Source organism: Bartonella sp. B30(2025) (assembly GCF_053793825.1).
The window spans coordinates 115,343-173,013 of sequence record NZ_CP200034.1 but is presented as its reverse complement, the minus strand read 5'-3'; the positions used below and the strand labels follow the sequence as shown (position 1 = coordinate 173,013).

At 35.0% G+C, this 57,671-nt stretch carries 46 protein-coding genes and 1 tRNA gene (2 of these 47 running past the window's edge); 24 read left to right on the top strand and 23 right to left on the bottom strand.

What is annotated here, in order from left to right; genetic code table 11:
* Positions 1 to 530, bottom strand: partial view of a RelA/SpoT family protein gene (locus V4P55_RS00730; protein WP_455474493.1) — the beginning only. It extends 1,699 nt beyond the left edge of the window; only the first 530 of its 2,229 coding nucleotides appear in the window; the start codon lies at positions 528 to 530; its stop codon lies off the left edge, out of view.
* Between the two features lie 120 nt (positions 531 to 650).
* Complete coding sequence (gene rpoZ, locus V4P55_RS00725; protein ID WP_455474492.1) at positions 651 to 1,046, bottom strand: DNA-directed RNA polymerase subunit omega; 396 nt, start codon at positions 1,044 to 1,046, stop codon at positions 651 to 653.
* A gap of 484 nt (positions 1,047 to 1,530) precedes the next feature.
* On the opposite strand from rpoZ, the gene V4P55_RS00720 reads away from it, so the two are divergent.
* Positions 1,531 to 2,199, top strand: coding sequence for a uracil-DNA glycosylase (locus tag V4P55_RS00720; protein WP_455474491.1), 669 nt, complete (start codon positions 1,531 to 1,533; stop codon positions 2,197 to 2,199).
* 46 nt (positions 2,200 to 2,245) lie between these two features.
* On the opposite strand, the gene smpB is transcribed toward V4P55_RS00720, so the two are convergent.
* Both smpB and dapA read right to left on the bottom strand, forming a co-directional pair.
* On the bottom strand, positions 2,246 to 2,722 hold the full coding sequence (gene smpB / locus V4P55_RS00715) for an SsrA-binding protein SmpB (protein ID WP_455474490.1): 477 nt from the start codon (positions 2,720 to 2,722) through the stop codon (positions 2,246 to 2,248).
* Positions 2,723 to 2,742: 20 nt separating this feature from the next.
* Positions 2,743 to 3,627, bottom strand: a complete 885-nt coding sequence (gene dapA, locus V4P55_RS00710) for a 4-hydroxy-tetrahydrodipicolinate synthase (RefSeq protein WP_455474489.1) — start codon at positions 3,625 to 3,627, stop codon at positions 2,743 to 2,745.
* Between the two features lie 274 nt (positions 3,628 to 3,901).
* Between dapA and V4P55_RS00705 the strand changes: the two genes are divergently transcribed.
* Positions 3,902 to 5,995, top strand: a complete 2,094-nt coding sequence (locus tag V4P55_RS00705; RefSeq protein WP_455474488.1) for a lytic transglycosylase domain-containing protein — start codon at positions 3,902 to 3,904, stop codon at positions 5,993 to 5,995.
* Positions 5,996 to 6,115: 120 nt separating this feature from the next.
* On the opposite strand, the gene V4P55_RS00700 is transcribed toward V4P55_RS00705, so the two are convergent.
* Positions 6,116 to 6,880: an energy transducer TonB family protein gene (locus V4P55_RS00700; RefSeq protein ID WP_455474487.1), complete on the bottom strand. Its 765-nt coding sequence runs from the start codon at positions 6,878 to 6,880 to the stop codon at positions 6,116 to 6,118.
* 243 nt (positions 6,881 to 7,123) lie between these two features.
* On the opposite strand from V4P55_RS00700, the gene V4P55_RS00695 reads away from it, so the two are divergent.
* The 5 genes from V4P55_RS00695 to V4P55_RS00675 all read left to right on the top strand — a co-directional run bounded on the left by V4P55_RS00695 (position 7,124) and on the right by V4P55_RS00675 (position 13,437).
* Positions 7,124 to 9,307 (top strand): TonB-dependent hemoglobin/transferrin/lactoferrin family receptor, encoded by a 2,184-nt coding sequence (locus V4P55_RS00695; protein WP_455474486.1) that lies wholly within the window; start codon positions 7,124 to 7,126, stop codon positions 9,305 to 9,307.
* Between the two features lie 273 nt (positions 9,308 to 9,580).
* On the top strand, positions 9,581 to 10,606 hold the full coding sequence (locus tag V4P55_RS00690) for a hemin-degrading factor (protein ID WP_455474485.1): 1,026 nt from the start codon (positions 9,581 to 9,583) through the stop codon (positions 10,604 to 10,606).
* Between the two features lie 34 nt (positions 10,607 to 10,640).
* The gene (locus V4P55_RS00685) at positions 10,641 to 11,543 is read left to right on the top strand and encodes a heme/hemin ABC transporter substrate-binding protein (RefSeq protein WP_455474484.1); all 903 of its coding nucleotides are present in this window, start codon (positions 10,641 to 10,643) and stop codon (positions 11,541 to 11,543) included.
* Between the two features lie 5 nt (positions 11,544 to 11,548).
* On the top strand, positions 11,549 to 12,646 hold the full coding sequence (locus tag V4P55_RS00680) for a FecCD family ABC transporter permease (protein WP_455474483.1): 1,098 nt from the start codon (positions 11,549 to 11,551) through the stop codon (positions 12,644 to 12,646).
* A complete protein-coding gene (locus V4P55_RS00675; protein WP_455474482.1) occupies positions 12,643 to 13,437 on the top strand; it encodes a heme ABC transporter ATP-binding protein in 795 nt (264 codons plus the stop codon). The genes V4P55_RS00680 and V4P55_RS00675 overlap by 4 nt, the downstream gene beginning before the upstream one ends.
* 365 nt (positions 13,438 to 13,802) lie before the next feature.
* Here V4P55_RS00675 and V4P55_RS00670 read toward each other — a convergent pair whose 3' ends face one another.
* Positions 13,803 to 14,783, bottom strand: coding sequence for a phage tail protein (locus V4P55_RS00670; protein ID WP_455474481.1), 981 nt, complete (start codon positions 14,781 to 14,783; stop codon positions 13,803 to 13,805).
* Between the two features lie 2,419 nt (positions 14,784 to 17,202).
* Between V4P55_RS00670 and thiC the strand changes: the two genes are divergently transcribed.
* The 9 genes from thiC to V4P55_RS00625 all read left to right on the top strand — a co-directional run bounded on the left by thiC (position 17,203) and on the right by V4P55_RS00625 (position 28,582).
* Positions 17,203 to 19,035, top strand: coding sequence for a phosphomethylpyrimidine synthase ThiC (thiC, locus tag V4P55_RS00665; protein ID WP_455474480.1), 1,833 nt, complete (start codon positions 17,203 to 17,205; stop codon positions 19,033 to 19,035).
* Positions 19,032 to 19,982 (top strand): FAD-dependent oxidoreductase, encoded by a 951-nt coding sequence (locus V4P55_RS00660; RefSeq protein WP_455474479.1) that lies wholly within the window; start codon positions 19,032 to 19,034, stop codon positions 19,980 to 19,982. Before thiC ends, V4P55_RS00660 begins: the two co-directional genes overlap by 4 nt.
* A gap of 3 nt (positions 19,983 to 19,985) precedes the next feature.
* A complete protein-coding gene (gene thiS, locus V4P55_RS00655; protein ID WP_455474478.1) occupies positions 19,986 to 20,183 on the top strand; it encodes a sulfur carrier protein ThiS in 198 nt (65 codons plus the stop codon).
* Between the two features lie 4 nt (positions 20,184 to 20,187).
* On the top strand, positions 20,188 to 20,961 hold the full coding sequence (locus V4P55_RS00650; RefSeq protein WP_455474477.1) for a thiazole synthase: 774 nt from the start codon (positions 20,188 to 20,190) through the stop codon (positions 20,959 to 20,961).
* Positions 20,958 to 21,563, top strand: coding sequence for a thiamine phosphate synthase (locus tag V4P55_RS00645; RefSeq protein WP_455474476.1), 606 nt, complete (start codon positions 20,958 to 20,960; stop codon positions 21,561 to 21,563). The genes V4P55_RS00650 and V4P55_RS00645 overlap by 4 nt, the downstream gene beginning before the upstream one ends.
* Positions 21,554 to 22,312 (top strand): hydroxymethylpyrimidine/phosphomethylpyrimidine kinase, encoded by a 759-nt coding sequence (locus V4P55_RS00640; RefSeq protein WP_455474475.1) that lies wholly within the window; start codon positions 21,554 to 21,556, stop codon positions 22,310 to 22,312. The genes V4P55_RS00645 and V4P55_RS00640 overlap by 10 nt, the downstream gene beginning before the upstream one ends.
* 142 nt (positions 22,313 to 22,454) lie before the next feature.
* Positions 22,455 to 23,282: a uracil-DNA glycosylase gene (locus V4P55_RS00635; RefSeq protein ID WP_455474474.1), complete on the top strand. Its 828-nt coding sequence runs from the start codon at positions 22,455 to 22,457 to the stop codon at positions 23,280 to 23,282.
* A 77-nt stretch (positions 23,283 to 23,359) separates the two neighbouring features.
* A complete protein-coding gene (pepN, locus tag V4P55_RS00630; protein WP_455474473.1) occupies positions 23,360 to 25,987 on the top strand; it encodes an aminopeptidase N in 2,628 nt (875 codons plus the stop codon).
* Positions 25,988 to 26,251: 264 nt separating this feature from the next.
* Positions 26,252 to 28,582 (top strand): ATP-binding protein, encoded by a 2,331-nt coding sequence (locus V4P55_RS00625; protein ID WP_455474472.1) that lies wholly within the window; start codon positions 26,252 to 26,254, stop codon positions 28,580 to 28,582.
* Positions 28,583 to 29,166: 584 nt separating this feature from the next.
* Here the strand turns inward: V4P55_RS00625 and V4P55_RS00620 are convergent.
* From V4P55_RS00620 to V4P55_RS00575, 10 genes are all read right to left on the bottom strand, one after another.
* Positions 29,167 to 30,552: a sensor histidine kinase gene (locus V4P55_RS00620; RefSeq protein ID WP_455474471.1), complete on the bottom strand. Its 1,386-nt coding sequence runs from the start codon at positions 30,550 to 30,552 to the stop codon at positions 29,167 to 29,169.
* Positions 30,549 to 31,235, bottom strand: coding sequence for a winged helix-turn-helix domain-containing protein (locus V4P55_RS00615; RefSeq protein WP_455474470.1), 687 nt, complete (start codon positions 31,233 to 31,235; stop codon positions 30,549 to 30,551). The genes V4P55_RS00620 and V4P55_RS00615 overlap by 4 nt, the downstream gene beginning before the upstream one ends.
* 79 nt (positions 31,236 to 31,314) lie before the next feature.
* Positions 31,315 to 32,829, bottom strand: coding sequence for a Do family serine endopeptidase (locus tag V4P55_RS00610; RefSeq protein ID WP_455474469.1), 1,515 nt, complete (start codon positions 32,827 to 32,829; stop codon positions 31,315 to 31,317).
* A 194-nt stretch (positions 32,830 to 33,023) separates the two neighbouring features.
* The gene (locus V4P55_RS00605) at positions 33,024 to 33,431 is read right to left on the bottom strand and encodes a cytochrome c-type biogenesis protein (protein WP_455474468.1); all 408 of its coding nucleotides are present in this window, start codon (positions 33,429 to 33,431) and stop codon (positions 33,024 to 33,026) included.
* Positions 33,428 to 35,410, bottom strand: a complete 1,983-nt coding sequence (locus V4P55_RS00600; protein WP_455474467.1) for a heme lyase CcmF/NrfE family subunit — start codon at positions 35,408 to 35,410, stop codon at positions 33,428 to 33,430. Before V4P55_RS00600 ends, V4P55_RS00605 begins: the two co-directional genes overlap by 4 nt.
* Positions 35,400 to 35,897, bottom strand: coding sequence for a cytochrome c maturation protein CcmE (gene ccmE / locus V4P55_RS00595; RefSeq protein ID WP_455474466.1), 498 nt, complete (start codon positions 35,895 to 35,897; stop codon positions 35,400 to 35,402). Before ccmE ends, V4P55_RS00600 begins: the two co-directional genes overlap by 11 nt.
* Positions 35,898 to 36,065: 168 nt before the next feature.
* Positions 36,066 to 36,830, bottom strand: a complete 765-nt coding sequence (locus tag V4P55_RS00590; protein ID WP_455474465.1) for a tetratricopeptide repeat protein — start codon at positions 36,828 to 36,830, stop codon at positions 36,066 to 36,068.
* Between the two features lie 308 nt (positions 36,831 to 37,138).
* A complete protein-coding gene (locus tag V4P55_RS00585) occupies positions 37,139 to 38,554 on the bottom strand; it encodes an ATP-binding protein (RefSeq protein WP_455474464.1) in 1,416 nt (471 codons plus the stop codon).
* The gene (locus V4P55_RS00580; RefSeq protein ID WP_455474463.1) at positions 38,554 to 39,219 is read right to left on the bottom strand and encodes a response regulator transcription factor; all 666 of its coding nucleotides are present in this window, start codon (positions 39,217 to 39,219) and stop codon (positions 38,554 to 38,556) included. Before V4P55_RS00580 ends, V4P55_RS00585 begins: the two co-directional genes overlap by 1 nt.
* 24 nt (positions 39,220 to 39,243) lie before the next feature.
* Entirely contained in the window at positions 39,244 to 39,480 is a 237-nt protein-coding gene (locus V4P55_RS00575) for a hypothetical protein (protein WP_455474462.1), read from the bottom strand.
* 338 nt (positions 39,481 to 39,818) lie between these two features.
* On the opposite strand from V4P55_RS00575, the gene V4P55_RS00570 reads away from it, so the two are divergent.
* The 4 genes from V4P55_RS00570 (at position 39,819) to V4P55_RS00555 (ending at position 44,433) form a co-directional block, all read left to right on the top strand.
* Positions 39,819 to 41,969 carry a transglycosylase domain-containing protein gene (locus tag V4P55_RS00570; protein WP_455474461.1) on the top strand — a complete coding sequence of 717 codons (2,151 nt, stop codon included), beginning with the start codon at positions 39,819 to 39,821 and terminating at the stop codon, positions 41,967 to 41,969.
* Between the two features lie 17 nt (positions 41,970 to 41,986).
* Positions 41,987 to 42,583 carry a DUF1214 domain-containing protein gene (locus tag V4P55_RS00565; RefSeq protein WP_455474460.1) on the top strand — a complete coding sequence of 199 codons (597 nt, stop codon included), beginning with the start codon at positions 41,987 to 41,989 and terminating at the stop codon, positions 42,581 to 42,583.
* A complete protein-coding gene (locus V4P55_RS00560) occupies positions 42,576 to 43,118 on the top strand; it encodes a DUF1254 domain-containing protein (protein ID WP_455474459.1) in 543 nt (180 codons plus the stop codon). Before V4P55_RS00565 ends, V4P55_RS00560 begins: the two co-directional genes overlap by 8 nt.
* A gap of 529 nt (positions 43,119 to 43,647) precedes the next feature.
* Positions 43,648 to 44,433 (top strand): DUF1499 domain-containing protein, encoded by a 786-nt coding sequence (locus V4P55_RS00555; RefSeq protein ID WP_455474458.1) that lies wholly within the window; start codon positions 43,648 to 43,650, stop codon positions 44,431 to 44,433.
* 130 nt (positions 44,434 to 44,563) lie between these two features.
* Here V4P55_RS00555 and V4P55_RS00550 read toward each other — a convergent pair.
* A tRNA-Gln gene (locus tag V4P55_RS00550) sits at positions 44,564 to 44,638 on the bottom strand.
* A gap of 914 nt (positions 44,639 to 45,552) precedes the next feature.
* Between V4P55_RS00550 and V4P55_RS00545 the strand changes: the two genes are divergently transcribed.
* Entirely contained in the window at positions 45,553 to 46,155 is a 603-nt protein-coding gene (locus tag V4P55_RS00545) for a superoxide dismutase (protein WP_455474457.1), read from the top strand.
* A gap of 84 nt (positions 46,156 to 46,239) precedes the next feature.
* Here the strand turns inward: V4P55_RS00545 and V4P55_RS00540 are convergent, their stop codons facing one another.
* The gene (locus V4P55_RS00540; RefSeq protein ID WP_455474456.1) at positions 46,240 to 48,333 is read right to left on the bottom strand and encodes a S9 family peptidase; all 2,094 of its coding nucleotides are present in this window, start codon (positions 48,331 to 48,333) and stop codon (positions 46,240 to 46,242) included.
* 876 nt (positions 48,334 to 49,209) lie between these two features.
* Between V4P55_RS00540 and V4P55_RS00535 the strand changes: the two genes are divergently transcribed.
* The gene (locus V4P55_RS00535) at positions 49,210 to 49,647 is read left to right on the top strand and encodes a MucR family transcriptional regulator (protein ID WP_455474455.1); all 438 of its coding nucleotides are present in this window, start codon (positions 49,210 to 49,212) and stop codon (positions 49,645 to 49,647) included.
* Positions 49,648 to 49,753: 106 nt separating this feature from the next.
* Here V4P55_RS00535 and V4P55_RS00530 read toward each other — a convergent pair whose 3' ends face one another.
* Positions 49,754 to 50,164, bottom strand: coding sequence for a SufE family protein (locus V4P55_RS00530; RefSeq protein WP_455474454.1), 411 nt, complete (start codon positions 50,162 to 50,164; stop codon positions 49,754 to 49,756).
* Positions 50,165 to 50,361: 197 nt separating this feature from the next.
* Complete coding sequence (locus V4P55_RS00525; RefSeq protein ID WP_455474453.1) at positions 50,362 to 50,652, bottom strand: DUF5330 domain-containing protein; 291 nt, start codon at positions 50,650 to 50,652, stop codon at positions 50,362 to 50,364.
* 867 nt (positions 50,653 to 51,519) lie between these two features.
* Here V4P55_RS00525 and V4P55_RS00520 point away from each other — a divergent pair.
* A complete protein-coding gene (locus tag V4P55_RS00520) occupies positions 51,520 to 52,344 on the top strand; it encodes a peptidoglycan-binding domain-containing protein (RefSeq protein ID WP_455474452.1) in 825 nt (274 codons plus the stop codon).
* Between the two features lie 223 nt (positions 52,345 to 52,567).
* On the opposite strand, the gene ppdK is transcribed toward V4P55_RS00520, so the two are convergent.
* From ppdK to V4P55_RS00505, 3 genes are all read right to left on the bottom strand, one after another.
* Positions 52,568 to 55,240, bottom strand: coding sequence for a pyruvate, phosphate dikinase (ppdK, locus tag V4P55_RS00515; RefSeq protein WP_455474451.1), 2,673 nt, complete (start codon positions 55,238 to 55,240; stop codon positions 52,568 to 52,570).
* A gap of 176 nt (positions 55,241 to 55,416) precedes the next feature.
* Positions 55,417 to 56,067 carry a DsbA family protein gene (locus V4P55_RS00510; RefSeq protein ID WP_455474450.1) on the bottom strand — a complete coding sequence of 217 codons (651 nt, stop codon included), beginning with the start codon at positions 56,065 to 56,067 and terminating at the stop codon, positions 55,417 to 55,419.
* Between the two features lie 98 nt (positions 56,068 to 56,165).
* Entirely contained in the window at positions 56,166 to 56,666 is a 501-nt protein-coding gene (locus V4P55_RS00505) for a DUF721 domain-containing protein (protein WP_455474449.1), read from the bottom strand.
* A gap of 190 nt (positions 56,667 to 56,856) precedes the next feature.
* Here V4P55_RS00505 and mutY point away from each other — a divergent pair, with 190 nt between their 5' ends.
* A protein-coding gene (mutY, locus tag V4P55_RS00500) for an A/G-specific adenine glycosylase (RefSeq protein ID WP_455474448.1) crosses the window boundary here: on the top strand, positions 56,857 to 57,671 show its 5' portion. 244 nt of this gene lie beyond the right edge of the window; the window shows 815 of its 1,059 coding nt (coding positions 1-815); its start codon is at positions 56,857 to 56,859; the stop codon falls past the right edge of the window.

The window sequence follows — 57,671 nt, the reverse complement described above, 5'->3', positions numbered from 1 at the left end:
TCCTGCATACCCATACGCCCCGCAAGTGGCGCATAAATATCCATTGTCTCTTCAGCAATTCGCCTGCGTTTATCATCGCGCATAACACCAAGTGTGCGCATATTATGAAGGCGATCTGCAAGCTTAACTAAAAGAACACGAACATCATCAGAAATAGCAATAAAAAGCTTCCGAAGATTCTCTGCCTGCACTGCCTTTTTTGATACAAAATCGAGTTTATTAAGCTTTGTCAGTCCCTCAACCAACTTACCAATTTCAAACCCGAAAAGCTGATCGATTTCTACGCGTGTAGCGCTTGTATCTTCAATAGTATCATGTAAAAGCGCAACAGCAATTGTTGCTTCATCCAACCGCATATCTGTTAAAATAGCAGCCACCTCTAAAGGATGGGAAAAATATAGATCACATGAAGCACGCTTCTGATGAGCATGCTTTTTCATTGCATACTCATAAGCTTTATTTAACAGATCCTTATCAACGTCAGACTTGTAACGTTGAACACGCTCAACAAGTTCGCACTGACGCATCATAAAAGCATATCCTTTATACTGTCACAACCGAATTCTTATCAAATTTCATAAAAAAGATAAGAAAAACAGATACCTCCCCTTGGCAACATGCATTTATTTTCGTAATGTGAGTGATAAAAATTAATAGTCGTCACTTTTTTCCGGAACAACCAAACCTTCAATACCAGCTAACAGTTCTTCTTCCGACATGTGATCAAACGTGCTTCCTTCTTCTAATGAAGATCCCAAAACACTCTCAGTCTCACTCGAATGAGCAATAAATTCACTTGCCATTTCTGGTTCATCAATTTCCACATGTTTTTGCAATGAATGAATCAAGTCTTCTTTTAAATCAGCAGGCGATAGCGTCTTTTCTGCTATTTCACGTAAAGCAACCACCGGATTCTTATCATTGTCACGATCAATCGTAATCTGCGCACCTTGTGAAATCTGACGTGCCCGATGCCCAGCTAAAAGCACCAATTCAAAGCGATTATCAACTTTATCAATACAATCTTCTACCGTTACGCGAGCCATTTATGCCACTTCCTTAAAGATTTCAAAATTTCATGTGTAATATACATTTACTGTATAATATATACAATAATCAAAATAAAACACAAGAAAACAAAAAAGTTTCATTTTTTTTGTCACAAGTGCTGTGCCGGTAAAACTTTTTTATGCTTCATATAAAATACATACAGTCTACTTAAAACAATATAACACAGATGCTTTCTTAAAATAAAAAGCAGCAGCGCTTATTTCTAATAAAAAATGCTCTTTGATGAAACACCGGCTTTTAAAACAAAACAAATATTTATTATTGTTTGCTTCATCAAATCAATTGCTAAAAAACTGTTTCGCTTTACAACAATAATAAGTAATGATTTTACGCATAAGCCATATTGCAAAATAGTTTGTTTATATTCATTACAAAGTTGTTTACAAAAACATATTCTGTCATATAGCTTATAAATGGATTAAGAGGGTTTTTTATAAAAAATGACCAATACCTGTCACTATGAATAGCCAGTTAACATCGCTTTGTCCAGAGCCGTCAAAAGATTGCGACTTATGTCCCCGCTTACACAAATTCATCGCTGATTGGCGTATTAAGGAACCAAGCTGGTATAATGCACCAGTGAACCCATTTTTTCCATCTAAAGGTGCAATGACAACACGTCTCTTGATTATCGGACTTGCTCCTGGATTACGTGGAGCAAACCGAACTGGACGCCCGTTTACTGGTGATTATGCTGGACAATTGCTCTATTCCACTTTAAAAAAGTTTGGCTTTGCTCAAGGCACTTTTGAAGAAAGAGCAAATGATAGTCTCGAGTTGATTGACACAGCAATTGTTAATTCAGTCCGCTGTGTTCCGCCAGAAAATAAACCTACTGGTACCGAAATTAACACCTGTCGGTCTTTTTTTTCGCCTCTTTTAACAAACCTTCCAAAACTTAAAGCGGTTATCACTCTTGGCACTATTGCGCATCATTCAACTATACGTGCCTTAAATGCTAAAGTTTTAGCACACCCTTTCAAACATGGGGGAATAAATAACATTGGCAGATTACGCATATTTTCAAGCTACCATTGTTCACGTTACAACACCAATACTGGTCGATTAACGGACGCTATGTTTCATCAAATATTTCAAGAAGCAAAAATATATTTAGATAAATGCTAAAATGTCCTTACCAGCATTATAAAAATAGATATACAAACTCATTTTGCTATACATATCTTTTTAAAAGTCTTGCTTTTTCACGCCCCCAGTCCCGCTTTTTTTCTGTCTCACGTTTATCATAAAGCTTTTTTCCTCGAGCTAAAGCGATTTCTAATTTAACACGCCCTCGCTCATTAAAATAAAGTTTGAGCGGAACAATAGTCATTCCTTCACGAGAAGTTGCGTTAAAAAAACGTGCCATTTCACGTTTTGAAATTAATAATTTACGCAAACGACGCGGTTCATGATTAAAACGATTAGCTTGCGTATATTCAGGAATATAACTATTAACTAACCATAATTCCCCATTTTCAAAACTAGCATAGCTTTCAGCAATATTAGCATGATTGGAACGCAAAGATTTTACTTCCGCTCCTTGAAGTACAAGACCAGCCTCCAAATTACTGAGAATCTCAAAATTGAAACGAGCTTTACGATTATCGGCAATTATTTTTCGTACTGATGCGTTCTTTTTTTTATTCATTGTTGCGTCAATATATCATTTTACTCTTCAATAAGCCCAGCGTGCTGCAAAGCCGCATCAATAATTTTCTTCGTAGAATCTGTCAACGAAACAATTGGTGAACGAACAGTATCACTACAAAGCCCTAATTTTGCAGCTGCATATTTAATACCTGCAGGACTTGGCTCAACAAATACTGCACGATTTAGAGGCATTAAACGATCATTTAAATTAAGTGCTGTCTTATAATCGCCACGATAACAAGCATCGTGAAGATCTGCATAAAGATTTGGAGCAACATTAGATGAAACAGAAATGCACCCCATCCCTCCATGCGCATTAAAACCTAATGCTGTACAATCATCCCCAGAAAGCTGTACAAAATCCTTACCACATTTTTCGCGCTGTTCACTAACACGTTCAATTTTGCTCGTTGCATCTTTAACGCCAATGATATTTTTAAAGTCCCGATAAAGGTCCCTCATAGTTTCTACTGTCATATCAATAATAGAACGTCCAGGGATATTATAAATTATAATTGGGATAGAAATAGCTTTCGCAATAGAAGAAAAATGCGCATATAAACCGCGCTGATTAGGTTTGTTATAATAAGGCGTTACAGCCAAAACTGCGTCTGCACCTACCTTTTCTGCATGTTGCGCAAAGTCTATAGCCTCGCTTGTACTATTTGAACCTATCCCAGCAATAACAGGGATACGTTTAGCAACTTGCTCAACACATAATTCTATAATCCGCTTATGTTCTTCATGACTTAGAGTTGCTGATTCGCCTGTTGTACCAACAGGACTTACGCCATTAATACCCTGTATAATCTGCCATTCAACAAAATTGCAAAATGCTTTCTCATCAATAGCTCCATTATCATCAAACGGTGTAATAAGCGCTGTCACGGCTCCTTTGAGCATGATGAACTCCTATAATATTAAACTTATTCAAAAAATGCCTTTATAACCTTTATAATTTACTAATAATCCATTATCCAATTATTTAATAATGAAGCATAATCTTGCTCTATTATTGAAGCAAGGTGAATTTAACAGAAGTCTTCACAATATTGACTAATACTTCTTCAATTCTAAACCTTTCCTTAAAGCTTAGATGAAATTAACTTATTTTTTATGCTTCTGTTTTAGAAATCTTACTGGTTAACAAAAAGCGAAGTCTTAAGGTGTGTTCTCTATGCGTGTGTTTCCCGCCTCCTTTTTTTTACCATATTTTACTACACTTATACTGATAACAAATATCTTGTCTTCAAACGCACTTGCGCAAAGAATTCCGCTGCAAGAGAAAGTACCAGTTCCTTTAACTCGACCTCAAATTTTTGCTATTCAAAAAAATCCTATTCCGCAACTAAAAAACACCTACACACCAATCCACAACATTGCTACATTCAATCAGCTAAAAGCTGGTCTATACGCGTTATCAAACAATGACATTACAAAAACGATCAATATTCGTAATGCAATGACAAAAAATAGCCTTGACCGTCGTATTTTAACATGGGCTATCAGTATATCAGGAAAAAGCAATGTACCAAGCTCGGAAATATATAATGCAATTAATGAATTAAAAGAATGGCCAGGTATGGACATCATGCACAACAATGCTGAACGTGCTTTCATTAATGAAACCCATTCTACACTCTTAATTATTCAAAAATTTTCTCACCACCCTCCTCTCACAGCAGAAGGTATGGCTGCATTTGCTCAAGCGCTTATTTTAACGAAGCAAATGACTCGCGCACGACAAATTATCGCTCCATGGTGGCACAAAGCAAAACTCAATGCAAAAGAAGAAGAGCTTGTCCTTGAAAAGGCCGGCTCCGCACTACATCCTATCGATCACCTGAAACGCATGCAATTCATGCTTTATGCACATCGAATAGCGTCAGCTAAAAAAGTTGCAGAATTAGCTCATGCTCAGTCTCTTTTTGAGGCATTTGTTGCTGTCGAAAAAAATGATCCTAGGGCTGTGCAAAAATTACAAGCTGCGAGTCACTCATGGCGAAAAGATCCTCTTCTACAATTTACTGAAATTCGCTATCTTCGCAAAATTGGTCAATATAATGCAGCAGCAGCACTCATGATGAAAACTCCCAGAGATTCATCAAGTCTTGTTAACCCTGATGCATGGTGGATAGAACGACGTGTCCTTTCTCGCGAAATGCTTGATTTAAATAAACCTGAAACAGCTTACCAGCTCGTTACAACTCACACTGGCATAACATCTTCATTAACTGTAGCTGCCGATGTTGAATTTCACGCAGGATGGTATGCACTCCGATTTCTCCATAATCCTAAATTAGCAATGCACCATTTTTCTCTCATTCCTCAATTTTCTTCTACGCCCCTCTCAATATCTCGTGGATACTACTGGATGGGAAAAACAGCAAAAGCTTTAGGACAACACAAAGATGCCCAGCATTATTTTCACCGTGCTGCTCATTTTAAATCAACTTATTATGGTCAATTAGCCGCCTCACATCTAAATCTAAAAAAGCTCAGCATCTCTTTTCCTAAACCAACCACAGCAGAGCGGCAGCGTTTTAGTGCACGGAAAGCTACTCAAGCAATTCAACGACTTGAATTAGCTGGCTATGATAATTTTGCTAAAATTTTTTATAAAGGACTTAGTAAAAAAATAGAAAGCACTGGCGAATTAGCCCTTCTGGCTGTTATGGCAGAAAAAAATGGCGACTATCACACCAGTCTTAAAATTGGGAAAACTGCCGTTTTTCAGGGGAAAAATGTCGGTGCACTTGCTCACCCTATAGGTGCCATTCCAAAATCAGTCAATATTTCTGCAACAAAAAAAGCACTTGTTTATGCTATCGCTCGCCAAGAAAGTGAATTTAATCCAACAGCTATATCAAAAGCAGGCGCACAAGGCATATTACAATTACTACCAACCACAGCAAAAGCACTTGCCAAAAAACATTCAATCGCATGGTCATCAACAAAGTTTAGCAATGACGTTAGCTATAATGCTACACTAGGCGCTTACTTTTTAGGTGATCAATTAGAATATTTTAACGGATCCTACATATTAACCCTTATTGGTTATAATGCGGGTCTCCGTCGAGCTAATGAATGGATAAAGCGTTATGGTGATCCTCGAGGACAATCTCTTGATAAAGTTATCGATTGGATAGAACGTATCCCCTATACAGAAACACGTAATTATGTAATGCGTGTTATGGAAAATTATGAAGTCTACAAGGCAAGACTCACAGGAAAAGCAGATATAAAGGCTGATCTTGTTGCTGGTTTATAATATAATGACGTGCTCCACCCACCCATAAAGTGATTTCTTTCATTTTCTTACTTATCAATCATAAAGTTGAGATAACTACAAAGGCAAACAGCAAAAATAAATCAAAACAATCCTGTAAAATTAGCTAAATATCAATGATACTCTAATAATTTTATTTACCTTTGAGGGTGGTGGCAACGGAACAGTTTTAACACGTTGAAGTGCTGTCATAGCTAATCGATCAAGTTCCTTATCACCAGAAGACAATACAATACGACTGGAAAAAATATCTCCCTGTTCGCGGACTCTAAATTCTAATTGCACCGTTCCTTTTGCACGACTGGTACGTTGTCGAACAACATAATTTTTTTGTTTTTCTAGTTGTACCTGTACTTTTGCTAACCACTCCACCAATAACGCATTCTCACGAGCGCCAGCGTCATCATCATAACTAGCAATAGACCTATGCCTTGTTTGTTTATCAAACTGTTTTACTACAGTTTTTATTTTTTGTATTGGTTTTTGGGCAGGAATTTTATGTTCTATTTTAGGGACAGGTATTGTAAGATTATTTTTTTCCACAATATCTTGAACTTCTTCTGTTTGATCCTCACCAACTGATTCTGATATCTTTGACTCGCTTTCTAAAAAATCAGACTGCAACACTTCCGGTTCTGTATGAACATCTGTATCTGTATCAAAACTTGATAAATCTGGATTGATATCTAGATTTATGATTTCTTGATCTTGTGCAAAAGTAAGCATAATCGTCTGCGAAAGCGTACCATTTCCTACGCCAGTATTCTTAAAATAAAATTTTGCTCCCAATCCTACATGCAGTGAGAACGCACCAACAAACGCACAAATCCACAAAATTGATGACTGTCTAATATTTGCAAAATCCATAATTTTTCACCGCTATATTAAATTTAGCACTGGAGCTCACTTCTATTAGAACAGGCTATTTCAAAAATGCAATTTTTTTCTTGATTGATTTTGTCATGTTTAATATGGTTTTCTTATGATTTTATTAACTTAAAATCATTTTGATTAGCTGGCTGATTCTATTGTCAGAAAATCAAATGTTTTTATATTATGTAAAATTTTGAGCCATATGGAGGGGGCATTAAAGAAAAGGTTATTAGTGTTATGCTAAAAAGACGAGAAAATATCTATAGGAAGTACATAATTTTAAGCGCACTTTCAGTTTGTATACCTTCATTTGCGTTTGCCCAAAATAATGACAAGGATATTGTCACTGAACTCCAACCGATAATCATTAAGAATAAAAAAATAGAAGATGCTTCAAATTCAGTTACTATTCTGACAGATCGCAAAACTGCTGTAGATCTTGAAGAGAAGCAAATAAACGATATTCGAGATATTAGTCGTCTTGACCCATCTATAAGTTATAATTCCAAAAAAAATAGCTTTATGGTTCGTGGTTTAAGTGGAGACCGTGTGCTCACAACAATAGATGGTATTTCCCTTCCGTGGTTTGAAGACCTCGTACGTGGAAGAGGTGGAAATACTACATTTGACTTTAATGCACTTTCTACGCTGGATATAATTGAAGGATCAGATTCTAGCCTTTACGGATCTGGTGTATTAGGAGGAGTTGTTGCTTTACGTACCCTCGATCCCGAAGATCTGATTACTGGAGAAAAAAAATGGGGAGGACTTGTAAAAGCTGGTTATGATACTGTAGATGATAGTTGGCGTGTAGATCAAGCCATTGCAGTACGTAATGCCCAAACATTTGTATTGTTTCAAGGGTCTCGTACAGAAGGTCATGAACGTAAGAATATGGGAACTGTAGAAGGCTATGGAGAGCGCTCCCGTCCAAACCCTGTTCATTTTGACCAAACTAATTTGCTTTTTAAAATTCATCAATATTTTGGTGATAATGATAATCACAGAGTTGGTCTGACAGCAGAGCGTTTTGCTCATCACAGGAATACTCATTCATTGAACGCATCCTCAAGATATTCCCCAGGTTCTGTTCATGATAAAGATAATAAACGTCGTGACCGCTTCTCTCTTTCTTATGATTATAACGGCAATGGAGACACTTTTTTTGACGTATTCCATGGACAGTTTTATTGGCAAAAACAGCTCAATAATCACATTATGAATGGCTATCGTGTAAGTGCACCAAAAGGAGAATATTTAAGGGATAATATTGTACGTGATACCAATTATGGTTTCAATACAAATGCTTTGAAAAAAGTGGATATTGGTAGTCTAAGTCATACATTAAAGCTTGCTACTAATATTGTATTATCTCAATTTCACCATTACATGTTTGGTAAAGACAACTGCCATTTAGCAGAAAATACACATGGATGTGCCTATTTACCAGCTAACCGCTCAGAATCACCAGATACAAATAGTTATAATTTTGGTGTTGCTTTAGAAAATGAAATTAGTTTTGCTGGTAATTTTTTCCGTGTAACACCTGGAATTCGCTATGATTGGTATAAACACACCCCTCTAAAAACAGCCTCTTATGAAAAAGCTCTCCATTTTGAAGGATATCCTAAAGAAAGGAGTGGTTCACATTTTTCTCCTAAATTGCGTGTGGAATGGGATATTCATAATCAAGTAACATTTTATGCACAATGGGCACAAGGTTTCCGTGCACCGAGTGGTTCTGAACTTTACCTTTCTTATACAAAACCCCCTCTCTACTATGTGAAAGGCAATCCTGATCTTAAGCCAGAAACAAGTAATGGGTACGATGTTGGTGTACGATATGGAAATGCCAATTTGGGCGGTTCTGCCGGCGCCTTTTTCAATCAATATAAAAATTTTATAGATACCATGGATAAAGGACCATCAGAAGAGTTCAGTCATGCGCGTCAACATTATATGAATCGGACCAATGTACGTATTTGGGGTGTTGAAACAAAAGCACATTTGATTTTTAATAGTGGTCTTCGTAGCAATTTTGCCCTTGCTTATTCACAAGGCAAAGACCTCGACAAAGATGATTATCTCAATTCAATTCCGCCTTTAAAAGCAATTGTTGGATTAGGATACGCAAAAGAATCTTGGGGAACAGACGTCACACTTACAGTAGCAGCTAAACATGACAAGGTTTCTAAAGAAGCTGATTATCAAAGAGTTCCAGGATATAAAGTTGTTGATGTCTCCAGTTGGTGGAAACCATTTGGCGAAAAGGGACCACTTATAAGAGCTGGTGTTTATAATCTATTTAACGAAAAATATTGGGATGTCTCAGATCTTCCTACCAGTAAAAGTAAAACACCAAAGGATTATTACAGCCAACCAGGTCGTAACTTTAAAGTATCATTGGTACAAAAATTTTAGACTTGTCAGTTAATTATCAGATTAATTTAAGGTTATACCCATAAAAGAATGAGTAATTGTGTTTTCACTTCTATTGTTTTTGAATCATAAAAATTAGAAATACAAGCTTTAATTACTCATTATTTATCGATTTTTATATTATGTTATTGATAATAATATATTATTTTTAATGGGTTGAATTATTCTTGGCAATATTTCAACTCATTAATTTAAAATTCTAAAATTCAATAATTAATTCCCCAAAAATCATAGTAATTAAAATAAGGAAAGCTCATGTCCTATACAGCAGAAACGATCATCCGTCTGCATAAAGAAAAAAAAGAGCTGCATAATCGCGATTTTGCAATCTCTATTGGCATATCTGAAGCGGAACTTATTGCGGCTTATTGTACGATTGGAAAAGCAAAAAGACTGCAAGCTAATGTTGCTACTTTCTTAGAAAATGCTCCCAAACTTGGAACAGTTCTGGCATTGACACGCAATGAATATGCTGTTCACGAAATAACAGGATGTTTTGAGAAGATTATTCAAAACCAAGATGTTTCCCTTACGCTTGGCGAGATTGATTTGCGTATTTTTTTTAAACAATGGAAATTTTGTTTTGAATATGACATGACTATCCTTGAAAAACCTACAAAAAGTCTACAATTTTTTAATCAATACGGCGATGCTATTTTCAAGCTTTATTCTAAAGACGAAACCCATATGGAAGAATGGGCTAAACTCGTAGACAAATTGTTTCATGAGGATCAATCATCTAGTCTTGATATATCTCATCATTTACCTGCAACAAAACACGATATCTCAAATCTGGATATTGACAAATTCCGAGATAGTTGGCGCAAAATGACCGATGTACACCAGCTTAAAAACATTATTTCTGAGTTTAAAATTACGCGCAATGACGCGGTAAAATATGCTGGGAATGAATTTGCAGATCAATTAAAAATAGAATCCGTTGAAATCATGCTTAATCAAGTTGCACAACAAGAAGTCCCAATTATGTGCTTTGTTGGCAATAAAGGATGTATTCAAATTTTTAGTGGGAAAATAAAAAACATTAAACAAGTAAAGTCTTGGCTTAATATTCTGGATCTAAAATTTCACATGCATTTATTAATTTCCGGTATTGATAATGTATGGCGTGTCCGCAAACCTACGAGTAATGGTTATGTCAGCTCACTTGAAGTTTTTGATAAAAACGGTGAAATGATTATTCAATTCTTTGGTGTGCGAAAAGAAGGAAAAGAAGAGCGTGAAGATTGGCGAGCTTTACTGAATAATTTGCCTTTAATCTAGAAAACAGCAACAACTTAGAAAGGTTAAGCTGGATATGTTTGCACCTCTTTTGCATAAAATTTTTAGCTTTTTTCTTATTAGCATAATTTTCTTTTTTACCTCTTTTTCTAAACAGGTAGTTGCCGAACCCACAACACATTTTTCTGAAAATGCGCGGATTGTTTCTATTGGTGGAGCACTTACAGAAATTGTCTATGCATTAGGAGCCCAAGATCGGCTTATCGCCCGTGATAGTACAAGCCTCTACCCACAAGAAGCACTCAGACTCCCTGTCCTTGGATATATGCGCGCTCTTTCACCTGAAGGCGTTTTATCGCTAGAGCCAGAAGGTATATTGCTTATTGAAGGAAGCGGTCCTCCTTCAACAATTGATATTCTCAAAAAAACATCAATACCTTTAGTGATTATACCAGAAGATTACTCACGTGAAAATGTGATAAAAAAAATTCGCCTTGTTGGAAAAGCTCTTCAAAGGGAAATGCAAGCAGAAGTATTGATTGAGAAAGTAAATCGTGACTTCATAGAAAATGATGCACTTTTAGCAAAAATCACACAACCAAAACGTGTCCTTTTTGTTTTATCCGTACAAAATGGACGGGTTATGGCATCTGGCACAGGTACAGCTGCTGATGGTATGATAAAACTTTCAGGTGGGATCAATGCTGTCTCCGATTATAAAGGATATAAACTTCTAAATAGTGAAGCTCTATTGAAATTGAATCCCGATGTTATTTTGCTTGCCAAGCACGGTAAAAAACCTGTCAACATCGATCAAATTTTAGCCATACCAGCCATACAAGCAACAACTGCAGCAAAAAATAATGCCATTAAACAGATGGATAGCATGTATCTTTTGGGATTTGGTCCACGCACTGCAAACGCATCAAAAGAAGTTATTAATACACTTTATGGTGCCAATCAAAATAATAAGAGCTAATAAAAATGGTAGATAGTACATCTATAGTGCATAAATCTAAAAAAAAAGCGAGGGAAAAGATAAGCCGTGCAAATTTGAGAAAAATTTTATTATTAAGTTTAATAATGTTCCTTATTTTAAGCATTTTTGGAGGGCTCTTGAATGGTGCATCAAATGCTTCCTTTCTTAATCTTATTCATACAATGCTTACGCAAGATTTTTCGGCATGCAGTAAAACGCGCGATTATCTCATACTTATAGATATAAGACTTCCTCGTGTTATCCTGGGATTATTAATTGGTGCTGCTTTAGCTGTTTCTGGTGTTCTCATGCAAGGTCTTTTTCGTAACCCTCTAGCAGATCCTGGAATTGTAGGCGTATCAGCAGGAGCAAGTCTTGGAGCTATTTTAGCAATCGTTGTTGGTATTGCTTTTCCTGTTTCAGTTTCATCCTTTTTAGAACCTTACAAAGTTGTTATAGGTGCTTTTTTTGGTGGACTTTTATCAACAATCACCCTTTATGTAATAGCAACACGTCATAACTGCACATCTATTGCAACAATGCTTTTAGCAGGCATTGCTCTTGGTGCTTTGAGTAGCGCTGTTGTGGGAACTTTAATTTTTATAGCAAATGACCAGCAGTTGCGCGACATTACTTTTTGGAGTCTTGGTTCTCTTGCTGGTGCCACGTGGTTAAGGGTTTGGCTGGTTACTCCTTTTATCTGTGTTGGACTTCTTTTTGCTCCTTTTTTATCACAAGCACTCAATGCTCTTACTCTCGGAGAAGCAGTTGCTAGCCATATCGGTTTTCATATCCAGCGAATTAAAAATATTGCTATTTTTCTCGTTGCGCTTATGTGTGGTAGTGCAGTTGCTGTTAGTGGTGGTATTGGTTTTATAGGTATTGTTGTTCCGCATATTTTGCGCCAGCTCATTGGTCCTGATCATCGCTATCTTATTCCTTGCTCCGCTTTATTAGGAGCATCATTACTCATTTTTGCCGACATATTTGCACGCTTAATTGTGGCACCTGCAGAATTGCCAATCGGAATTGTGACTGCACTCTTCGGTGCACCTTTTTTTCTTTGGATCCTTATATGTAAACGAGGAACAAATTTATCATGATCGAAGCAATCAATATCTGCGTTCAACGCGGAAAAAAACAGATCCTTCATCACATTAACCTACAAGCAAAAAGTGGGAATCTCACTATCATTATTGGACCCAATGGATCAGGCAAAAGCACCTTTGTCAAAGCATTGAGTGGAGAACTCCCCTATAAAGGAAAAATAACCTTAAATGGTTATGATGTTGTTCAAACAAAAGCTCCCGAAATGGCAAAAATGCGTGCAGTTCTACCACAATCAACAACTTTAGCATTTCCATTTTTAGTTCGTGAAGTGGTAGAACTTGGTCTCTCTGTAAACAAATTCACTATTGCAAAGACTGAATTGCGTCATCTTCCCCAAAAAGCTTTAAGACGCGTTGGTTTAGCTGATTATAGCGACCGATATTATCACCAATTATCAGGTGGAGAACAAGCCAGGGTACAGCTCGCCCGTGTGCTTTGCCAAATTTGGGATCCCGTTTATCATGGTATCCCTCGTTGGATGATATTGGATGAACCTATTGCTAATCTCGACATTCAACATCAACTTGTTGTGATGGATATTGCCAAAAGTTTTGTACGCTCTGGTGGTGGCGTTCTTGCGGTTCTTCATGATCTTAATCTTGCAGCATATTATGCAGATAAAATAATACTGCTAAAACAGGGAGAAATTTATTGCGAAGGAAATGCCTCTACTGTTTTAACAACGCAAAATTTACGCTCTGCTTATCATTGTTCTTTAACTGTTTCTGAATTACCTAAAGAAGACATTCCTTTTATATTACCACAAACTGCAGCCTCTTTATAAAATGAGTCATTTTTTTAACTATTTGATTGAATATAAAAAATAAACTGAGCCATAAAACAAAATATACAAATATGAAAATCGTTTTATTTTAAAGTTAACTTTTTACAGCAAACAACATGACAAGTATGTTGCTCATGTTGTGTTTACCAAAAAGCAAAAATAGCATAATTTTTAGAGATTTTGATTTGCAATCATTTGCATATTAGCATTACAAATAGTTAACTTGCTTAATAACAATTACTCAATTTTTTTTACTCTCAACTATCTGAATTAATAGTATATAAATAAATTTGCTGGAAGTGACGCAGATTTTCTCCGCGTCAACTTGAAACCATCTTAGTAAAAAATCATTATTTGATCAAATCTTATGATTTTATAGCATAAACAACTGTTGCATTAACAGGTCGTGTTTCTGCATCACCAGTTGCGAAAATAGTTGCTTCATGCGTATGTATACCAGCAGGTTGTGTTATTCCTGACTTTGTTTGCACACTATAATTTTCATTATGCATGCCAATGTGACCAGGAGGCCACGCAACTGTGGAATAGGAAAAGTTATGTGTGTGTTCCCCTGCAGATTCAATAGTGCAATCATGCGTATGCGATTTTATGCTATCTTCTTGCATATCAGCAAAATTTCTATTTTTGTCTAAGCCTCGACCATCATCAAAGCCACGTAAAAACATCCCTCTAAAATCGGGAACTTTAAAAGTTGTATCGCTGTCTTTACCCCATTTATCGCCTATTGCCTCAAATAATTGCGGATAATCTTTGCGATTATAGGTTGCACCATCACATAAAAGCCAACCTCTCGGCAGTTCTTGCATAGCAAAGGTAGCAATAAATCCTGCAGGGAAGATTATTATTTTGGGCGGTGGAAGAGGAGTAGGATTTAATAAATACCACCCCTCATGGTCTTTTATTGATGTACCATCATTATAGACTATTTCATAGATACCGCCCTTTTGTAGCTCACCACCTTCTAAAGGTACGAGACCAGTACTTATGGCTTTATAGAGTGACTTTTCCCCTATATTATTAACATTTATTGTAGTGGGACCAACATTTACATTACAAGCTTTAAAACGTATGATAATATCATTCCTATATTTTGCTATAGGTGAAATTGTTCTTAACATAATTGATGTTGTGTTATTTTCTGTATTAACAATAAATTGTGAATCAATAGAACCTCCACTGTCTGCAAGATATTCACGCACACGCTGCATCATTGCTCGTGCACTATCATTAACAGAACTAGGTGGCTGGCCTTCTGCCCAATTAATGATATGGTCTGAATTCGCATTTTCATCAGCCGTTAGCGACCAATCATAAATATCAGACATTATAATCCCCCCTTCTTTTTCAACAAAGCTTATAGCTATTTTTTTTGATTATATTGAGACAACCAACTGTCTTTTTGATTGATAGACCTATTCATTGGCTCAATCTGTAAAGTGTATTAAATTACAAAAACTCTATTATAGTTGGTTTGATACATTATTTTTTTCTGTACAATACATATTGAATTATTTCACTTCTTTAATTCCCTCGCATTTAGCAGGTTAAGTTCACCACACCTCCTTCTTTAATAAAAATAAAAATCCTTTACTTGCAATGTAACCACTTTATGTTTATGCTACACTTTGTTATCATTGCTGGCTGTGACTGTTTAATGCGTTTTAAGAAACTATCTTATTGTTATACAGGCTATAGTTTGTTACGCAGTCCTACGCATATTATTCGTAACATTCTCCGTTATGACTCATATAGCCCACCACTGAATGCGATTGTCTTCTGGACCAATAAACAATGCTAAAACGCGGAAAACTTTGATAAGACTGTACTCAAAAACGTAATATCCTTCGTGTACTGTCTGTACTTATATTTCACTTTCGCACTTTGAAAATTAGTAATAACTGCGGTCTTTTCCCCGTAATTGCAGATCATCCACAATAAACTGATATATTTTCTCTCCATTGAAAATAAGATAAAATTTTTATGAATAACCCTCTTTATCAAATACATTAAAGAAAATTTATTTGGGATTTTTTATACTATCTACCACGTACCCATTTACACGTAGAGTTCCTTTTAAAATATCTCGTTTTATTAAACTGCTTCTGAAAATTGTCTTTAAAAGTCAGCACAAACATTCTTCTTGAATCCGCTCCCTTTCAACTTGATACCTCACTGAGGATATGCCTATATGATAAATTTTCATGCTTTTCACACAAAAATATTATCTTCTGCACTCCACAATGCTTGAAGTTGCATCACATATTTCTTACAAAACTTGAAGAATGCGCTGAGTTTAATATAAATTCTCAGAACGCTTACTTACTAAATCATGTCCTATGAAAAGCCTTTGCTTTCTAAGCTCATGCATTGTAACTTATTTTCCCCCACACGCGATAAAAACAGCGTTCAATATATTCTAATATATATAAAATCTTTTTGCAAGAACAACAAGAACAATAATTTCTTTAGAAAAGCTAACAATACCAACATCACCAACATTTTTCTCAGGTGACATTAAAATAAACACTCATAAGGTTATTGTGGTAAATCAATTTATAATAAGCAAGCAAACCATAAAAAAGACACCCTACAGATTTGATACTCACAACTTTATTATCATAATCAAGAAAGTTTAAAGATTCGCAACCATTATGCGTTTAATTGATAAGCACCAATCTTAATAAAACAGCCTATATATTTTTTACTTCATCTCTTCTTAAAAATTTTCAATAAAAAAACTCTGAGATTAACAATACAAAACTTATCGCTAAATTTTTCTTTTATCTCTATATCACACTTCTCGTTTTGCAAAATATCCATTAAACTTAAAGATATTTCTTCTCTAAACTAGAGTTTTCTATAACCAATTAAAACTACTACCATCCAGAAAAAATTAATAAGCCTCAGAATAATTTTTGATTATTTCATTATCCATTTCATAAATTGCTTAAATACACCTTATTTCATATCCCATAATAATACTTTTTTCTGTTATTTAGAGAGATAAAGATTGTTTCTAAATAATAGAACAGTCAAAAATTTAAGAACTTATTAAGATAAACGATTAAATCATTTCCACCCTATTTTTTATTCATCAGCTGAAAGCTTTTATCTTCACTGTTTTTATTGAATTTGATCTTCTTTTTGCACTAATAATAACAAAAGTGATATTTATTTTAACGTTCCAAGATTAAAATTTTTGTATATTCCTCCAGACAAAATAATATTACTGTTTTATAAATTTATGATATTTTTGTAATAAATCATCCTATAAAAAAGCTCAGTATGTCTGACTTCTGAACATTAAATTTTTAAAAATGGTACAATTATCTATTTTTTGTAAAAATAAAAACGTTCTATAAAAAATTGACTTATATTTCATACAGTTTGTAGTTAAAGAAAATTTCTAAAATCAATATTTTTGTTTGAAAAAATCTACCTTAATTTTCAAAAATTCTTTAAAATCGTTAAAAACTTATCTTTGTGATTGACAATATAAGTATTTAAGCCAAACATACCCGTGCTAATAAAAGTGCTTTAAAGGGGGAGTGTAATGCAAGTATTATTGGAAATATAGCATCTATTTTTTAATGAAATTTATTAAATTTGATTGAATGCATTCTTGTATAAAAAACGCAGAATACGCGTCTCTTAAGCTAAAGCATATATAATTGAATTATTTTGAATATACTCTCATTAACATTATAACTTGTTTTTGAGCTCTGTGTCATAAGGAAAAAGTTTGTGCAAAAAAATACTCCATCAATTAATTGCAGCCCCTTTCCCGCTTCACGCAAAATTTATCAACAGAGTCCTCTCTTTTCTGATGTAAAGGTACCATTTCGTGAAATTTCATTAACAGAGGGAAGTAATGAAAAACCTATAAATATTTATGATACTTCTGGTCCTTACACTGACAAAAATATCACTATTGATATTACAAAAGGCTTGCCAGCAATAAGCTCATCTTGGCTATCTCAACGTGCAGATACTGAAGCATATCCTGCACGACCAATGAAACCTGAAGATAATGGACTCACTGGTGATAAAAGTCTTACACCGATTTTTGAACACAAAAGACCCGTTTTGCGAGCAAAAAATGGCAAAGCAGTTACACAAATGGCTTATGCACGTGCAGGTATTATTACTGCAGAAATGGAATATGTAGCTATACGAGAAAATGAAGGGATAACATTAAAAGACCAGCAAAAAATGCAATCGAGAGAAGTAGTTGATGGATCAATTCCAGAAATTTACACAGCAGAATTTGTTCGCAATGAAATTGCATGCGGACGCGCTATTATTCCTCAAAATATTAATCATCCAGAATGCGAACCCATGATCATTGGACGCAATTTTCGTGTTAAAATTAACGCAAATATTGGCAATTCAGCAGTTACTTCATCTATGGCAGAAGAAGTTGATAAAATGGTTTGGGCCATTCGCTGGGGAGCCGATACAGTTATGGATCTTTCAACGGGACGAGGAATTCATAATATTCGTGAATGGATTATTCGAAATTCTCCTGTCCCCATTGGAACCGTTCCAATTTATCAAGCACTAGAAAAAGTACAGGGTATTGCTGAAAATTTAACATGGAATATTTTTCGCGATACACTTATCGAGCAAGCAGAACAGGGGGTTGATTATTTTACCATTCATGCAGGATTAAGATTACCCTTTATTCCTCTCACTATTAATCGTACAACAGGTATCGTTTCACGCGGTGGTTCTATTATGGCAAAATGGTGCCTACATCATCATAAAGAAAATTTTCTTTACGAACATTTTGATGAGATTTGTGATATTGCACGTATGTATGATATTTCTCTTTCATTAGGGGATGGGCTTCGCCCTGGATCTATCGCTGATGCCAATGATGAAGCTCAATTCGCCGAGCTTCAAACTTTAGGAGAATTGACAAAAATTGCGTGGGAAAAAGATGTTCAAGTGATGATCGAAGGACCTGGTCATGTACCAATGCACAAAATTAAAGAAAATATGGATCAACAATTAGATCTTTGTCATGAAGCGCCTTTTTACACTTTGGGACCTCTTACAACAGATATAGCTCCCGGGTATGACCATATTACATCAGCAATCGGTGCAGCTATGATTGGGTGGTTTGGAACTGCTATGTTATGCTACGTAACCCCTAAAGAACATTTAGGACTCCCTGATAAAAATGACGTCAAAACTGGAGTAATCACTTATAAAATTGCTGCACATGCTGCCGATCTTGCTAAAGGTTTACCCAGAGCACAACTGCGCGATGATGCTTTATCACGAGCACGATTTGATTTTCGATGGCATGATCAATTCAATCTTTCTCTTGATCCAGAAACAGCCTGTACTTTTCATGATGAAACCATGCCTAAAGAGGCTCATAAATTAGTACATTTTTGTTCTATGTGTGGACCAAAATTCTGTTCTATGCGCATTTCTCATGATATTCGTGATGCAGCAGCAAAAAAAATAAAGGATGAAGGTATGACCACCATGGCAGAAAAATACCAAAAAAATGGTGATCTTTACGTAGAAGTGAACCCTACCCCAAAAAAGATAGTAAATAGTTGACGAATATTCTTATAAAAGGTGCGGGCGTAGGCGGTTTAACAGTTGCCTTTATGTTACAACAAAAAGGAATTTCTGTTACTGTATCGGCTCCACCTCTTGCTCCTATAGGAACTGCCAGTTGGTATGCAGGAGGGATGTTAGCACCTTACTGTGAAAAAGAAAGTGCTGAACAAATTGTTGAAGATCTTGGTATAGAAGCTATACGATGGTGGAGTAAAACGCTTCCCAATTTTGTAATACAAAGGGGAACTTTAGTTGTTGCATCTGCACGAGATATGGCCGAGCTTGAGCGGTTTGCAATGCGCACGCACAATTACAAAACCATAAATAGTGCAGAAATAGCTCATCTTGAACCAGATCTGACAGAACGTTTTAACCGTGCACTCTTTTATGAAGATGAAGCACATATTGATCCTCGCAAAGCGCTTATCACTTTAAAAGAAAATCTCATAAAAAATGGAGCACATTTTGTTGACGTAGGAATATCTGAAACAAATTTTGATATTATTATTGATGCAACGGGAATAGCACGTTTAAAAGAAGACAAAAATATGCGAGGCGTACGTGGTGAAATGTTACTAGTGCGCAGTACAGATATCAAAATTTCTCGTCCAATTCGTCTTCTCCATCCGCGTATTCCACTTTACATTGTCCCTCGACCAGATAATATTTTTATGATTGGAGCAACAATGATTGAAAGTGATTTTAACGGTGCTATCTCTGTGCGATCAATGATGGAATTACTGAATGCAGCTTATACTTTGCATCCCGCTTTTGCTGAAGCAGAAATCATCGAGTCTGGAGTTGGTATACGACCGAGCTATCCTGATAACTTCCCTTACGTAGAGAGACGTGGTAATTATATTTTCGTTAATGGATATTATAGACATGGTTTTCTTTTATCTCCAGAAATGGCAAAGCAAGCAGTAAAGTTAGCATTGGAATAAATTATGCAAATATTTGTTAATGGTAAAATCGTACAAACCGAAGTCATCTTTCTCAATCTATTACTTGAAAAATTGGGTTATAAAGGCGATTGGCTAGCAACCGCTGTTAATGCTGAAGTTATTTCTGCAGATGCACGAAGCCAGTTTGTTTTGCATGAAGGTGATAAAATTGAAATTTTAAGTCCAATGCAAGGAGGCTGAAATTATGCTGAATCTTTATGGACGACAATTTTCTTCCCGTCTTATGTTAGGTACAGCTCAATACCCTTCCCCAGCAATTCTGCGCGATGCTATTCATAAATCTGGTACAGAAATCATTACAGTTTCATTGCGTCGAGAAACCGCAGGAGGAAAACAAAGTGGACAATTTTGGCAGTTTCTGACAGAGCTTGATATAACGGTACTCCCCAATACTGCTGGTTGTTACACTGTTAAAGAAGCTGTTACAACTGCAAGATTAGCACGAGACCTTTTTAAAACAGCCTGGATTAAACTTGAAGTTATTGGCAATCCAGATACTTTACAGCCAAATGTTTTTTCCTTAATTGAAGCAGCGAAAATTTTAAATAGTGAAGATTTCCAAGTTTTTGCCTATACAACAGATGATCTTATTGTTGCTGAAAAACTTTTGGACGTTGGTTGCCGTGTTATTATGCCTTGGTGTGCTCCTATTGGATCCGCTAAAGGTCCTCAGAATACTGATGGATTGCGCTCCATCCGCGCTTACCTTCCTGATATTACTCTTGTTATTGATGCTGGTATCGGGCGTCCTTCGCATGCTGCTGTTGCCATGGAACTTGGATATGATGCCGTACTTCTTAACACGGCAGTTGCGAAAGCCAACGATCCTGTTTTAATGGCTGAAGCCTTTTCTAAAGCTGTACAAGCAGGACGTATGGGGTATAAAGCTGGCATGCTTGAAGCACGAAATATGGCGGTTCCTTCAACGCCAATTATTGGAAAAGCAGTATTTTCATGAAATTAGATCCCTTTTATCTTATCGTTGACAGTGCTGATTGGATTGAGCGCTTGGTTCCTCTTGGAATTAAGCTCGTACAATTGCGTATGAAAAATGAAAATCCTCAAATAATTCGCCAACACATCAAACGTGCAAAAAATATATGCTATAAGTTTGGAGTACAATTAATCATTAATGATCATTGGACACTAGCGATTAATGAAAAATGTAATTTTATCCACCTTGGACAAGAAGATTTAAAGAATGCTGATCTTTCCGCAATTCGTAAAAATGGTATTAAACTTGGTCTTAGTACACATGATGAACATGAATTAGATATCGCGCTATCTGTTAATCCTGAATATATTGCTCTTGGACCTATTTACCCAACCATCTTAAAAAAAATGAAATGGGCGCCACAAGGTTTAGAAAAAATCAAACAATGGAGAAAACAGATTAGCAATTTACCTTTGGTTGGCATTGGTGGTTTAACACCAGAGCGCGCAATTGGTGTATTAGAAGCAGGAGCGAATAGTGCTGCTGTTGTGACTGATATTATCCTTCATAACTATCCTGAAGAACGCGTTAAACAATGGATAAAGGCAACACAAACATGGCGGTAATACCTTCTATTCTTATTGTTGCGGGAACGGATCCAACAGGAGGTGCTGGAATTGTTCGTGATATAGAAACCGCTGCACATTTTCAAATAAAAGCAAATTTAGCAATCACATCTGTTAACGTGCAAAATGATGATCACGTAGCCGAAACTGTCCCAATGAATGGAGACATCATTGTCGCACAAATGCGCATCGCTTTAGAAGCAAACCCTATAAGTGCAATTAAAATTGGTATGACAGGCACCAAAGCAATTATAACAGCAATCTGTAATGTGCTAAAAGATTATCCTCATATTCCTGTGGTTTTTGATCCCGTTCTTGTTGCCTCATCAGGAGGAAAATTAACGACAGAAACAATTGTAGAAACGATTATAAATCAACTGCTTCCTCATGTATATATTTTAACACCCAATATAGAAGAACTTGCCATTCTCAGTCAAAGCCTATTAGCATCTCATCATGAAGAAGCAATACAACAAGCAAAAAAGCTTCTATCATTTGGTCCACGCTATATATTAGTAAAAGGTGGACATACAAATACTCCTCTTGCAATTGATAGTTTAGTTAGCAAAACTGAGATAATAAATATCCCTTCTTCCCGTTTAACAGGAACAATGCGTGGAACAGGTTGCACTCTATCGAGCGCTATTACAGCGCATTTAGCGTTAAATGAATCTATAACTGAAGCAGTGAAAAAAGCAAAAGCGTACACTTACACACTGCTCCTTAATCATTGCCAAAAACAATGTTAAATTAACATTATGTTATTTTTTTTAAGTGCGTTTATCACCATTCTTATTCTTATATAAAGATCAGTAACAAAAATATCATAAAGCTTGAAGAATAATTCTGTTTGGTTTATTCATTAGTAGACCGATTATCAGAAAAAATACAATGTTAAATCACACTCAGCACCCAATCTCTTATGAAGAACTTTTAAATTTTTACAAAGAAAGTGGTGCTGATGCCGTATTAACTGATGTGCCTATTAACCACTTTAATCAAGATATTTTTTCAGAAAAAAAATCAAGGTCGGCAATCAATATTTCTCATAATCCACAAGCATCACCAGGTAAAAAACAGCATAGTTCTCAATTGCTTAACCCCGATATCACACAGCACATGCTTGCAGCTATAGATATGGCAAAAAATGCTCATACACTTGATGAATTAAAATCTGCACTCCTTGCGTTTAATGGCTGCTCATTAAAATTAACAGCAAAAAATACCTGTTTTGCAGATGGAAAGGCGGGAAGCCCACTCATGCTTATAGGAGAAGCCCCAGGACGCGAGGAGGATATACAAGGCATTCCTTTCGTAGGAAAAGCAGGTATGTTGCTTAATAAAATATTAGCGTCAATTGGCTTAACAAGAGAAAATGTTTACATAACCAATACCATTCCATGGCGTCCACCAGGCAACCGCACCCCAACTCCAAGAGAAGTTGCTTTGTGTCGCCCTTTTGTTGAAAGACATATCCAGCTCGCTCAACCTCGTATCCTTGTTGCATTAGGCGGAATCGCTACACAACTTCTTACAGGAGCTCAAAATGGAATTATTCGAACAAGGGGAAAATGGCTTACTTATGTAGGAGAAAACGAAGTCACGATTCCTGTTATGCCAACTTTTCATCCAGCCTATCTTCTGCGAACCCCCAGTCAAAAAAAGCTTACATGGATGGATTTTTTAGAAATAAAAAATTACTTAAATAATATTTTATAATTCTTTAATATTACTTTACTTAAAAAATATAAATTACTTTTTATTATTTATACTCTTAAATATAGCTAGGAAAAATTATGGAGCAATTAGCAACACCTGTATATCGTTTAGAAGATTATCAACCTACTCCTTACGCCATTCCTAAAACACAGCTTCATTTTTGTTTGGATCCAACAAAAACGCGTGTAACAGCAACATTGCTAATTGAAGCTCGTCAAAATACAAAAGAAAAAACTCCCCTTGTACTTTCTGGTGATGGTCTTACATTAGTCTCTGTTGCTATTGATGGCAAGATATTGGACAAAAATGCTTATAAAAGCACGCCTTCGCATTTAGAAATTACAGCTCCACCAGCAACTCCTTTCACATTACAATTAGTTACAGAAGTAAACCCTGAAAAGAACCTTACACTTATGGGACTTTATCTTTCAAATGGTGTCTATTGTACACAATGTGAAGCAGAAGGGTTTCGTCGCATTACTTATTTTTATGATCGCCCAGATGTACTTTCTATCTACACAGTAAAAATTGAGGCAGATTCTAAAACAAGTCCTATTTTACTTTCTAATGGAAACCTCGTACAAACAGGAACACTTGAAGATAATCGCCACTTCGCTATTTGGGAAGATCCTCATCCTAAGCCATCTTATCTCTTCGCTTTAGTTGGTGGAGATCTCGATAAATTGGAAGATCATTTTATTACTGTATCTGGCCGGCATATTAAACTTGGCATCTATGTAGAAAAAGGAAAAACTGAACGAGCAGTTTACGCAATGGATGCGCTAAAACGTTCTATGCGTTGGGACGAACAGCATTTTGGACGCGAATATGATCTTGATGTATTCAATATCGTTGCTGTTTCCGATTTTAATATGGGTGCAATGGAAAATAAAGGTCTTAATATCTTCAATGATAAATATATTCTTGCAGATCCTCAAACAGCAACTGACCATGACTATAGAAATGTAGAACGCGTCATCGCCCATGAATATTTCCATAATTGGACAGGCAATCGCATTACTTGTCGTGATTGGTTTCAACTTTGTCTAAAAGAAGGATTAACTGTCTATCGTGATCAGGAATTTTCCTCAGATCAAAATATACGCAGTCTTCAACGCATTGAAAACATAAAAACATTAAAAGCTACGCAATTTATTGAAGATGCTGGTCCACTTGCTCATCCTGTGCGTCCTCGCCAATATAGCCAAATTAACAATTTTTATACCACAACTGTCTATGAAAAAGGTGCAGAAGTGGTGCGCATGATACATACGATTTTGGGAGCAGCTCTCTTTCGTAAAGGTATGGACCTCTATTTTCAGCGCAATGATGGAAAAGCTTGTACGATTGAAGATTTTATCGCCTGTTTTGCTGAAGTTTCTGGTCGCGATTTTTCACAATTCATGCTGTGGTATGAACAGGCAGGCACACCCAATGTAGAAATCGATAGCCATTATAGTGATGGTGTCCTCACGATCCATGCAAAGCAACATGTTCCAGAAACACCACAACAAAGCGTAAAAAAACCTATGTTTATTCCTATTGCATTTGGTCTTTTAGGACATAACGGAGAGCCTCTTACGTATGAAGCTGATACAGACATTCAGTCAGATGTAATGCTGCTATCCAAAGAAAACCAAACATTCACATTAAAGGGATTGCACGAAAAGCCTGTTTTATCACTTCTTAGAAATTTTTCTGCACCTATTATTTTACATACTCCGTTCAATGAAAGCGAACTTATCTTTCTTGCCAAAAATGATAGTAACCAAGTTAATCGCTGGCAATCGCTTAATCATTTGATGACACGTGCACTCACTCAAGCCATTCAAGATAAAACATTAGCAGAAGAGGCCATGCCTTCTATTTTGCTCAAATTAATTGAAGCAATCATTACAGATGAAAGTCTCGAACACGAATTTCGTGCATTTTGTTTAAGTTTACCTAGCGAAGTTGAACTTTCAAACATCATTGGTGAAAACATCGATCCAGACCGCATCCATCATGTACGTAACCAATTTTTAGCTTCTATCGCCCACACCCATCTAGAGCTTTTCACAAGAATTTATACACAGATACAAGTTGAAGAATCTTATTTGCCAAACACTGCACAAGCTGGAAAACGGGCATTACGAAGCATTATACTAGACTATCTTTCCATTGCTGAAGCTAAACCAGATCGTGCTGCAACACAATATGCAATGGCTGATAATATGACTGACCGTATGGCCAGTATAACCATTTTAGTAAAGCACTTTCACGAAAGTAAACAAGCACAAGATGCTTTAAATGACTTTGAAAATCGATATCGTCATGACCCACTGGTGATGGATAAATGGTTTTCTATTCAAGCAATAGTTGCAGGATCATCAACACTCGACCATGTAAAAAAACTTATGCAGCATCCTCTTTTTTCACAAGATAATCCTAATCGTATGCGTGCTTTGATAGGCATGTTCGCATCTAACAATTTAACAGGTTTTAATAGAATTGATGGGGCATCATATGATTTTCTTTGCCAGCTCATTTTAGAAATTGATAAAAAAAATCCACAGCTTGCTTCACGATTATTAACAACAATGCGCTCTTGGCGACAATTAGAACCTATTCGACAAAAAAAGCTTGAAACTGCATTAAAAACAATTGCAACAGCTTCTCAACTATCAAGCGATGTGAAAGATATCATCAATCGCATGCTTTCTTAAAAAATAATATTTATAATCAATATATTACAACATAATTTAGATCATCTATAAAGATTAAGCTCATAAACAGACAATTCAAATCTGTTTATGAGCCATATTAAGGTTCCTGTTTCTTTTCATACACTATGCCCAGACAAGTAAAATAACTTTTTCTAAAAAAAAGACTGGACAGAAGACTCCTGTTTTGATTCACTAGACCTATGGAGTTATTATGGATGTTGAAGCAGTTTTTTAGCGATATTTTTGCAATTAGAGGAACTAAAAATGGCTAAATTGGACGCATATAATGCGCCAGCAGAAATGCACGTTGTATCAAAACCAAGCACTCAAACTCGCAAAATGCGAGCAGTGCATATCAATTTGCTTTCTAGTTCTACCTACAAAAAGTTTTTATCCATTGAACCTTGGCTACGACGCTCTATTCCAATTGTAATTTTTATATTCCTTTTTGTGCTAGCAGCAATTCGTTTTGCGCTCCTCTATGATTGGCATAACACAATTGATAAAAATGCACGCTTTACAATTCCTCTCTTAGCCGCTCACATTGCCAATGTAATTGATCGTGACTTACTGACTGCAACTCAACCAGAAAAACCTGCTATTCTTTCTCATCATCATTTGCAAAATATTTTGACTGATTTTCGCAACAAAGGTCTTATTAACTCAAGCACTGTGATTGCTATAGTAGATCAAAAAGGCATCGTCTTGGCATCATCCAGCCCAGAAATTGTTCTAGGAAAATCTTTAAAAAATTTTAGCTCTGAGAGTACTATTTTACAGTCTCTAGGACAATATACCGATACCATGCAAATCACAATGGGTAGAGATGATCCTGCCTTAGCTTCGTTTAATCAAACAAAAAACAGACAATATGGTGTATTCGTTAGTCAAAAAACACATCATATCTACGCCGAATGGCACAAAATTTTTTCATTAAACATAATACTGTTGATAGGAACTGCTAGTGTTATTCTGGCTCTTCTTTATGTTTATTACAATCAAATAGTACGAGCACGCAATACAGATGCAATTTCAGAGAAAATTCAAAATCGCATTGATATGGCAATGATACGCGGGCGCTGTGGATTATGGGATTGGAATATGGGAAGTGGACGCGTTTATTGGTCACGAGCAATGTATGAAATGCTTGGCTATGTGCCTCAAGATGCACTATTATCAATATCCCAGATTACCGCGATTATAGATCCAAATGATGCTAACTTTTTTGACCTTGCTCAAGAATTAATGAATGGTAAAAAAAAGCATATCGATATCAATGTTCCCATGCGTCATGCTGATGGACATTATGTATGGATGCGCATTCGAGCTGAAATTACTGAAGAGGAAGAAGAGCCCCATTTAGTTGGTATTGCCTTTGATATTAGTGAACAACGTCAATTAGCTGAACAAACAGCACAAGCTGATCTTCGTATCCGCGATGCTATTGAAAATATTTCAGAATCTTTTGTATTATGGGATTCAGAAAGACGTTTAGTTATGTCTAATAGCAAATTTTGCGAATACGCAGCTATTCCTAAACAGATTCTACAATCTGGTATACAACGCTCGACCGTTGAGGCTATGGCACGTCCTGCAATTAGTGAGCATCTCCTTAAGGATGATGGGGCTGGTAACTTAACCAGTATTCGTCAAACAGCAGATGGTTGTTGGCTCAAAATTAATGAACGACGCACTCAAGATGGGGGGCTTGTTTGCATTGGAACAGATATTTCTGAACTTAAACAACAACAAGAAAAATTTGAAGATAGTGAAAAACGTCTTTTTTCTTTCATTCAAGAACTCAAACGAGCACGAGGAAATGCTCAGCAACGTGCAACAGAAGTTGAAAAACTTAACAAAAGTCTGAAAGAAGAAAAAGAACGTGCAGAAAGTGCGAACAAAGCTAAATCAGAATTTTTAGCCAATATGTCTCACGAATTGCGTACTCCACTTAATGCGATTCTTGGTTTTTCTGATATTATGTTGCAATCTACTTTCGGTCCTCTTGGCTCACAACGCTATGAGGAGTATGTGCATGATATTTATAGCTCAGGAACCCATCTTTTAACTCTTATCAATGATATCCTTGATATGTCCAAAATCGAAGCTGGCAGATTTACTCTTGACTGTCAAAATATTGATCTTGAGCCTATTATTAGTGAAGCAGTACGAACCTTAACGCCGCAAGCACAAGAAAAAAATATTTCTGTTACAACCAATATTGCTCCAGAACTTCATGCTGAAGTTGACAGTCGTGCTATGAGACAAATTTTCCTTAACCTCATCTCTAATGCTGTTAAATTTACCCCTTCAGGTGGTAATATTGAGGTTTGTGCATTCCAAAAAAGAAACAATCTTATTTTTAAAATTAAAGATACAGGAGTTGGGATTCCTCAATCAGCAATCAAAAAACTTGGACAACCTTTTGAACAAGTAGAAAATCAATTTACTAAAACGCACACTGGTTCAGGTCTTGGATTGGCCATTTCACGCTCTTTGGTAGAATTACACAAAGGTACACTTGAAATTACTTCCAAGGAAATGAAAGGCACAACTGTGACCATTACAATGCCAATTAATCAAAATAAATCATAAAAAACATACCTTTGTAATATCAGGCATAATATATATGATTAACAACAAAGATAATTGCGCAAATAGAGAGAGATAACGCTAAACTTATTTTTATCTGAAATAATAATTGTAATATGGGTGTCAAAAAAACATTGATCATACAGAGCAATATCTTTCAAAAAGTTTAGCATGTTTTAATAAATTATTGGCTAAAATAGCCACTTTTGAAAACCAACCAGATATGTAATACTCATGAACTTAAAAGTATTACATAGCAAAAGGTGCATTTATTTATCTGACAACATTTAAATAAAGCATTTAAAATTACGCAAAAATAACGATAAGATTATAATCATAACTTATAAAATCAACTTGCTTTTTTTTATTTTAAATAGAAGAAATAAATGACTTTAAATTTATTTTTTACTTATTTTTTTTATGCTTTTTAGCCAGCAAAACCATTCTTATCACGAAAACATAAAGAAAAAAGCTATACTTTTAGAAAAGCGCTTTTTATTTTTACTTCTTGAAAAAATATTTTACTTTTCATTTTGGATCGGTTTTTTCCAAAATAGTTGTTACATGAAAAAGCAGGAAACGCGTTTTTAAGGAAATAATAATATAGCTTTGAGACCTGGATTGGCGTTTTCAAGTAATAGCTCACCTCCATGGAGTTTCATAACAGCTTTTGTTATGCTTAAGCCAATACCAAAACCAGGCTGTGTACGACTTTCTTCAAGTCGAACAAATCGCTCTGTTACTTTGTCACATTTGTCCGGTGCAATTCCTGGACCATTATCGCTGACAATTACTAATAAATGTGCACCACGGTATTCCATTGATAAGCAAACCTCTGCCTTCCTGCTATCTTTAGAGGCATATTTAATAGCATTATCAATAAGATTAAAAATTGATTGTGCAATAAGTTCACGATTCAATGGTATGTCCTTATCAAATGTATTTCCTAACCGGAGTAAAACGCCTGATTCTTCAGCAAAGGGCTCATAAATCTCAACTGCATCTTCAAGAATTCGTTTCATATTCATAGTTTCAAGATGCTCAATTGTACTACATGCTTCAATGCGTGAAATCATTAAAATAGCATTAAAAGTGCGAATAAGCTGATCTGATTCAACAATAACACTCTCAAGTATTTGTCGATATTCAAGCTCTGTCTTTTTACTAGAAAGCGCTTCTTCGGCACGATTTCTAAGACGCGTTAATGGTGTCTTAAGATCATGGGCAATATTATCCGATACCTGTCGTAAACCCGTATTTAACTCTTCAATTCGATCCAACATAACATTCAGATTGGCTGATAATCGATCAAATTCATCACCTACCCCAGAAACAGGTAAACGCCCACTAAAATCACCTTCCATTAAACGTTGAGAAGCAGCTGTTACATGATCGATCCTATGCAATGCTCGCCTACCAACAAAAAACCATATTAATAAAGCTCCCCCAACCATTGCGGCAAGAGCAATGATGACTGCTTTACGCATCACCTTTACAAAACGTTCTGGCTCATCTAAATCTCGCCCTACAAGAACCTTCATAGCATTGGGTAAAGCAACAATAATTGCTAAAGCACGGTGTTCACTTGTTTTGTCATGTTCTCCAAAACGTGAATATAAAAAAGACTTCGAAAGAAAACCATTATTATGATTTAAAAGTCCAGGTTCAATATGTGCAACGTTACCTGCTAAAATGCGTCCCATAGGATCAGTAACCAAATAGAGGAAGGCTCCTGGCTGCCGCGATCGATAATCAATAGTGCGCACCAATAAAGGTAATCCACCATAATTATAAGCATTTTCGATACGTTTTAACTCTTCACGCAAAGCTTGTTCAGTTTGCTTTGTTAACAATGAAGCAGAAAATAGTATTATATAAACTGATAGCCCTGTTGCTACTAACCCAAATAATAAAATATAAAGTGCCGAAAGTCTTAGCGCAGTTGTGCGTAATATATTAATCAAACGATTCATATTTTATTATCTGGCGCTTTCAGCATATATCCAGCTCCACGCACAGTATGAAGAAGTGGAATATCAAAATCCTTCTCAATTTTTGCTCTTAACCGAGAAATATGAACGTCAATAACATTTGTCTGTGGATCAAAATGATAGTCCCAAACATTCTCCAAAAGCATAGTACGCGTCACAACCTGACCCGCATGCCGCATTAAATATTCCAGTAAACGAAATTCCCGTGGCTGCAATGTAATATTAATGTTACCACGCTTGACTGTATGTGCTAACCGATTAAGCTCAAGATTACCTACATGATAAATAGTTTCTGCTTTTTCAGAATTTTTTCTACGCTGCAACACTTCAACACGAGCAAGAAGCTCAGAAAAAGCATAAGGCTTTGTTAAATAATCATCTCCCCCTGCACGCAAACCTGTTACACGATCATTAACCTGCCCTAAAGCAGAAAGAATAAGAATTGGTGTTTTATTTCCTTTGGCACGCAACTCAGAAATAATAGAAAGACCATCACGATGCAAAAGCATCCGATCAACGACCATAACATCGTAATTTTCTGTTTCAGCTAAAGCGTATCCAGTATCTCCATCATACGCAACATCAGCTAAATGCCCTGCTTCTAAAAAAGCTTTTTCGAGATAACGTCCTGTTTCACGATCATCCTCGATAACAAGTATCTTCATAAAACGGAATCTCCATTATTTTATCAAACACAGTCATAGGATAGAGGCTTACAAAGCCTCCATCCTACTCATAAAAATGTTACTTTTTTAAAATTGGAAGTGGAACAAAACGATTTTGACCATTTGTTTGTAATTGTAAAAGTATATGATTTCGTCCTAATTTTTGTGCTTCTTTAATGATATTGGTAATATCAGATACTTTTTTAACAGCTTTATAATTAACTGTAATAATTACATCACCAGGACGTATCCCTTTATCTGCAGCGTCCGAATCTGAATCGACACTCTTTACAACCAGACCTACATCATCATCAGAAGGAGCAACAACTAAACCGTAGTCTTCTAATGTTTCATCTAAATTATTGCGCCCTTTTTGAGATTTTGACTTTTGTTGTATATTTTCCTCTTCAGGCATTGTATCGAGTTTTACCTTGAGAGTTTCCTCTTTACCAGATCTTAAAATAACTAAGGTTACTATTTCTCCTGGCTTAATATTGCCAATACGCTTAGCTAAATCACGGGCATCATTAATTTTTTCACCATTTACTGAAATAATAACATCACCTGCCTTAACTCCAGCCTTTTGTGCAGGTCCCTTCAACGGATCAGTAACTAAAACACCTTTAGCTTCTTTTAAGCCTATTGATTCAGAAATTTCTTTTGTTACAGACTGAATTTGAACCCCAAGCCAACCACGTTGAACAGAACCTTTTTCAATAAGTTGTTGCACAACCTGTTTTGCTGTTTCTGCTGGAATAGCAAAAGCAATACCAACATTTCCTCCAGAGGGAGAAAAAATCGCTGTGTTAACTCCAATAACCTTTCCATTAAGGTCAAAAGTTGGCCCACCAGAGTTTCCACGATTAACAGCAGCATCAATCTGAATAAAGTCATCATAAACACCAGCGCCAATATCACGTCCACGCGCCGAAACGATACCCGCTGTCACAGTTCCACCAAGACCAAATGGATTACCAATCGCAACAACCCAATCACCAACGCGAAGCTTTGAATCATCACCAAAATCAACATACGAGAATTTTCTTTTCTCATCTACTTTCAATACTGCAAGGTCAGTACGCGGATCTGTACCAATGAGTTTTGCCTTCAATTCTGTACCATCATCAAGAACAATAGAATAGCTTGAACCGTCAGAGATAACATGATTGTTCGTTACAATATAACCATCAGACGAAATAAAAAATCCAGATCCAAAAGCTATAGGCGTGAGTTTACGTGAACGATGTGAAGGCGTGTGATCTTGTTTACCACGATTATAAAATTCATCAAAAAATCTTTTTAAAGGATGCTGATTTGGCAACATATCAAATCCTGGTGCATTGTTAAAAAAATCGTTAAAAAAACTCTCTTCTTTCTTTTTGTTGCCTTTTACTTGTACTGAAACAACAGCAGGTTTTACTTGGGAAACAACATCTGCAAATCCTTGTTGTTGCACTACTGAAGTAAAGATAGAATTTGCATAAGCTGGGCTTGTCCACAAATTTGACACAGATCCACTAAAAAGTAGAGCAGTCTCCATAACTGCAAAAAGGCTTGCCGCAGCTAATTTCGTAGAGAAAGTTTTTTTCACCATTTACGTACGCTCCTGTTCAATAATTAATTTTATTTCTATTGCGCTTAAATCATAAGACAATAGACCTTACCATTTTCTGTCTAAATTATTAAAGTTTTGTAAGATTAGATAAAAAGAATTCATAACCATAAACGGAATTAAACTATTAAATGAATTTAAACGCACAAAATATTTCTTTTCCGATATTTCAATAGCTATTTTTTATATTTATATCGTTTCATCTGAAAAAATAAGATACAAATACCAGCGATCATAATTATTAAAGGCGATAGCCATAAAAACCATGTTGTTTTATTAAAAGGTGGTTTCAATAAGATAAATTCACCATACCGTTCAACAAGAAAATCAATAACCTGCTGATTACTCTCACCCATTTTCAATCGTTCGCGAATTAGAATCCGCAAATCACGTGCCAGTAATGCATCTGAATCATCAATTGACTGATTTTGACAAACTGGACAACGCAAATTTGAAGAAATATTGCGCGCACGCGATTCAAGAACTGTATCCTTTAAAATTTCATCTGGCTCCACTGCTAGAGCTAATGGGAGAGACAAAACAACAATAAAGAAAAACAAAATCCAAAACAGGCGCTTTTTCATCTCAAGTCCTTTTGACATTTAATATGAGAAGCTTTTTTTCGATGCAAGCCAACACGAGACCAATAACTTAATAAAGAAAAACATCCTCCCATAGCCATCATCAATGCACCTAACCAAATACAAATTACGTAAGGCCTCCACCATATATGCACAACAAGTCCTTGATCATCTATATGTCCTGGAACAATATACAATTGGGATAGACCGTAACTGCGAATACCAACTTCTGTTGTTGATATCATTTGACTGGGATAAAAGCGCTTTGATGCCATTACAGGAGACAACATACTTTTGTTTTCATATATTGCAAAATTAAATTCCATTACAGAATAATTTTTACCAGAACCTTCTTGCACTTTATCAAAGCAAATGGTTTTATTTGCTATCGTCACCATATCCCCTACGTTCATAGTTAAAATACGCTCTTGTGTGAAAGTTGCAACATAGACAATTCCAAACAGTGTAACGCCTAATCCCATATGTGCTATTGCAGCACCAAAAACTGACCATGGCAATCCAATCAATCTCTTCATTCGTATTGACAATGCTGTTTTGCGATATCCACTCTTTCCCCAAAGATCAGCTAAGCTTCCCAAAAAAACAAAAATGGAAAGCCCAATTCCTAAAACAGCAAAGACATCATGCAAAGATGCTGCATAAAATATTACAAAACAAGTTGCGCTAACCAATGCAAAGACTAACCATAACCGTTCAAAAACCGCGATAAAATCACCGCGTTTCCATGCCATCATCGACCCAAATGGAACAAGCAACAACAATAACATCATTAAAGGTCCACAGGTGAGATTAAAAAATGCAGCACCTACAGAAATTTTTTCTCCAGTTAATGTCTCAATAAAATAAGGATAAAGCGTACCAATTAATATTGTGATTGTTATTGTTATTAATAATAAATTGTTTAAAACAATAAAACCTTCACGAGAAATTGGCTGAAATAATCTACCTGTTTTTAAAATAGGTATACGCAAAGCAAAGAGAAAAAACGCTGTTCCTGCCAACAAGAATAATATAACAAAAATTGCCCACCCACGCGCTGGATCAAGTGCAAAACTATGGACAGATATTAAAAAACCCGAGCGAACAAGAAAGGTCCCCATAAGAGAAAGCGAAAATGTAAGTATAGCCAAAAATAAAGTCCAGCATTTCAATGTTTCTCGTTTTTCCAAAACAAGACAAGAATGCAAAAAAGCTGTCCCTGAAAGCCAAGGCATAAATGAAACATTTTCGACTGGATCCCAAAACCAATAGCCTCCCCACCCTAGCTCATAATATGCCCAATAGGATCCAACCATAATTCCCAGTGTCAAAAAAATCCAAGACAGAAGAAGCCAAGGACGAACCCAGCGCGCCCAATTTCCATCAACATGTCCCACAACTAATGCAGCTATTGCAAAAGAAAAACAAATAGAGAAGCCAATATAACCTAAATAAAGAAGTGGTGGATGAATTGCTAAAGCGACATCTTGTAAAGCAGGGTCAAGACCATTGCCTTGCAACGCCGGTGGATCAACACGTAAAAATGGGTTAGATACAAAAAGAATGAATAAAAGAAAAGCGCTTAGAATATAGCTTTGGCAAATTAAAACTATCGCTTTAAATTGCTCAGGCAAATGCTGGCTAAACAGTGCTACCAACGTACCCAAAAAAGCTAAACCTAAAACCCATAATAATACCGATCCTTCATGATTCCCCCAAACACCCGTAATTTTATAAAGTATAGGTTTTTCCGAATGACTATTCTCAACAACATTTAAAACAGAAAAATCAGATACAATATAAGCGTATACAAGGATTAAAAAAGATAATAATACAAATATAAAAGTGACATGCGGCAATAATGCTCCTACCTGCATCAACACATGCTCTCTTCGTAAAATACCAAAAGTGGATAAAATAATCTGTAGCAAACTAACTGCAAACGCCGCAGCTAAAAAAATATGACCTAATTCAACGAGCACAACTTAATTGCCTTTCCACATCGTAGCGCTTTTTTAAGCAATTAACTGCCGTCTTCGGCATATAGGTTTCGTCATGTTTGGCCAAAACACGTGTACCAATAAAAAGCCCCCGTTTATCAAAATATCCCTCTACAATAACTCCCTGTCCTTCACGAAAAAGATCTGGCAATATACCATTAAAAATCACCTTTTCATGTTTTTTATTATCCGTTATGAAAAAAGTAATTTTTGTCTTATCAAGATATTGAACAGTTCCCTTTTCAACAAAGCCGCCTAAACGTAAAGAACGTCCCATAAGAATATCTTCTTTTGTAATTTCTGATGGCATTCGAAAATAATTTACCGTATGACGCATTGCGTACACAATAAGACTTATCGCAATAAATATAACAAAAATACATAATAAGATCATCAGCACGCGACTTTTTTTTCGCTGCTTTAAAACAGCTTTTAATGAAGAAGAATTCCCTAAAGACTGACTGTTCATAGCCTATCTACAAAAACCATTTTTATAAATGCAATATGCTAAACATTAAATTATTATATATTCTAGCTTTTAAATGAGTCTGCATATCTTGTAGAGAAGTACAACTTCTTTTCTCATATTTTTCCGTTCCCAGAGGATTTTTGATCCAATAATTGTAAATTAATCATCTTAATCATCAGCACTTTCTGGATATTCTGATTGTAGTAAAACACGTAACCGCGTAATCATTGCTTCAATATGCAATCGTCCTGAAAAATCCTCAGGCATTGTATCAAGAAAATCTTGTAAATACTGTATTGCCTGCATAAGTTTTCCTTCTTGACGAAACGCACCAGCTAACAATAAACGAGGATAAAAATCTTTTGGTGCTAAATCTACAGCTTTTTTAAACGCATTTTGCGCTTTTTGTGTAATCATTCCACCCTCATAGCCAACCAATGCTAAACCATACCCTACAAGTCTTGGAGCAGATTCTCCATTTAGGCGAAGCGCATCTAAATAAATATTGACTGCTTCCTGAAAATAACCTTCCTCAAGGTATCCTACTGCCAACATATCTGCGAGCTTGCCATCATTAGGTGTACGCAAAAAAAGCACTTGTAGACGGACAAGTTGTTCATCCTTACTAAGTATCTCTGGATCCTTGTCCATTAATTCACTAAAAAAATAACTTTTTGCTTTTGGATTTCCCGTCAAACTATAAATGCTCCATGTTATAAAAATAACAAATAGCACACTACAAACTTTAAGAATGTGTTTATTTTTACAACGTGTGAAGATCTTGTTAAAGACAACAAATTGCATGCAATTTCTGTATACATTAAAGGTAAAAAATTGCCGCTCTTTATTTTTTCCTATAACGAAACCCGAGCGAAAAAAAAGAATAATCGCTAAAAATAGAAAAAAAATTGTAACCCAAATTAACAACAACATATCACTTTGATACCAATACGAAAATCAAAAAGCGTAGTTAGTTATCCTATTCTCTTTCTCTCATTTTTTCTTGTTTTTTAAAAAATTAACAAAAAATATTCAAAAACTATTTTGGTATGTAGGAAAAGTATAACTTTTTAAAGTTTGTCATAAAATAACATATAATAAAAGTATGAAATAAGCTCTCTTTACATCATAATAACTTATAGGAAATGATTTCTCTACTATGTGCATTATATACATAAACATGGCTTTATTTTATACACTTTAAGTGTATCTATTTTTTTTTTTAAGCAAAGAGAATATGCTTATCGTTTTGGTAATAAAATTTTTGCATATAACCCACCTAAATCAGAACGCGATAAGAAAAAACTTCCACCATATTCACTGACCATATCTGAAACAATTGCTAAGCCCAAACCTGTTCCTGGTTTGCTTTCATCAAATCGACGCCCTCTTTTAAAAGCTTCACCAATTTGTTCTGCTGTTAAACCAGGACCATCATCTTCCACAACGATACTAAAAAATTTTGATTCTCCAATATCGTTTTCCAGACAACAAGAAATCATAACTTTTGTATGAGACCACTGAGCAGCATTTTCAATTAAGTTTCCCACAATTTCTTCTAAATCTTCTCTTTCACCAGAAAAAACAATATCATCAGTATCCATAACAAATTGAATTTCTTTTTCAGAATTAAGCTTTTTCATCACACGCACCAGACGATCAATAACTGTGCGGACAGGTGTTTGATAAATAACACTATCGAACTGAGCCGCAATCCGAGCGCGCTGCAAATAATGATTAATTTGAGCCTGCACCATTTTTGTTTGTTCTCTTAATAAAACAGCCTGTTCTCCGTGCATCTTATCAACCTCATTCATAATAACTGATAAGGGCGTTTTCAATGAATGAGCAAGATTACCAACTTGCGTCCGAAACCGTTCAATAATCCGTTGATTATTATTAATAAGAGCATTCATTTCCTGCACTAATGGCATCACTTCGCTAACTAAATCCGTATTCACATATTTAACTTTACCCTCGCGAATATCATTCAATGCTTGTCGAATGCGCTTTAATGGTTGAAAGCTAAAGAAAATAATAGCAATGTTGATGAGAATACTGCCTATACCAAAACTCCAAAGAAAAATTTGCAAAATTTTCTTAAATTCCTGCACTTGTGCATGCACTTCATCAATATTCCCAACAAGACGAAAACGCGCAATATGATTTTGATCATCAAGAACCACATCACTCTCAATAACTTGTAACTTCTGATCATTAATTCCATTGATTTTATAAAATCGAAAAAATTGGTCACCAAAAGGTATGTCAACATTACTTGATGAAAATATTTCTCCTGTTCCCAATGATGGGGATGTTAGTCTACCCTGTAAATTAGGTGATAATGCAACAACTTCCCAATACCAACCTGATGTTGGATCAGAATAACGAATATCATTAACCCCAAGCTCTCCCCCTTTCAAATTTCCATCAGGTGACACAGTTACTGTCGCAATAAGACTGTAAAGCTGAGCAGTAAGAATATGTTTCAGACTTTCTTCACCTGAGCGCTGATAAAACAAAACACTAATTGCAGAAATCGATGAAAGCGAAATAACAGCCCATACGGTTGACAAGATCATAACGCGTAAACTGAGAGATTTAGCAACTAAAAAAAATATTTTCCTCAGCCAGCTATTGTTTTTTAGCATGATCATCAATCACCTGACGCTCTTGCTCGATAGCCCATTCCGCGAATAGTCTCAATTAAATCCACTCCAAGCTTCTTACGCAATCGTCTCACAAAAACTTCAATTGTATTCGAATCTTTATCAAAATCTTGATCATACATATGTTCAATAAGCTCTGTCCTTGAAACGACCTTATCACTATGATGCATAAGATATGAGAGGAGTCTGAATTCATGGGAGGTTAGTTTAATCAACTGATCATTAACAAAAACACGAGAAGTCTTGGTATCTAACAAAACATCACCACACCGTAGCGTGCTTGTTGCATGACCTTTAGAACGACGAATTAATGCTCGCAACCGCGCCATGACTTCTTCTAAATGAAACGGTTTGACAACATAATCATCAGCACCTGCATCAATGCCTAATACCTTATCAGACCAGCGATCTCGTGCTGTTAATATTAAAACAGGCATGAGATGCCCCTCTTGGCGCCATTTTTTAATAACATTAATTCCATCCAAATGCGGCAAACCAATATCGAGAATCACAGCATCATAAGACTCTGTGCTTCCTAAAAAATAGGCCTCTTCTCCATCAAAAGCACTATCCGAGACATACCCAACACTTTTTACAGCTTCGACTAATTGATGATTGAGATTCCGATCATCTTCAACAATTAAAATACGCATTATAATATCTGCCAAGCTCTTAAATTAATAAGCGGGAACGGAAATCTCAACACGGCGCAGCTTTTTATCATCATGAGCAGGAACAACAACCACAACCACACACATATCTCTTCCATTCTGAACAGTGGGAGTTGAACGCACTAATACCCCGCTTTGCTTTGCCGCAACATCTCTCCCAACTTCTACACATTCAGAAGCTAAAACAGATTTTGTGCTTAGCAGAATTGCTACCATTATAAATGAGAAAACTTTTTCTATCATAAACATCTTATAATATATTTTATATGAATATAAAATGAACAATCTTTTTTCTATTTATCCAAAAATTAGGTGTAAAGAATACTCTTCCCTGGAAAAATAAAATAATATTCAAGTAATATTTTATTTTTACTAACTTTAAATATTATATTTAAATATTATAAAATAATCATCTATCAAATAATAAAAAAAATTAATAAACAAATAAAACATAAAAAATAAATCATTGTAGTTTTTAAATAAAATTTTTTCTTAAAAAAAACTATAGCAAAAAAATACTTGTATTCCATATAATAATTTAAATTTATTTGATTGCATCACTTTATTATAAACTGTTTAAAATGTTTGATTTTTTAAAAAAAAAGAAAGCAAAACGCAATAAGCCATTCCACAGTCCTGCACTCATTGAATTAGACGCATGGTTAGACACTATATTTTATCGTCTTCGCTCCATTAATAATTTTTTCTGGAATAAGTCAAAAATTGCTTCACAATGTTTACATATACAAGGATGGAAACGATTTATAGTCGAAATTTTTGATGAAGCACTAACATTAGGATTAATCGGTTTTACTTGTTTCACTATTATGGGAATTTCTGTTTTTGAATTGACAAAAAAGGATTGGGATTTGCCTAAAAATTTTTCCATTCTTTTTTTAGATCGATATGGAAATCCTATAGGCAGTCGTGGTGCATTATCAGCTGTGTCTGTTCCTGTGGGAAAAATGCCTGATTACGTCATTAAAGCAGTTCTCGCGACAGAAGATCGTCGTTTTTTCGATCACTGGGGTATTGATTTGCAAGGACTTACACGAGCTATCTTGCAAAATATGCATGCAGGAGGCGTCGTACAAGGCGGTTCAACCATTACACAGCAACTGGCTAAAAATTTGTTTTTGACAAATGAAAGAACCATAACGCGTAAAATTAAAGAAGCTTATCTTGCTCTCTGGTTAGAAGCTAATTTCAGCAAGAAACAAATCCTACAACTTTATCTTGACCGCTCATACATGGGAGGGAGCAATTTCGGTATCGCAGCCGCAGCAAAATTTTATTTTGGAAAAAACATACGCAACGTATCCCTGAGTGAATCCGCGATGTTAGCAGGACTCTTCAAAGCTCCAACTAAATACGCTCCTCACCGCAATCTCCTTGCAGCTCAAACACGTGCCAACGTGGTTCTTTTAAACCTCGTTAATAGTAAATTTATGACAGAGAGCCAAATTATTAATGCCCATCGTCACCCTGCCAAACCTATTATAAAAATAAAAAATAATCAGCCTGACTATTTTATTGATTGGGCATTCAGCGAAGTCAAAAAAATTGGTGACAAACTACCAACTCACACCTTGATCGTTCAAACCACTCTTGACCCATATATTCAAAAAGTAACAGAAGAATCCATCACCTATCATTTACACAAATATGGGCCACAATATCGAGCAACACAAGCTGCGGCTGTCATTCTTGACAATGATGGATCTGTACGCGCAATTGTTGGGGGATTGGATTATAATAAAAGCCAATTTAACAGAGCAACACAAGGTGGACGGCAGCCCGGTTCCTCATTCAAACCTTACGTGTACGCAGCAGCTGTGGAACGTGGGTTATCTCCTTCAACAATCGTATTAGATGCTCCCATCAATTGGGGAGGATGGTCACCCAAAAATAATTCCGGTCGTTATCTCGGAAAAATTGATTTAGCAACTGCTTTAGCTTTTTCTATCAATACAATACCGGTCTATATTACACGTCAATATCTGAATCGTGATATTCAACCAATTATAAATTTGATTAAAAATATGGGTATTACTGCTCATATTTTATCACATAAAACAATGGTTCTTGGAACATCCAATATGACACCAATGGACCAAGCAACCGGTTTTAATGTCTTTGCCAATGGAGGCGTGGCTGGAAATCGCCATGGATTTACGCAAATTAGCACAACAGATGGTCGTGTTGTATGGAACTGGAAGAATGATGGAAATAAATTACACCGAGTTATCAGCAAACAATCAGCAGCATATATGAATCAAATGATGGTTGGTGTCACAACACGAGGATCTGGAAAACGTGCTGCCCTCCCTATGACTCTTGTTGCTGGGAAAACAGGTACATCACAAGCCTATCGCGATGCGTGGTTTGTTGGTTTCACTGGAAATTATACTGGAGCTGTATGGATGGGAAATGATGATTTTTCACCAATGAATCGCGCTTTTGGTGGTGTCGTTCCTGCGATGATATGGCATAATATTATGCTTCAAGCCCACCAAAATGTAATGATCAAACAACTTTATGGAGTCAAAAACTCTATTCTTCCTTATCAATCAAACACGTCTCCTTCTAATAATACCTCTATATCTTTTTCTCAAGTCCCTCACTCTCTTTCACCTGAAACATTAAATATTGTGCAGCTGATTAATAAAGATCTAAACAATCCTTCTGTAATATTTTTGAAAACAGGAGTTATTGAAGTTTCAACGTTTTAAGTCCGAGATATTTTATCATGTTTTTCAATATTGCTCTTTCTTTTTTCATCTTTTTTTCTTCCATTTTATGCGGGATATTGAGTATTGATTATATGTTAAATTCTTTCAATAATTTTGGACGGTTCACGATTGGGGAATGGAATGCTTACCCACAAGTAGGAACCACAGAAACTGATCCCTATACCCGAGCACGCACTATAAAACGAGGTGATATTGCACTTGGACGTACAGAAGGTCTTGTTTTCCAAATTTGGAAAGATAATCACGGGCATCCATTATATCCTCAGTGTCATTATTTATTAAAAGGGCATATTCCTGAAGCTCGACTCTTTACCCTTTATGCAGCTGACAAATCCCTTAAGCCCTATACTGTATCCAAGAAAGTACCTTTTGAACTTCACACCGATAATATTATCTACGAAAATGACGGTTCATTCCGCGTCCATATCTCTCCAAAACCACAAACCAGAAACTGGCTTACAACAATTAGTCAAAGAAAATTTGGACTTATTTTAACTTTGTATGATACCTCTATCATTTCTTCAACTATGCTAGAAAAACTTATCATGCCATCTGTAGAAAAAATTCCAACAGGACAAAAATATTGTGATTAAATTTATTTATGTTGGGCTTCTTATCGTTATCGGTGCTATCATTGCCCATATTTGTATTTTATTTCTCATTCCCTATTATACACAAGATAATATATGGGCACGATTTAAAAAACCAGACAATTATTATCACTTTTCTAATATAGAGGTGAGTGATCCTATTCATCAATTTTCTGATCCGCTTTTTCTTCTCAATATTTGTAAATTTAATCTCGATAATGGCCCTGTTCATTTCAAAGCTTTAAAAACAACACAATTTTGGTCGTTATCTGTTTATAAACGCAATGGAATTATTTTCTACAACATCAATGACCGAACAGCCCCTAAAGCTACACTCGATCTTATAATCGGCAAACCCAGACAAATAATAGAGCTCAAAAAATCAAAGTCCAAAAACAGTTCCAACACAGTTTTGGTTACTCAAAACTTAAATAAAGGCTTTGCCGTTTTACGCGTCTTTGTCCCTTCCCCAATTGTAAAAAAGGAAAGTGAAACCTTTCTTTCATCTGCAACTTGCCAAAGATTCAGTAGATGGTAATTACACCGATCTCTAGTTACACAGAATCTATATCACCATGAAAGGAAAAAAATATACAAAAACGAAAAAATGTAAATTCCGTTAACCAAAAGCAAAACTAAAATAAAACTCTTATTTTTTACTAAAGTAAAAATTATAAAAATAATCTACGTAAATAATTATAGAAGCAATGATTTTTTATAATAATGAACATCAAAGAAAATTAACATGTCTATTATAAACATGCGATAAGCAATAAAATGAATAGTTATAAAAACATTTTGAAAAAACATATCTGTCGTTAAGCACAAAATTTATCATCTGAATTCAATTTATACATCCATTATATTTTATAAAGTTTAATGAACTATGTGATAAAATTATTAAAAAGAGATGACAATTTTTCGTATACATTAACCAAGATAGTTAACGGAATATTGATGTAGCACAAAGCATCCTTGACCCCTCAAAGAAGTGCTGTACCTTTGTAAGGTATAAAATCTAAAGAAAACTCTGTTTATAATTTTGTTATTGAGAAAAAGAAAGCGTAATGAAGAAAAGGTATGTTTGGTTAACCTCAAGAGCGGCTGTATGGTCTCCCCGTTTCGGCGGATTAGCATTTTTTATTTTGTTATTTTCAGTACTTTTACAGCGATTTTCTATAATTTATGTCACCGACTTCATGATTTTGATAACAATTTCTGCTTGCTTGGTTGTTATTTCTCTCTTTCTTTCTGTGAAAGCGCTTTACAGCTTATGGGTATATGGTGCTAGAGGCGGAATAAAAGCTTTAAGAGGCATTATTTATTCATTAATAACTGCCACACCATTAGTATTATTTTTCTGGTTATGGTTTACACTACCAGCTATTTATGATGTTTCTACTGACACACAGGTGCCTCCACCTTTTTTTCGGAATATTCGTCCCAACAATGCTTTATCGCTCAACAATACCCTGATTGAACAAACTGCATTGCAAATGTCAGAATGGCCAGAAATGTCAGGACGTCGTTATGATGGATCACCTGATCGTATTCGAGAATCAATTATGAATGTTTTAGCCGCTTATGGTTGGCCTGTACTAGCCGAGCGAGAATTTAAAGACGAAGAAGACTCACTCTATATTGAAACAATAGCAAAGACTTTTTATCTTGGCTTTATTTCAGACATTATAATTCGTTTAACAAATGAAGGAGACACAACTTTCGTTGATATGCGTTCTGCTTCGCGTTACATGCCAAGAGACTTTGGCACAAACGCTGCTTTCATTATAAATTTTATGAATGCACTTGACACAGAAGTATCTTCACTTCCCCTTTCTGAGGATAATGAATAAAAATTTAAATAAAGATATTTAGCAGAACACTTACAAGTCATCTAGCTTGGACAAAAACGGGTAAATCAACCACCACTTATAAGAACTTATTAGAATATAAATAAGCCCCAAAACCCTTAAAAGCAAGATTTGGCTGGGGTACCTGGATTCGAACCAGGGAATGCCGGTACCAAAAACCGGTGCCTTACCGCTTGGCTATACCCCAAAAAAAACAAGATCGCACACGCGCTTGCACCTTATAACGATTTCTATGACCGTGTGCAACACCTGAAAATCAAAGCTCATAATTTTTTTATCATAAAGTTTTGCTTCTTATCAGTATCGTGTTCATGTAAAATTAATGGTAGAAGTAAATATCTGGTTAAACTCCTAAAAAATATCAACTCTTCATACAAATTATTTTGTAATTTTTTATTTTACCTTTTATATTTCATCAATAGTATAAAATACAAAATATAAATATTTTATACTTTATTTATGCAATAAATAAATCGTCTTTATTATGTTTTTTTAAATTATTTGTTAATACATACAAATAAATGATATGAAAAGAATAACAAATATCTTTTTATTTGTAATTTTTATTATTATTTTATTCTAAATTATTTAACATATAAAAATTTAACTTTTCAAACTCATAGGTTAGAGTCATAATATCAAAGAAATATTAAAAGCAAGTTTTATTTTTAACCTTATAATACATAAAGGCAGCTGTTAACAATTCATCATAAATGTTATATTAAAAACAATAACACCCCAAAATAAATAAATTAAAAAACCTTTGCAAATTAAAACTATTTTGCATACTATTTAAGTACTTATTTTAAGTAATAAGTAATATGCATAAAAGCTGACAACTATTTAAATTTATTTTTAAATCTTAAAAAAAATAATTGTATTTTTTGTCAGGTAATGAATATCAGAATTCTAGAAAAATAAACTGATATGAATCAATGATACTTTGATTAATTAGCAAATTTATCACTAAAATGCTGCTTTATGAAGAGAGTATGATTAAAACCAAATGAAAGAAGTATTCAACATTTGCTTTTAGATGCCTTAAATGGCAAGTTAAGTTTGAGATGCAAACTTAACAATTAAAATTGAGGAGATTTTTAAATGGCTTTTGAATTGGCTGATTTACCTTATGATTATGATGCCCTTTTGCCTTATATGTCACGCGAAACGCTTGAATATCACCATGATAAGCACCACTTTGCCTATCTTGTAAAAACAAATGAATTTGTCAAAGATTTGGGTTTAGAAAACGAAAGTATTGAAAACATTATAAAACAAAGCTTTCATCAGAATGATGGCTTATTTAATAATGCAGCTCAATACTACAATCATGATCAATTTTGGCATTGGATGAAAAAAGATGGTGGTGGTAAAAAATTACCTGGAAAGTTAGAAAAAGCTATTGAATCTGACTTGGGTGGTTATGATAAATTTCGCGCTGACTTTATTGCTACAGCCACAACCCAATTTGGTTCTGGATGGGCATGGCTTGCTGTAAAAAATGGTAAACTTGAAATTATGAAAACGTCTAATGCTGAGAACCCTTTAGTTTATGATGCTCAACCTATTCTGGGTGTTGATGTGTGGGAACATTCTTACTACATTGATTATCGTAATATGCGTCCGAAGTATTTAGAAGCTTTCGTAGATAATTTAATTAATTGGGATTATGTTTTGAAGCTTTATGAAGAGAGTGGAGTCTAAAATTATCTGCATAATTTTTTCATGAGCATATTAGAAAGGCTCCATAATTCATCGGATTATGGAGCCTTTTAAAAATGAAAGAAACTAAAGACAGTTTTTTCGAATTGTTTTGAGGATGTATGCATAAATATATGCGGTTTCTTCCAACTTAGAAAAACGCCCAGCCGCACCCGCATGACCTGAATCCATATTAATACGCAATAAAATCTCATTATCATCTATTTTTAAATCGCGCAATTTTGCCACCCATTTAGCCGGTTCCCAATAAGTTACGCGAGGATCGGTTAATCCAGCAATTACAAGAATAGAAGGGTATTTCTGAGCTTTAACATTATCATAAGGTGAATAGGAAGCAATGAGATTATAATCTTCTAGCGATTTAAGAGGATTTCCCCATTCTGGCCATTCTGGAGGCGTTAATGGTAATGAAGCATCTAGCATCGTTGTTAAAACATCAACAAAAGGTACATTAGCTATAATTCCAGCAAAATCCTGTGGAGCAATATTTGCAATAGCCCCCATCAACATACCCCCTGCAGAACCACCCTGAGCAATAAGACGATCATGGGCAGTAAATTTATTGCTTACCAAGTGACGCCCACAAGCAATAAAATCTGTAAATGTATTATATTTAAAGCAATGTTTTCCTTTCTCATACCATTCAACACCTTTTTCTTTTCCTCCACGAACATGCGCAATTGCATAAATAAACCCTCGATTAACTAAAGAAAGCACATTACTATTAAAACTGGCAGGAATAGAAATTCCATAAGCGCCATAACCATAAAGCAAGCAAGGTGCGTTACCATCAAGGACTGTTGTTTTATGATGAAAAAGTGAAATAGGAATTGTCTCACCATCATCTGCAATTGCTGTGATACGTCGTGTTATATATTCATCTTGATTATGTCCAGAGGGAATTTCTTGCATTTTTAAAAGCATCCGTTGACGGTTTTTCATATCATAATCAAAAACTTGATCAGGCGTTGTCATAGATGAGTAAGAAAAGCGAATGGTAGAACTGTTATATTCTGCAGCACCTTGTAAGCCTAAGGAATACGCTTCTTCTGCAAAGGCAATGGAATGAATTTCCTTAGTAGTACGATCCATTACCTGTATACGAGGGAGTCCCTCAAGGCGCTCAAACCAAATAAAAAAATCTTTATAAGCATCATGAGATATAATCAAACGTCCAAGCTGATGAGAAATAAACTCAGACCAATTTTCTGGTTGTGGAGATGAATATGGTGTCACCATAATTTTAAAATCTTTAGCATTATCTAAATTGGTAAGAATATAAAAAACATCTCCACCTTCCGTAAGAGAATATTCAACACCTTTTTGTCTTTTCCTCACACATTGAGGCGCAGTAAGAGGTGCTTCAGCAGGGATAAGCCAAACTTCTGATGTTTCATGATCATGAACAGTAATATAAATAACATCATTAAGTTTAGAACCACTTACATGTACAAAAAATCCTGAATCATCTTCACGAAAAATAAGCTTATCTTGCGATTGATCAGTGTTTAATCGATGATAATAAAGTTCAGAAGGTCGATGATTTTCATTCATCTTAGTATAAAAAAAACCTTCAGAGTTTGCATCCCATACAATCTGTCCAGATGTGTCAACAATGATATCTGTACAGTCCGATAATGTTTCTAAGTTACGAACTTTAGCTACGTAAAATTCTGATCCTTTATCATCATAGGTCCATACAACATGGGTATGATCAGGAGATTCTTGTACCGAACCAAAACTGAAATACTCTTTACCTTCAGCTAAAGCATCGCCATTAAGATAGAATTTTTTTTCGCCTCCATTCCTTGAAGTACGAAAATAATGTGGTTGTTGTCCTCCAATAACATAAGAAAAACCATAAGCAAAAGAGTCACGTTTTATAGGAACAGAACTATCATTTTCTTTAATTCGACTTTTCATTTCGGAAAATAACAAATCTTGTAAAGGTTTTGTATCGGCCATTTGGGAAGATTGATACATATTTTCTTTTTCGAGATGTTCTCTAATAGTTTCATCAAGACAATTAGGATTTTTAAAAACATCTTGCCAGTTAGATGCACGCAACCAATGATAGGGATCATCACGATAAATCCCATGATACATTTCTTGATGAGCAATTTTTTTGGCTTTAGGGGGTAGTATAGGTAAATCAGTCATACACGTTCCTATATTAGATGATGTTAATGATTTCATTTATGCATTAGAATTATATCATTTACATAATAGCGAGAATCTATAATTTACGCTCACTTATAAAGATGCAGCTAAAATAAATAAACGATTATGCTATAAACTTTGCTCATCGCATTCTGCAGATACCATTCCTTATGAATATGACACCGTTCTAATAGAATAGCTAAAAAATTTAGATTTTTAATAACAGAATCACATTTTTTACTAATAGAGAGAATCGATTGCAAAATACGCAACTTTAATTATCTTGAGCAATCATATTACAATCTAAAGAAGAAAAAACTCTTTATTGTTGTACTATTATGTAACTATCGTTATTTTCGTACTAATTTTTTATGGCATTTTACATTCATGATATACATTTTGATATTTTATTTTTTCCATTGTATTCTTATTGATGTTTGAAATCCATTTCAGCAACTTTTTGTATTTATATAAGTTTAATTTATAACATCAAAAGTGTTTTTTTTTATAAAAAACATTTAAATTGTAATAATAATATATAAGATAAAATATTCATTTAATATATTACATTTTTAAATTAGTAAACTTATTTCTAAATTCACTATAACACAGCTAATTTTATGATATACTCTGTTTTTATTCATGATATTCTATAATACAAAACTATAAAATAAATGAACATTCCCCAGTTTTTCTTTTCATATATTATGACAAAAAAGAGGAATTTATTTGATTTTTTTGTGTTTAAGCGATTTTATAAAATAATTGAATTGACAAAAAAGATTTTTGTACAATATGAAACCTACGTGCATGGGATCTCTGTATCACAAGTATAAATGTGAATGATGTATCGATTTTAACTTAAAGGAAATAAGAATGGAACATCGCCCAGTCTTGGAGGCTGAAAGCAATTTAATTATTACATTGGTTGCCGATATTGTTGCTGCTTATGTGAGTAATAATTCAATCCGACCGACTGAGGTACCCAGTTTAATTGCCGATGTTCATGCTGCTTTTCTCAAGGTAGGGAATACGGAATTACCGGAGATCGAAGCTGAAAAGCAAAGACCTGCTGTTAACCCAAAGCGTTCAGTATTTCCCGATTATCTTATCTGCCTTGAGGATGGGAAGAAGTTTAAGTCTTTAAAGCGTCACCTTATGACACATTATGGAATGTTGCCTGAGGAATATCGTGAAAAATGGCAATTGGATAGTTCTTATCCTATGGTTGCACCTAATTATGCAAAGGCGCGTTCAGCTTTAGCAAAGGAAATGGGACTTGGGCGAAAAAGCCAACAGAAAAAAATCAAGTAGTCACATCTATTTCAGAGTTAATAAGACCTGATATATGAGAATGTTTCTTTGCTAATATTTTGCATAGAGTGGTTATTTATAATTGTTTTTGCGAGAATCCAGAGATTTATATATGACTCTCTTTACGGATTCTCTCAATCATTGATTTAAGACCATTTGATCGCTGCGGTGTGAGATTTTCGCTTAAGCCAAGCTTTTTGATAAGTCCCTCAGCATCAGCATCACGAATTTCAGAAGCTTTTTTACCTGAATAAAAAGTGAGAAGAATGTAAATAAGTCCTCGCACTATATGCGCATCAGAGTCGCCTTGAAACGTTAATACTGGATTTTCTGAGTGATCACGTGAAGATAAAAGCCATACTTGGCTAACGCAACCAGGCACTTTATGAGTGTCATTTCGAGCATTTTCTGGAAAGGGTGGCAATTCATTACCAAGTTCAATTACATAACGATAGCGATCTTCCCAATTATCTAAAAGAGAAAAATTTTCTATAATATCATCAATTGTTTCTGCCATAACCCCATCCCTATTTTGATTTTCTTAATTTTATAATCATGGCGATTTATTTAATGAAAAATAAGCGTTTATCTTTCTTAGCATGAAGCCACTCATAAATGTTAGAAACATTTATTTGAAAAATGTTGTATAACCTTATTTGTCGACAAACTTCTATGCGTCTGCTTTATAAAACTTCAAATAAATCATCTTCCTTATCACTCAATATGTTTCCCTAAATATCCATAAGCCGCTTTTGCACCATTATATGCTCGTTCACCAAGTGAACCTAAAAAAGATTTTCCTACTTTACATGTTTCTGAGTTACGTTTACAAAATGATCCTAAATCACTTAGAGTTTCTTTAAAAACAGTAATTACATCATTTGTTGTCGTGTTTTGACTTTTTTTAGCAGAAGAATGATTACCATTTGGCTCTGCCACAAAGAATGAAATGATGACAAAAACAAAAAATAAAAAAAATAACATTTTGATTAAAAAGCGAATCATAAGTAGCCAATATATCGCGGTTTAAAAAAATAAGAATAACAGTCTATACTCTTCTTCTTTATAAAAACTTATAAATTTAGCATATTATAAAATCGAGCGCTTGTTTATAAAATCCGCACCATGAATCATATATCGTAAAAATACACTATATACAGGCGGTATAAAAGCGAAGTATTTTTTTATCGGAAATTTAAAATTAAATTTTTACAATAAAAATCGAGAAAAATATTCAACATATTAGTTTACACCTCACCAAACCTAATGAGAACCGCTATACCAGAAATTGAAGAAAAAAATACACACCAAGATAATAATAAAAAGCGAATTATGATACCGTATAATGTTCATAATGACTTTTTATTATCTATCACAAAAATCTCAAATATAAAATAACGCTATTGTTTGCCATCTTACGGACATTGTTAGATTAACTCTTTCTGAGCTTTACGAAATTTATTAAATATTAGTAAAGTAGATTTATATCGGCACATAACATGATATTGAAATAATCATAATGTTGTATAAAAATATAAGCGAAACATTTGAGAGAACATACACTGCTCATAACTCTCTATAAAATATCTTAAGTTGACTTTAAATGTTATAAAATACGTGTGCAAAAAATATGACGAGAAATATTGCTACATAGGCTAAATTTTTTTATGCATACTGAAAATATAAAATTTATAAAAGCATATAAAGATTTGCTTATTTATAAACTGATATATTGATAAAGCTACGTTATTTACTTCTACAATTTAAAGGAAAGAAATGATGTAAATGTATCTACCTTAAATTAAAATGAAAATAATTTATATTGGTTTTTGTGTAAGAAAAAAATTGTAATTTAAAATAAAAAATAGAATAATGGCAAAAAAACAAAAAACACGAAAAGTAAAATCTATAAAAAATCGTACAAATAAGAGTATTATTATAGCATTTTTTCTCATAATTAGTCGTTTGTTTTTTTGGATAATAAAACAAATTTATTTTCTCATACAAAAAAATGCTTTATTAGTTGTTGGATTTCTTATTTTTATTATTAGTTTTGGATTTATTTCGCTTAATGCTTTATTTTTTCAAATAAAAACATATCAAAGTATATTCTCTAACATTACACCTGCTTTAAGCATAGAAAAAAATTCTAAGTCATCTAAAAAAGAAGCAACATTTCACACAGATATCCACACTATTTCTTTATCCTCTCTAAATGATCTACACACAAATTCATCTGCAAAATCTTTGCCAAAAAATATGCTAAAAATGCAAAAAAAATTGGCAAAACTAGGATTTTACGATGGTCCCTTAGATGGAATAGATGGACCTAAAACACAGCGCGCTATAGCGTCATGGAAACAACAAACTGCTCATAAAAGAAAAAATACTATTTTACCAAATCCTGCAACAGATGAGATTGCTATATTAATTAAACATAGCAAAATGGAAAGTGCAAAAGAATTATCTTCTTCAAAAGCAGACATTGTAAAGTCCTCTCCTCCTCCTGCAGACATTGCACAGGTTCAGAAAGCTTTACGTGCTTTTGGTCACCAAGAGGTAATTGTCACAGGCGTAGAAGATCAAAAAACCGTAGATGCCTTAAAGCAATTTCAAAAAATGTTTAAGCTTCCCATAACGGGCAAAATTGACAAAACTGTTTTGAAAAAAATGCGTGAAATTCATTTATTAAATTGACCCACCTTTTGAAAGGTAAAATAAAACACTGCATTGCATAGATATCCCATGTCTGACATTTTCTTTTTAAAGAATATATCAAAAGTGTGATTAAATATTCTCCATATGTATATAACAAAATAATGCATTTATAAGACTCTACCTTTCTTTTATAAAATAAAAAAAAGAATGAATAACTTGTCCTATCAATTTTAATAATTGCACAACAAAAATGTTTCAGAAACTATTCATGCTTTTGTTGTGCAATTGCAGACTGCGCGGCAGCTAAACGTGCAATTGGGACTCGAAAAGGAGAACATGAAACATAATCCAAATTATTCTCTTCACACAAAGCAATAGAAGCTGGATCACCTCCATGCTCACCGCAAATCCCTAATTTAATTTTTGCACGCTGTACACGTCCACGCTGTGCAGCAATAGCAATAAGCTCCCCTACCCCATCACGGTCAATTGATATAAAAGGATCTTGCTTTAAAAGCCCTTTTTGAAAATAATTTGTTAAAAAAGGAGCTGCATCATCACGTGAAATGCCCAAAGTGGTTTGGGTCAAATCATTGGTTCCAAATGAAAAAAATTCTGCAGTTTCAGCAATCTCGTCTGCTCGAAGCGCTGCTCTTGGAAGCTCAATCATCGTTCCAACCATGTACTGAATATCGCTTTCTTTTTCTTGCATCACCTCATTGGCAACTTTGTCAATATACGTTTTCACAAAATCTAATTCAGATTTAAGTGCAACAAGTGGAACCATAATTTCAAGCATAATAGGCGATCCAGACTTTTGAAACACTTCTACTGCAGCTTCAAAAATTGCCCGCGCTTGCATTTCCACAATTTCTGGATAAGTAATAGCCAAACGGCACCCTCGTAACCCAAGCATAGGATTAAATTCATGCAATTGCTGAGCACGCTCATTGAGAACCTCAGCAGCAACTCCCATAGCTGTAGCAACTTCACAAATTTCTGCACTCGTTTTTGGTAAAAATTCGTGTAATGGTGGATCTAATAAGCGGATAGTAATAGGCAAACCACTCATAATCTCAAACAATTTGATAAAGTCTGAGCGCTGCATTGGCAAAAGCTTATCTAGCGCTTTACGACGCCCACCTTCATCACTGCTCAAAATCATTTCTCGCATAGCGACAATACGCTCACCAGAAAAAAACATGTGTTCCGTACGACAAAGACCAATACCTTCAGCCCCAAAAGAACGTCCCATACGTGCATCGGAAGGTGTTTCAGCATTGACGCGAACTTTTAGACGTCGCATACTATCAGCCCATTTCATCAATTGTGCGAAATCTCCACAAAGTTCAGGCTGCAACATAGCAACCTTTCCTTTTAAAACCTCTCCGCTTCCACCATCAATTGTAATCACATCACCTTTTTTAAAGCTTTGTCCTGAAGCAAACATAGTATTCGTATTGTAGTCAATTCGTACATTTCCTGCACCTGAAATACATGGTTTTCCCATACCACGTGCCACAACAGCAGCATGGCTTGTCATACCACCGCGTGTCGTTAAAATTCCTTCTGCAGCGTGCATTCCATGAATATCTTCTGGGCTTGTCTCTGTACGCACCAAAATAACTTTGCGATCTTCTGTTAATGCAGCTTCTGCCTCTTCAGAAGTAAAAACAATTGCACCAGTTGCAGCCCCAGGCGAAGCAGGTAGACCACGTGCGATCACAAAACGTTCTGCCTTAGGATCAAGTGTGGGATGCAAAAGTTGATCAAGTGATTTTGGGTCAATTCGCATCACAGCCTCTTCTTGACTGATCAACCCTTCCTCAACCATATCAATTGCCATCTTTAAGGCTGCACGTACTGTTCGTTTTCCAGAACGCGTCTGCAACATCCATAATTTACCTTTTTCAATTGTAAATTCGAGATCTTGCATATCTCGATAATGCTGCTCGAGATTCTGAGCAATTTTACATAACTGCAAAAAAGCCTCCGGCATAATTTTTTCTAAAGATGGTTTATTTGAACCAGCAATAATACGCGCATTTTCCGTGATATTTTGGGGAGTTCGAATGCCTGCCACAACATCTTCGCCCTGCGCATTGACTAAAAATTCACCGAAAAGCTCTTTTTCCCCAGTCGATGGATTACGTGTAAAAGCAACACCTGTTGCTGAATCCTCACCCATGTTACCAAATACCATCGCCTGTAAATTAACAGCTGTTCCCCAATTTTCGGGAATATTATTTAAACGACGATAAGTGACTGCGCGTGCTGTCATCCAGCTTGAAAAAACCGCTCCAATTGCACCCCACAACTGCTGTTCAGGATCCTGAGGAAAAGGCTCTCCCAGTTTTTCTTCAACATATGTCTTATAAGCAACAATAACATCTTTCCAGTCAGCTGCGGTCATTTCTGTGTCGATAGTATAACCATTACGCGCTTTCGCTTCATCAAGAAGCTCTTCAAAATATGAATGATCTAATCCTAAAACCACATCAGAATACATTTGGATAAAGCGGCGATAACTGTCATAAGCAAAGCGTTCATCATTTACTTGTAAAGCAATTGTTTTTACAGTCTTATCATTCATACCAAGATTAAGCACTGTATCCATCATCCCTGGCATAGAAACCCGAGCTCCAGAACGAACAGAAAGTAATAGAGGCTTTTCTTCATTGCCAAATTCACGCCCTGTTTGTTCAGCTATTTTTTTAAGCGCTTGTTGAACAGCATTCTGCAATTCTTCTGGATAAGATTTGTTGTGTGCATAATAAAAATTGCAAACTTCTGTCGTAAGAGTAAATCCAGGAGGCACAGGCAACCCAAGATTACTCATTTCGGCTAAATTAGCCCCTTTTCCACCGAGAAGTTTACGTTCATTAGCACTTCCTTCTGCATTGCCATCACCAAAACTATAAACCCACTTTGCCACCGTATACTTCCTCCCATATCAACAAAAAATACATCTGACCCGAACCAATTTTTAAAAGAAATGCTTCGCTTTAAAATTGGCTAAATCATATTGTTTCATAAATGCACAAAACCATTTTTTTGGAGAACATGGCAATAATCACAAGTATTAATACTCATTCTTCTGAAAAATTAATTTTAAAGAAGATTATCAATTACCGTGAAGAAATCTTTTGCAGACATTTCACCATCGTATCTATTTCCATTTATAAAGAAGGTGGGTGTTCCTCTTACACCTAACTCTTTTCCCTGTTCAAAAGACGCATTAACTTCATTTAAAATAGATTGATTTGTTAAACAAGCGTTAAAACTTTCCTCAGTAAAACCTGCCATAAAGCTAATTTTCTTTAACGGTGTTAAAGCATCTTGCCCGAAAGCCCACTCATTCTGTTTATGAAATAAAGTTTCTATTAAAGGAAAATAGCGATCTTCTGGTATACACCGTGCCAACATAAAACCTGCTGTTGCTCTAGGATCAAAAGCAAACTCTCTAAAAATCAATTTTACCTTTCCCGTTTTGATATATTTTTCACGAATTTCAGGCAACACGTCATTATAAAAATTAGCACAATGAATACAGGTTACTGAAGCATATTCAACAATTGTTACTGGTGCATTTTCCTCTCCCTCAATCTTATCTTTACCCTTACCCAATTGAAGAATTTTACTCATTTCAACAGTTGCTGTTGGCTTAGGCGCAGCAGCAAAAGCAGTTGTTGCCTCGATTTGTGTTGTGACCATCAAAATTGAAATGATTGCTGAAGATAAAAGAGAACGATAATTCATCATAAATAACACTTTTCTTTCTAAGAAAATAATCTAAAATTAGATATTCTCTAATATATTAAAAAAAATTCCACTATTAAAAAATTTCACATATGTGTACTTTATTTATTATTTTTTTCTGCGAAAATGCAACAACCAAATTTATAAAGTGATTTGCTTAAATTCTCATCTGTAATCCCCTCCAGCATTTTTTCTACACTTTTTTTATCTTTTTCACTCGGCACGAATTGAGTTGGCAAGCAATTTGTAAACGTAGACATACTCCCTTGTTCTATCTTTATACGATCGATAGCTACATACCCAAAAAAAGCATTAATTCTATGAAGCAATTCGTCTGTTTCATGAATCAATTTTAATGCAACAAATCCTTCACAAAATATAACAAGCGTTGCGGGTTGAAAAGTTTCATCTTGATCTACACGACGCTTCCAAATAATTTTGAGAGGCATTGTATGCTCAGCAATATCGTGTCCTACTATCTCTGACCAATGTTCTATAAGTGCCACATTCAGACCCGTTCGTTTACGTAAAACTGGATCAAGCATTTTGAATACAGCCTCAGAAAGAGAATAAAAATGACGCTTTTGAAATTGCCTGCTCATTTTTTAATCATTATTACAATATTTATCAAATTATAACAATTTAAAATTTTTATCCTCAAATTTCATCAAGTACTAATAAGTCCAATCTTCCTATTTAATCAAACCTTATAACAAAGAGAACAAAATGAATTATAAATTTAAAATAAATGCTTTTTTTGTTTTTCATACTTTCCTATAATTGAAGATAATCATGCATAAAATTTCATTATATCTCCTTTCTTGGTATGATCAAAATCATCGACATTTGCCGTGGCGAATTACTCCCAAAGAACAAATGCAAGGAATCTGTCCTGAACCTTATCGAGTTTGGTTATCTGAAGTTATGCTACAACAAACAACTGTCGAAACTGTTAAATCTTATTTTCAAAAATTTATAAATCTTTGGCCTGACCTTTCTTCTTTAGCTAAAGCCTCACAAGATGATGTCATGAAAGCATGGGCTGGTCTTGGATATTATTCACGTGCACGCAATCTCAAAAATTGCGCTCAGCAGCTGGTTCAAAATTATGCAGGACAATTTCCACAATCTGTCAAAATATTACGAACTCTTCCAGGTATTGGAGATTATACTGCCGCAGCCATTGCTGCAATTGCTTTTAATTGCCCTGTAGCCGTTGTTGATAGTAATGTCGAACGCGTTATAACCCGCCTATTTGCAATCACATCAATAGTGTCCAAAGCAAAAGTAGAAATTAAAGAAAAAACACAAAAAATTGTAGCTTTAAATCGTCCTGGTGACTTTGCTCAAGCTATGATGGATCTAGGAGCAACAATTTGTACACCACGCAAACCATCTTGTTTGCTTTGCCCTCTTAAAAGCTTATGCAAAGCAGAAAAATTACAAATAGCAGAATTTTTACCAATGAAAGCTCCTAAAAAAGAACGACCTTCAAAAACAGGAGCTGCTTTTGTTATACTTAACAAAAATAACCAAATTTACCTGGAAAAACGACAAGGTAAAAAATTACTCGGTGGAATGACTCAAATCCCCAACAATATAGGAAT

What these genes read in the sequence shown, in the direction of transcription:
- rpoZ (WP_455474492.1), bottom strand. Translation starts at nt 1,046, where the DNA reads ATGGCTCGCGTAACGGTAGAAGATTGTATTGATAAAGTTGATAATCGC.
- V4P55_RS00720 (WP_455474491.1), top strand. Translation starts at nt 1,531, where the DNA reads ATGAATAGCCAGTTAACATCGCTTTGTCCAGAGCCGTCAAAAGATTGC.
- smpB (WP_455474490.1), bottom strand. Translation starts at nt 2,722, where the DNA reads ATGAATAAAAAAAAGAACGCATCAGTACGAAAAATAATTGCCGATAAT.
- dapA (WP_455474489.1), bottom strand. Translation starts at nt 3,627, where the DNA reads ATGCTCAAAGGAGCCGTGACAGCGCTTATTACACCGTTTGATGATAAT.
- V4P55_RS00705 (WP_455474488.1), top strand. Translation starts at nt 3,902, where the DNA reads ATGCGTGTGTTTCCCGCCTCCTTTTTTTTACCATATTTTACTACACTT.
- V4P55_RS00700 (WP_455474487.1), bottom strand. Translation starts at nt 6,880, where the DNA reads ATGGATTTTGCAAATATTAGACAGTCATCAATTTTGTGGATTTGTGCG.
- V4P55_RS00695 (WP_455474486.1), top strand. Translation starts at nt 7,124, where the DNA reads ATGCTAAAAAGACGAGAAAATATCTATAGGAAGTACATAATTTTAAGC.
- V4P55_RS00690 (WP_455474485.1), top strand. Translation starts at nt 9,581, where the DNA reads ATGTCCTATACAGCAGAAACGATCATCCGTCTGCATAAAGAAAAAAAA.
- V4P55_RS00685 (WP_455474484.1), top strand. Translation starts at nt 10,641, where the DNA reads ATGTTTGCACCTCTTTTGCATAAAATTTTTAGCTTTTTTCTTATTAGC.
- V4P55_RS00680 (WP_455474483.1), top strand. Translation starts at nt 11,549, where the DNA reads ATGGTAGATAGTACATCTATAGTGCATAAATCTAAAAAAAAAGCGAGG.
- V4P55_RS00675 (WP_455474482.1), top strand. Translation starts at nt 12,643, where the DNA reads ATGATCGAAGCAATCAATATCTGCGTTCAACGCGGAAAAAAACAGATC.
- V4P55_RS00670 (WP_455474481.1), bottom strand. Translation starts at nt 14,783, where the DNA reads ATGTCTGATATTTATGATTGGTCGCTAACGGCTGATGAAAATGCGAAT.
- thiS (WP_455474478.1), top strand. Translation starts at nt 19,986, where the DNA reads ATGCAAATATTTGTTAATGGTAAAATCGTACAAACCGAAGTCATCTTT.
- V4P55_RS00650 (WP_455474477.1), top strand. Translation starts at nt 20,188, where the DNA reads ATGCTGAATCTTTATGGACGACAATTTTCTTCCCGTCTTATGTTAGGT.
- V4P55_RS00645 (WP_455474476.1), top strand. Translation starts at nt 20,958, where the DNA reads ATGAAATTAGATCCCTTTTATCTTATCGTTGACAGTGCTGATTGGATT.
- V4P55_RS00640 (WP_455474475.1), top strand. Translation starts at nt 21,554, where the DNA reads ATGGCGGTAATACCTTCTATTCTTATTGTTGCGGGAACGGATCCAACA.
- V4P55_RS00635 (WP_455474474.1), top strand. Translation starts at nt 22,455, where the DNA reads ATGTTAAATCACACTCAGCACCCAATCTCTTATGAAGAACTTTTAAAT.
- pepN (WP_455474473.1), top strand. Translation starts at nt 23,360, where the DNA reads ATGGAGCAATTAGCAACACCTGTATATCGTTTAGAAGATTATCAACCT.
- V4P55_RS00625 (WP_455474472.1), top strand. Translation starts at nt 26,252, where the DNA reads ATGGCTAAATTGGACGCATATAATGCGCCAGCAGAAATGCACGTTGTA.
- V4P55_RS00620 (WP_455474471.1), bottom strand. Translation starts at nt 30,552, where the DNA reads ATGAATCGTTTGATTAATATATTACGCACAACTGCGCTAAGACTTTCG.
- V4P55_RS00615 (WP_455474470.1), bottom strand. Translation starts at nt 31,235, where the DNA reads ATGAAGATACTTGTTATCGAGGATGATCGTGAAACAGGACGTTATCTC.
- V4P55_RS00610 (WP_455474469.1), bottom strand. Translation starts at nt 32,829, where the DNA reads ATGGTGAAAAAAACTTTCTCTACGAAATTAGCTGCGGCAAGCCTTTTT.
- V4P55_RS00605 (WP_455474468.1), bottom strand. Translation starts at nt 33,431, where the DNA reads ATGAAAAAGCGCCTGTTTTGGATTTTGTTTTTCTTTATTGTTGTTTTG.
- ccmE (WP_455474466.1), bottom strand. Translation starts at nt 35,897, where the DNA reads ATGAACAGTCAGTCTTTAGGGAATTCTTCTTCATTAAAAGCTGTTTTA.
- V4P55_RS00590 (WP_455474465.1), bottom strand. Translation starts at nt 36,830, where the DNA reads ATGTTGTTGTTAATTTGGGTTACAATTTTTTTTCTATTTTTAGCGATT.
- V4P55_RS00585 (WP_455474464.1), bottom strand. Translation starts at nt 38,554, where the DNA reads ATGATCATGCTAAAAAACAATAGCTGGCTGAGGAAAATATTTTTTTTA.
- V4P55_RS00580 (WP_455474463.1), bottom strand. Translation starts at nt 39,219, where the DNA reads ATGCGTATTTTAATTGTTGAAGATGATCGGAATCTCAATCATCAATTA.
- V4P55_RS00575 (WP_455474462.1), bottom strand. Translation starts at nt 39,480, where the DNA reads ATGATAGAAAAAGTTTTCTCATTTATAATGGTAGCAATTCTGCTAAGC.
- V4P55_RS00570 (WP_455474461.1), top strand. Translation starts at nt 39,819, where the DNA reads ATGTTTGATTTTTTAAAAAAAAAGAAAGCAAAACGCAATAAGCCATTC.
- V4P55_RS00565 (WP_455474460.1), top strand. Translation starts at nt 41,987, where the DNA reads ATGTTTTTCAATATTGCTCTTTCTTTTTTCATCTTTTTTTCTTCCATT.
- V4P55_RS00555 (WP_455474458.1), top strand. Translation starts at nt 43,648, where the DNA reads ATGAAGAAAAGGTATGTTTGGTTAACCTCAAGAGCGGCTGTATGGTCT.
- V4P55_RS00545 (WP_455474457.1), top strand. Translation starts at nt 45,553, where the DNA reads ATGGCTTTTGAATTGGCTGATTTACCTTATGATTATGATGCCCTTTTG.
- V4P55_RS00540 (WP_455474456.1), bottom strand. Translation starts at nt 48,333, where the DNA reads ATGACTGATTTACCTATACTACCCCCTAAAGCCAAAAAAATTGCTCAT.
- V4P55_RS00535 (WP_455474455.1), top strand. Translation starts at nt 49,210, where the DNA reads ATGGAACATCGCCCAGTCTTGGAGGCTGAAAGCAATTTAATTATTACA.
- V4P55_RS00530 (WP_455474454.1), bottom strand. Translation starts at nt 50,164, where the DNA reads ATGGCAGAAACAATTGATGATATTATAGAAAATTTTTCTCTTTTAGAT.
- V4P55_RS00525 (WP_455474453.1), bottom strand. Translation starts at nt 50,652, where the DNA reads ATGATTCGCTTTTTAATCAAAATGTTATTTTTTTTATTTTTTGTTTTT.
- V4P55_RS00520 (WP_455474452.1), top strand. Translation starts at nt 51,520, where the DNA reads ATGGCAAAAAAACAAAAAACACGAAAAGTAAAATCTATAAAAAATCGT.
- V4P55_RS00510 (WP_455474450.1), bottom strand. Translation starts at nt 56,067, where the DNA reads ATGATGAATTATCGTTCTCTTTTATCTTCAGCAATCATTTCAATTTTG.
- V4P55_RS00505 (WP_455474449.1), bottom strand. Translation starts at nt 56,666, where the DNA reads ATGAGCAGGCAATTTCAAAAGCGTCATTTTTATTCTCTTTCTGAGGCT.